A 57,314-nucleotide genomic window follows, 5' to 3' on the forward strand; every position below is an offset into this window, starting at 1 on the left:
CAAACCTTGAGCGTAAACTTTCTGAGATGGGAATCTACCCAGCCGTGGACCCGCTTGCTTCAACATCTCGTGCATTAGCACCTGAATTCGTTGGAGAAGAACACTACAATGTGGCACGTGAAGTTCAACAAACTTTACAGCGTTACCGTGAGCTTCAAGACATTATTGCGATCCTAGGTATGGATGAATTAAGTGATGAAGACAAGCTTGTGGTACACCGTGCTCGTCGTATTCAGTTCTTCTTATCACAAAACTTCCACGTTGCTGAACAGTTTACAGGTCAGCCAGGTTCTTATGTACCTGTAAAAGAAACGGTTAGAGGCTTCAAGGAAATTCTCGAAGGTAAACATGACGATCTTCCTGAAGATGCATTCCGTCTCGTTGGAAGAATCGAAGAAGTAGTAGAAAGAGCTAAAGCCATGCAGGAGCAAGCTTAAATCACACACCAGCGAGGAGGATAAGCCATGAAGACAGTAAATGTCCATATCGTGACTCCCGACGGTCCGGTGTATGAAGCTGACGTAGAAATGGTCAGTACAAAAGCTAAAAGTGGTGAACTGGGGATTTTGCCTGGTCACATTCCAACCGTGGCTCCTTTAGCGATTGGCGCCGTCCGTTTAAAAAAGGGTGCCCAAACTGAATTAGTAGCTGTAAGCGGCGGATTTTTAGAAGTCCGTCCTGACAAGGTAACGATCCTTGCTCAATCAGCTGAAAAAGCAGAAGATATTGATGTCGCTCGTGCCGAACAGGCAAAAAAACGTGCGGAAGAACGACTAAACGCAAGCAAACAAGACAACATCGACTTCACACGTGCTGAGCTTGCTCTAAAGCGTGCAATCAATCGAATTAATATTTCACAAAATCGATTCTAAGCAAAATCCTTAAGAATGCTGCCGGGTTGCAGTGTTCTTAAGGTTTTTTTGTTTGATTTATAGACATAAATGACAAAAACAGCGTATGAGGCAGAAGTGCTCGTCATACAGGTGATGAACCACCCAAAGCAGCGATCCGTATGCAAAAGTGACCTTTGAAACAGGACATCAACCACCATATCAAAGTGAACCCTACCGTTTGTAAAGTCAACTGCGTTTCGTACTAAGTGAATAAAGATGGACTGGATTGAGCTTCATTCGTACAAATTGTTTGTGGGGGATAGAGGAGCGTATGTCTAATTCGCAGTAACGGAACAGGTACCCAAGTACAAACGGATCCTGGTTCCGCTATTTGAGGTAAAACGGGTATTTTTCAAAGGTTATCGGTCTCTGATTCCGCTATTTGCCGCAAAACTAGCAAATTTTGAATGATATTGGGCAAATAGCGGAACGTAAATCCGCTTCGCTCTACAAGACGGCGTATTTTTAAAAAAATAACGGAACGTAAATCCGTTAAGGAAAGCAAAAAGCAAATGGAACGAGCACTGGGGAAGCTGGTCCCGTGTCTCGCACCGATTTCAAGTCAAGCTGCGAAAGTTTAGTTATGAATCAAACAACACCAGCAAACAATTCGCCCCATTTTTTACCCACAAAAATGGAATGTTACCCAGGCTTGGACAATATAGTATAAGAGTAAGAGACAGGCACCAAATTTGTAACAAAAATGTAACCTATATTTTCATGAAAATGCATGAAAATACAAGGAAATTTTTCCTAATTTCTTTAATCATATCCAGTAATGTAGGTCTTTGTAACTGTTTATGTAAAAGATTTTGTATTATTTTGTAAGAATTATAGAAATTTTGTCGAATATAGATTACTATTGTTAAGTATGCATTATTGTTACAAAAATATTTCAAAACTAAGATAAAAGGGAGGGCCTCCTATGAATAATGAGAATCAGGGGAGACAAGAAGTGGCTGCTGGCTTAGAAGCAGCACCTAGAAAAACAGGTTCAAAGAAGTGGATTATGTCATCCATCATGGCTGCGGTAGTATTAGTTTCTGCCATCGTTGTATATGGTTTCATGTCTAATAAGTCACCAAAGGAAGCCTACTTGCAAGCAGAATATAATTCATTTGTGCAAGCACAGGAAACATTCGAAGAAAACTATGGGGATTTACTTGAGCTTCAGGAAAAAGCGGAATCAGAAAGCTATTCGTCTCAGCTAGATATTAGCGGAAATTTTGACGTTCAATTAGAAACTCCAGATCCAACTTTAATGATGGTTCAAGGATTACTCGAGCAAATTAATATTTCAGTTGATACACAAACCGATGTAAAAAACGAACAAAACTATGTAAAACTTGGAGTTGAACTGCAGGGAACTACGGTTGCAGATGCTGAAATGATCCAGTCTGGTGATCAGGTTGGAGTAAGAGTACCGTTGGCTTACAGTGATATCTTATACCTGGACACCACTCAATTCGGTGAATTTATGCGCCGGATTGACCCTTACTATGTGGGTCCAGACACTCTAAACTTAGATACTATTAAACTAAGTGATTTAAAGCTTACGGATGATGAAAAAGCAGCTTTAAAAGAAACATACGGAAAACTTTTAATTGATCAATTAGCAGAAGAAAACTTCACCCGTGAAGACGGTGTATCTGTTGATATTAAAGGGGTTAATGTTAAGGCTGATAAAATTGAATTAACCCTATCTGAAAGTGAAGTTAAATCACTTCTAAAAGAATTCTTAACAACTGCAGCAGAAGATGAAACTTTACACAATATCATCATTGACCGTTATCAGTTGATTGTAGAAACAGCACAGCTTGAAGCAGATCCAACAGTTACCCTTTTATCGCCAGAGGATTTAAAGGCTGAACTGGTTGCCGGATTGGAAGAAGCAGCAAACAATGTAGATCAATTAGTACTTGAATCTGGCATCAAATCAACGATATGGGTAAACTCTGATGAGCAAATCGTGCAAAGACAAATTATGTTTGAAGTAGCAGGTGTTGAACCTGTAGAAGTAGTATTATCCACATACAATGTTGAAAACGACGGAAAACAATTGAAAGAATTTAAAGTCAATGCAAGCGGGGCAGAGGATACAGGCGGATATTTAGCGATTACATCTGAGACAGAAGGAGAAGGCACTGACCGCAAAGTAAAAACAGACATAGCACTGAACGCAAAAGAATTTGGTGAAGAAATCATAAATGCAGTGTTTACAATCGACTCTGCTTATGAAGCAGGCAAAGGAAATGAAGTGAAGAGTGTTCACGACTTTAACTTAGACCTGGGTTCTGCTCTCCTTGCTCAGTCAGGCGGCTTCTACTTGAATGGTACAGTTGAAGATACAAAGGACATTAATTTAAAAGACGATTATGCTAACCAAACGACTAACGTAACAGTAAATGTAGGGGACGACTACCAAGGCGGAACCATCGAATTAAAACTAGATTCGAAAACGGAATTCAAAGCGATTGAGATTCCAAGCTTAGAAGGCGGAGTGAATGTGATGGAGCTTTCTGACGAGGAGCTTATGAGCTTAGCAGAAGAAATGATGTACAACTTAGAAAACGCAGTTAACGGATTAATGGGACAATTTGGCGCATTCTAAAACTGAATGTAGGTGTAAATCATGGGGAAAGTAAAGGCCCTATTAAACTTACAATTTAAAACAGTGATCAAACAATGGAAGCTGCTTTTAGCAAGCTTCCTTGTTCCTATTCTGGTTGTAACTGGAATCGGGCTTCTTGTCTCATCCCTTTTTGAACCGGAATTGAGAGAACCATTCAAGGTTGCCATTGTAGACAAGGAAAGCAGTATGGAAACCGGATATATTATTCAGCATCTGACAGAGGCTGAGCACATGAAGTCGATGTTTTCAGTAATTGAAACAACAGAAGAAGAGGCTTTTCAGCTTCTTGAACAAGATGAAATAGCGGCCGTTATGATTATCCCCGATCAGTTTAGTAAGGATATCGCCAGAGGCATCAATACACCAGTGAAGGTCGTTGGGAACTCCCAGCGGCCTTTCCAATCTCAAATGATTCGGCATTTCATGGAAAGTGCAGCTGACTTTGTCTCTGCAGCACAAAGCGGCGTCAACACAGTCGATGCGTTTCTTCGCGAGGCAAATGTTTCAAGAGAGATGATTAGACAGGCATTTCAGACAAGCATTGTAGATTTTAGCTTTCATGCCCTCGGCCGAAATGATGTGTATGAAGAAGTAGTAGTCGATCAATTGCACACGACTGATTTAGAACAATACTACTTGGGTTCAGGCTTAATTGGAATTGTCATGATATGGGCATTCTTTTCCCTATGGCTAACAAGAGGATCAATGGAAAATACGGTTCTCCGCCGTCTAGTCGTGTCTGGCGTAACAACCAGACATCGGTTTACGGCAAGACTCATCTCAACCTTTATAATCGTCTTAATCCAATTAGTACTGCTGACACCATTCATATGGGATATGATATCTCAGCCGATTCGATTGTTCCTTTACTTATTGTTAATGGGATTCATGTTCATCACTTGTTTCTTATTAATCGAAGCCATCACCATGAACGAGAAGCCCATGCTTATTGTGAGTACAATCATGCTTTTAATCTTTTTATTGCTTGGAGGACATATCCTGCCGACCGTATACCTGCCAGCCTGGCTTGAAAATGTATCTGCTTTACTGCCAAACTACTGGGCCATGAATGGATACTCTATGATAGTGTCGGAGCAGGAAGGATTGACGGGGGTAATCCTTGCTTCAGTATGTTTTATGCTCGTCTTTTGGCTAGCTGCTTATCTGTTTGAAAAAATCAGGGTAAGGAGGGTGATTACATGAGTCGCTCCCTCTTTATACTCCAGCTAACTTTATTTTTGAAAAAACCGGTGAAGCTTCTCTTAACTTTGTTTATACCATTTATGTGTACATGGCTTATTTTCAGCTTACTCGAGGAAACACAGGAAAATGCAGCTATTCCGATTGTGATTGTAGATGAGGATCAGAGTGAAACATCTGCATTAATAATCGAACGGATAAAGGAATTAGAGGAAATAGAAGTCAGTCAATTAAAACATGAAGAAGCTGAAAGACTACTTTTACAGGGGAAAATCGATAGCATTTTTGTTTTTACAAAAGGCTTCGAAGAAAAATTAAAAGAAGAAGACCGGGATCAAACCATTCTTGTAAAAAGAACTTCGAACGCCATCGCTTACGGAATTGTGCAGGAGCTTTTAGCCAGCGAGGTTACGAGAATATCCAGCAATATGAAGGCAGCAAATACTGTGGTGCAATACTATCGCTCATTGCAGCCTGAACTTGAGACGGACAAGGTTTGGGAAGAAGCCTATCTTCACTCAGACCAGTATTGGGATCCGGAACCACTCATGGGAATTGAATATGAAATGTACGATGTAAAAGCCCAAACCATAGAGACTGCCGATACCGGATTTACAGCGGATTTTTGGCAGATTTGGAGCTTTATGACGCTGTTAATGGTTCTCACATCATTTCAATGGTACATCCGCGTTAAAGATGAGGCGCTTGCAACAAGAATGAAGACTACTTTGGGCGGTACTCAAGTCTATGTACTCGGTGTTGGCGGAGCCCATTTATTGCTGCAAGTAGTCCAAGGTGTCATTTCCGTGATTTTATATAACGTTTTCTTTGAAACAGACTGGAGGCAAATGGGCTACGTAATTTGGTTAACCGTGATTGCATTTGCGCTCGGACTCCTGCTAGCCCATTACCTTCATAATAAAGGAAGTTATTATGTGACCGCGTTCTTCTTAAGCGGCCTGTTTGCGGTATTGGGCGAAAGCTTTTTCCCGATTTCCGATCTCTATGCGCCGCTAGAAAAAGCAGCCTTTCTTTCCCCGATCGGCACCGTTCAGGGCGAAATCGTAAGCTGGATTAGCTGGTCCCTTTTGGCAATCGTAATTGGAATATGGGTGACAAGAAAGAGTGGTGAACGGATTGATTAACGTACAGGATGTAAAAAAGAAATACGGAAAGCACGAATCCTTAAAGGGCATCTCGTTTTCCATTGAAAAAGGTGAAGTTTTTGGTCTCATTGGCCCCAATGGTGCGGGAAAATCAACATTGTTATCTATTATGGCGACTATTCTTCAGCCAACTGCAGGCACCATCATCATTGATGGCAAGGACGTGAAAAAACAGGCAAAAGACATCCGCCGCAGACTCGGATTTGTCCCGCAGGATCTCGCCCTTTGGCCAGAGCTCACAGTCGAAGAGAATATGATTTTCTGGAGCAAGCTGACCAATCCAAAAGTCGATAAAAGTGAATTACTCGGCCATTGCGAACAGGTAGGTCTCAAGGAAAAATGGAAGACAAAAGTTTCAGCTCTCTCAGGAGGAATGAAGCGAAAGCTTAACATTGCCGTAGCTCTCATCCATCAGCCGTCCATCATTATAATGGATGAACCAACTGTCGGTATTGATATTCAGTCAAAACGTGACATTAATCATTACATCCAACACCTGGCGAAAGCAGGCAAAACCATCGTATATACGACCCATGATGCCGGGGAAATTCTGCGCATGTGCGATCGAATCGGAATTTTAAACCAAGGCGAACTCAAATTTATTGGAACCATCAGCCAGGCCATGGAAAAAGCCGATTCCGAATCACTCGAAGACGTTCTCTGTACCATTGGAGAATGGTAATGATTATAGGGAACATGGCTAGCGCCGCGAAGGCGATTTCCTGTTGTGAGTATACGTTCATAAAGTGCAAAAAAAGCAGCACCTCTATTTAGGGTGCTGCTTCCTCTTTTCCATTTCATTTAATAGCCTATCTACTTCCTGCAGTCCCTCTTCATGCTCCGTTTCCAAACCTTCCCGAATAAAGTAAACAAAGATACCTAAACCGATCAAAACTAATAAGAAGCTGCCAATCGTTGCGCCCCAAAGACCAACAAACATCTGACACCCCTCCTTTGTACACCATATGCAAAAGAAAGGCGGGAATTGATAAAAAAATGGCAGTGGGAAAAATTGTGTGGGGACAGGGCAGGGGTTGAGGTTGAGCTCGGATTATTGGATTAAAGGGGTAGCTGAGTTCGGTTAACGGTTATCCAGTTCGGTTAAGTCGATTCGAGTTGGTTTATTGGGCTTCTAAGTTCGTTAAAAGGAATTTTAGTTCGTTTATAAGTCGACTGAGTTCAGTTAAATCGATCTAAGTCCGGTTAAAGAAAGGCTGAGTTCGGTTAAATGGTCGCTGAGTCCGGTTAAATTTATCTAAGTTCAGTAAATTAGATCTGAGTTCAGTTAAAAAAGCTGATAACTTCAGAAAAACGTGCAATTCGTTCCAAGTAACAGGTCCTGAGTCACGCAATAGGTGGTGCTGAGTCTGGAATAGCAGGTGCTAAGTCCGGAAAAGCGGATGCTGTGTCCGGAAGAGCGGATGCTGAGTGGAATAACCGGGTTGATTCTGGAATAACCGGGTGCTAGTCCGGAAAAGCAGGTGCTAAGTCCAGAATACCGGGTGCTGATACCGGAATAACCGGGTCTGATTCCCAAGTGTACTGAGTCCTGAATAACCGGTGCTAAATCCGGAAAAGCGGGTGCTGAGTCTGGAATAACCGGGTACTAGTCCGGGATATCGGCTACTAGTACAGAATATCCGCTACTGAATCCAGAATAACGGCACTGAGTTCGCATTAACACCCTAAGATTTCCGAAAACATCAGTACCAAATCCTCCCCCCCCCCCCCGAAAAACAAGTCTTAAACTCTGATTAATCGGACTCCGCTCTTTAAAACCGGCCTTTCATAAAATAAAACATATAACTAAGCTAAATCAAACCATGCAACATCAACCCCACCACACCATCTCCTGAAAAATAACGTTTAAGAGTGATAGAATGCTATCCTATCACATACAAATTAGAGTAATAGGAAATCTGCTAGAGTTTGCAGCCAGTATTTGCTATAATGACCCTAGAATTACTAATATTGTGATGATTCTAAAAATTGAAAAACGGGAAGGGATGCGTTTGGACATTTTACATGTTTACCAAAATCATTATTTAATGATTTTAGCTTTTTTAGTAGTGGGGATGATGCTCCCAGTTGTTGCATTAACCCTAGGAAAACTCCTCAGACCGAACGTGCCGCAACCGGCCAAGTATACGACCTATGAAAGCGGGATTGATCCGTTTCATGATTCAAGAGTTCAGTTTAACGTTCGTTACTACATGTTTGCTCTTCTTTTTGTCATCTTTGATGTTGAGACTGTGTTTTTATATCCATGGGCGGTTGCCTATGAAGAACTCGGAATCTTCGCCCTCATTGAAATGCTCATCTTTGTTGTCATGCTTCTGATCGGATTAATCTACGCTTGGAAAAAGAAGGTGTTGAAATGGATGTAAAATTAGAAGCATTCTCACCGCTTGAAGAGGCAGAGGTCAAGCGTAATGTGTTTTTTTCGACATTGGAACAGCTGAAGGGCTGGGCCAGAAGCAATTCATTATGGCCGATGACGTTTGGATTGGCCTGTTGTGCGATTGAAATGATGGGTGTTGGGGGTGCCCACTACGATGTCGACCGTTTTGGATCGTTCTTCCGTACATCCCCTAGACAATCAGATGTGATGATTGTGTCAGGAACAGTAACTAAGAAGATGGCACCGATTGTTAGAAGATTATATGATCAGATGCCCGAGCCGAAATGGGTAATAGCCATGGGTTCTTGTGCAACAGCTGGCGGCCCGTACGTCACCTCCTACTCCGTTGTGAAAGGAGTGGATCAGGTCGTACCTGTTGATGTATACATACCAGGTTGTCCACCCAACCCGGCAGCACTTATTTACGGGATAAATAAATTAAAGGAAAAAATCAGATACGAGGCAACAACCGGGAAGAAGGTGAGGTAATCGTGTCAGAGGAAAATAAAAGAGAGGATCGGATGGAAGCGGAAGGGCTTGACCCAATAGGTCCAGAAGATCAAAAAAATCAAAAGGGACAAACAGCAGATGAAAGCGTTAACAACCAGGAAGCGGAAACAGACGATTCGGTAAAATCACAAGGTGCTGCAGAGCCAGTAGTTAGTGAGACTGCTGAGGAAATAGAGGGGAATGAGATTATACTCTCCGGAAACAAAAGCGAATCACCAAAGGAAGAAGGCGTAGAAGATCCTTCAGTACAAGAGGTGACCATCGAGGGAGAGCAGTTTGAAACAGAGGAACAAGAGGTAGATCAGACTTCTGACTTTTATCACAAAGCTGAATCGGGGGAAACGGAAACCGAGGCTAAGGAAAAAGAAACCAGTGAGCGCCAAGCCTTGTCCGATCGAGATGTAGATGAACGAGCACAAAGACTTGCAGCTGCCAATGAGCAAGCAGCCGCTGTTATGAAATCCAGAGAAGAAGCCCAAGTGACCCAGCCCGGCAATCAGCCCGCCACCCTAGACGCAACCGCCGATGAAAGAGCGAAACGAATCGCTGAAGCAAAAGCGAAATCCGCTGCAGCCAGAAAGGCCAGAGAAGAAGCTCAAGCGACCCAGCCCGTCGATCAGGCAGCCAACCCAGATACAGCCGCGGATGAAAGAGCGAAACGAATTGCAGAGGCAAAAGCGAAAGCGGCTGCAGCCAAAAAGGCCAGAGAAGAAGCCCAAGCGACCCAGCCCGGCGATCAGGCAGCCAACCCAGACGCAGCCGCGGATGAAAGAGCGAAACGAATTGCAGAGGCAAAAGCGAAAGCCGCAGCAGCCAAAAAGGCCAGAGAAGAAGCCCAAGCGACCCAGCCCGGCGATCAGGCAGCCAACCTAGATACAGCCGCGGATGAAAGAGCGAAACGAATCGCAGAGGCGAAAGCGAAAGCGGCCGCAGCTGCAAAAGCAAGAGGGGAAGCTGGTGCTGATAGAGCGAGACCGGAACGGCCAAGACGGGCCCGGGAAGAGAAGGCAGAACCGGAAGAGCTGCCGCCATCGCCATTGCAGCCATTATTAGATAAATATGTAGCGATTTTAAAGAAGGAACTCGGGGACGATTGTTTAGAAGAGGCGTACATAAATCGGCTGTCCAAGGATGTGCCGTCATTAGTAGCCAAAAAGGAAACGTATCTCCGAATCGCAGAGACTCTCTATAAACATCCGGAACTCGATTTCAATTTTCTTTCTGAATTGCACGGAACGGATTTTCAAACGCATATGGAAGTCTATCTGCACCTTTTCTCATTTACACATAAGCACTCGGTTGCGTTAAAAGTGAAGCTTGACCGGGACAACCCAGAGATAGAATCAGTCACGCAGCTTTGGGCCGGGGCGAATTGGCCAGAATGTGAGGCCTACGATTTATTAGGCATTCGCTTTAGCGGTCATCCGAAGCTGCACAGGATTTTTCTAGGAGAGGATTGGGTAGGTCACCCCCTCCGCAAAGATTACGAACCGTACGATGTGGAGGTGTAGGGTATGATACGGACTGAAGAAATGCTGTTAAACGTGGGTCCTCAGCACCCGAGTACCCACGGCGTTTTCAGGCTTGTTATCAAAATTGATGGAGAAATCATTAAAGAGGCAACCCCAGTCATTGGTTATTTACACCGGGGTACTGAAAAAATCGCTGAAAATCTGCAGTTCACGCAAATTATCCCATATACGGACCGAATGGATTACCTTGCAGCGATGACAAACAATTATGTCATTTGCCATGCAGTCGAAACAATGATTGGAGCTCAGATTCCGGAGCGGGCTGAATACTTAAGGGTACTCGCGATGGAACTCGGCAGAATTGCCAGCCACCTGGTTTGGTGGGGCACCTATTTGCTAGATATCGGAGCGGTCAGTCCATTTTTATATGCCTTCCGTGAGCGGGAAATGATTATCAATCTTTTAAATGAGCTTTCTGGCGGCAGGCTGACCTTCAATTATATGAGGGTAGGCGGGGTCAAATGGGATGCACCGCCTGGCTGGGTCGAGAAAGTTCGCGACTTTGTTCCGTATATGCGGGAGCAATTAAAGGGCTATCACCAGCTCGTCACAGGAAATGAAATTTTTCAAAACCGGATCAAAGGCGTGGGAGCGTACACCAAAGAGGACGCGATTAACTATAGCCTGAGCGGGGCAAACCTCCGTTGTACCGGGGTGAAATGGGATTTGCGGAAAGACGAACCATATTCGATTTATGACCGGTTCGACTTTGATGTTCCGACTCAAGATTCAGGGGATGCCTGGGCCCGTTATCAATGCCGTCTTGCAGAAATCGAAGAATCACTCAAAATTGTCGAGCAAGCCTGTGAACAGTTCCCAAAGGATGGGGAGATTATGGGGAAGGTTCCACGGGTAATCAGGCCGCCGCAGGGAGAGGCGTTTGTCCGAATCGAATCGCCGCGCGGCGAGATTGGCTGCTATATTGCAAGTGACGGTAAAAAAGAGCCATACCGTCTAAAGTTCAGACGGCCGTCCTTTTATAACCTGCAAATTTTACCGAAGCTCCTAGAAGGTCAGAATATGGCCAACTTAATCGCCATCTTAGGTGCGATTGACATTGTGCTAGGGGAGGTGGACGGATAATGGATATGTGGGTTCAAAATGCGCCTGCCTTCACAAGCTTTCTCATGTACGTTGTTTTTTCGGCACTTTTGTTGTTTGCCGTCCTCGGCTTCGTTACTTATGCAATCCTGGCCGAACGAAAAGTGATGGGCTTCATGCAGCTCCGTCACGGGCCAAACCAGGTAGGCGGACGCTATGGACTACTGCAAACGGTCGCTGACGTTCTAAAGCTATTAATCAAGGAAGATATTATTCCGAAGGTGGCAGATCGCCCCTTGTTTATTTTGGCGCCTGTGATTGCTTTTACACCTGCATTTTTAGTGGTTGCAGTGATTCCATTTACGGAAAACCTGCAGTTTGCAGACATTGGAGTGGGTCTGCTTTATTACATTGGGATTTCAGGCTTATCAACTCTTGGCATTATTGCAGGGGGGTGGGCCTCTAACAATAAATACTCACTGATTGGCGGGATGCGGGCGGCCGCGCAGATGATCTCCTATGAAATACCGCTCGTGATGTCGCTTGTCGGGGTTATTTTATTGGCAGGTTCTATTAATCTGGTAGAGATTGTGGAAGCACAGGAATCCGTTTGGTTTATCCTGTACCAACCAGTTGCATTCATCATTTTTCTGATTGCCTCAGTGGCTGAGCTGAACCGCACGCCTTTTGATTTGCCAGAGGCTGAATCAGAGCTTGTCGCCGGATACCATGTGGAATATTCAGGCTTCCGTTTTGCCTTCTTTATGCTTGCCGAATATGTGTACTTGTTTGCCATGGCAGGGTTAACTACCGCTCTATTTTTAGGAGGCTGGCTGCCGCTTCCGTTCTTAGGTTTTATACCAGGAGCGGTTTGGTTCAGTATTAAATTTATAATTATCGTCTTTTTGCTGCTTTGGATTCGTTTTACATTCCCAAGACTCCGTGCCGACCAATTAATGGAGTTTGGCTGGAAGGTACTGCTCCCAGTGGCGCTGGCCAACATTTTTGTAACAGCTTTGATCAAAGGGTTATTCACGATGTAAGGGAGCTGACAACGTAAACTAATGCCAGACTCCATACGACCAATGGAAGGAGGAAAAAGGATGCTCGGATTAGCGAAAGGATTAGCCTATACGTTAAAAAACCTTTCTAAAAAGAAGGTAACGTATGACTATCCGAATCAGTCAATCCAAATGCCGGACCGATTTCGGGGGATTCAAAAATTTTATCCCGAAAAATGTATTGTTTGTAACCAATGCGTCAATATCTGTCCTACGAATTGCATTTCATTAACCGGCAAAAAACATCCAGATCCATCAAAACGCGGAAAAATTATTGAAACCTATGATATTAATTTTGAGATTTGTATTTTATGTGATTTATGTACAGAGGTTTGTCCGACTGAGGCGATTGTGATGACGAATAACTTTGAATTAGCTGAATACAGTAGAGATAACTTGTTTAAAGATCTCGAATGGCTCAATGAAAACGATGAAAACATTCGGGAGGAGAATACCGTATGACCATCACTTTTTCAGGGGAACTCCTCATCTTTCTTTTACTATCTATTGTCAGTTTAGTCGGAGGAATTCTTCTGCTTCAGCTAAAAAAAGTTGTCCATATGGTACTCGCCCTCGTCTTGACCTTTGTCAGCCTGGCTGGGATTTATGTCATGCTTTCAGCTGAATTCGTAGCAGTCGTGCAAATCCTTATTTATTCGGGTGCTGTTACCATTATTATGCTGTTTGGCATTATGCTGACACGCCATTTGGACGAGGAGCAGAAGGACCGGGACAAAGGGCGAAAATTTCTGCTCTTTTTAGGAATCATGGTCTTTGCCGTTGTCGTATACTACGGCATTTTCCGATTAAACATCCCTGAGGCAGCTTCTAATTTGCATATAGAAAATACGAAGCAAATCGGAATTGAGCTCTTTTCCAAATATGTGATCCCGTTTGAATTAGCATCGGTTCTGCTGCTTGTAGCACTAGTGGGGGCCATTGTTTTAGCCAAAAAAGATGATGAAAAAGAGGAGGGATCCTCGTGAGCGCTGTTCCTGTTTCAGCCTATTTAACTCTGGCCCTGATCTTATTTTGTATCGGACTTTATGGAGCTCTCACTAAGAAAAATACGGTGATTGTCTTAATCTGTATCGAATTAATGCTCAATTCAGTGAATTTAAATTTAGTTGCCTTCGCTAAACTGGGGGTGGCCCCAAGTTTAACAGGGCAGGTTTTTTCACTCTTTACCATCACCATTGCCGCGGCTGAAGCGGCTGTAGGACTGGCGATTGTGATGGCACTGTATCGAAATCGGAAATCTGTACACACCGACGACTACCAAACAATGAAACACTAATTCTTTTCTGTCTGTACTTTCACATTAAGTACGGGTAGATGGGAGGATTGTGATAAACATGATGGAACAAGCGTGGCTCATCCCGCTGATTCCCTTGGCTGCATCTCTGGTTCTGCTTATAATTGGGAAAAGGCTGGGAGAAGCAAGTGCTTATATTGGAATAGGTGCTGTCTTTCTTTCGTTCTTGTCATCCATTTTCGTAATAATCGAGCGCTTTACGGCTACCACTGTAAGCCTTGAGTGGGAATGGTTTACGTTAGGAGACATCATCTTGACAGCAGGAATCGAAGTAACGGCCTTGAATAGTATAATGCTGTTTGTCGTTTCGATTGTAAGCTTACTCGTTCATATGTATGCGAAGGGGTATATGCATGGTGAGGAGAGGTTTTCAACGTTTTTTGCCTATTTAAGCTTTTTCACCTTTGCAATGCTCGCCTTAGTGATCTCACCAAACCTTTTGCAAATCTACATATTCTGGGAGCTAGTCGGACTTGGCTCATTTTTATTGATTGGCTTTTATTATCAAAAACATGCAGCGAAACAAGCTGCGAAAAAAGCATTTATCATGACAAGAATCGGGGATGTCGCATTTTTAGCGGGAATCATCCTTTTGTATATTGAGACAGGCAGCTTCCGGCTTACCGATATTTATCAGGCTGCGGATGCGAATCTCTTGTCAGCGGAGATTGCAACTCTTAGTGCTCTATTCATTTTTGTCGGGGCAGTAGGAAAATCAGGGCAATTTCCGCTCCACACCTGGCTTCCGGATGCAATGGAGGGGCCAACTCCTGTATCGGCTTTAATCCACGCAGCAACGATGGTGGCAGCTGGTGTTTACTTAGTCGCGATATTATTTCCGTTGTTTAGCTTGAGTGAGACTGCGATGTATATGGTCTCTTTAATTGGCGGATTCACTGCGATATTTGCAGCATCGATCGCCCTCGTGCAAAACGACATCAAGCGGGTTCTTGCATACTCAACTGTCAGCCAACTGGGCTATATGATGCTTGCATTAGGATCAGCCGGTTATGTGGCAGCCGTTTTTCACTTAACCACTCATGCCTTTTTTAAAGCTCTCTTATTCCTGGCTGCAGGAAGTGTGATTCATGCGACCGGTACTCAGGACATACGAGAAATGGGCGGATTAAAGGATAAACTGAAATCGACAGCTCCTCTTTTCTTAATAGGGACCCTTGCCATCACTGGAGTTCCATTGCTTTCAGGCTTTTTCAGTAAAGATGAAATCCTGCTCGCTGCCTGGAGCGGTGGGAACGTAATATTATTTGTTATCGCACTTGTCACGACCTTTTTAACCGGATTCTATATGTTCCGGCTTTACTTCTTAGTCTTTCATGGCAAGGCGAGTGTCAAGCAGAGAAAGGTTCACGAATCTCCTAATGTAATGGTTGTACCTATGGCGGTACTGGCGTTCTTTGCGATATTCAGCGGCTATATACAAACTCCTTGGTTCGGACACTTTTTGGGTGATTGGCTGGTTGAAGGAACCAACCTGTTCGGAGCTTCCCATGCTGAAGGGCCGATTTGGATTATGCTCGCATCGATCTTCCTCTCGCTTGGAGGAATTGGACTTGCTTATTGGACCTATGGGAAGGGGAATCTATCCAAAGAAACTGCGACATCCGCTTTACCGCTTACAGTGCAAGTCTTACAAAATAAGTATTATATCGATGAAATCTACGAAGCGACCATTGTGCGTGTAACCAGATGGATCAGCCTGCTGTTTCAATGGATAGACCGATATATTGTTTCGGGCATCGTCCGCGGGATTGCCATGCTGGTCGTCCAGCTGGGGAGACAAGGAGCAAAATGGCAGAATGGTCAGGTCCAGTGGTACGGTAGTGTGGCATTTTTAGGATTAGCAGTACTTGTAGCAATTTATATGCTGACGGGAGGGGTTCTTAAATGAGTTTTCCATTACTTTCAACCATCATTTTAGCTCCTCTTCTCGGTGTGGCGATTCTTGTTTTTATTCCAAAAGAAAACAAACGGTTGATCCAGGCAATTGGGATTTTAGCGACAATTCCGTCACTGGTTCTTACATTGGCTGCTTATATCATGTCACAAACAGGCTCGGATGTTCTTGCCTGGAAAGAAAAACTGACATGGTTTCGTTTGGGTACAGAGGAACAGTATGGCCAGCATCTCTATTCGATTGATTACGAGGTTGGTGTCAATGGATTTTCGCTGCTGCTTCTGGTATTGACGGCTTTTATTGCCACAATGGCAGCGATTGCTTCCTTGCGTATCACAAAGGAATGGAAAGGGTATTTTCAGCTATTTTTATTGCTTGAGCTAGGAATGCTTGGTGTATTTGCGGCTGAAAATATGATTCTATTTTTCTTGTTCTTTGAAATCACGCTTGTATCAACGTTTTTCCTGATTGGAAAATGGGGCTATACCTATAAAGAAAAAGCAGCATACAGCTTTTTACTCTATAACGGGCTCGGTTCAGCCATTCTCCTCATTGTCATTACAATCTTGTTTGCGAAAACCGGTACCGTTACGTTTGATTTATTAGGGGATGTGCTGCAGGACGAAGCCACGTTTGATTTAGTAAATATCACTCCTGCTCTTAGGATGGGAATTCTCATTGCGATTCTTATTGCATTTGGGATTAAATTGCCGATATTCCCATTCCATACATGGATGGTTCATGTGCACACACAAGCACCGCCACCTGTTGTTATGATTCACTCGGGTATTCTTTTAAAAATTGGGGCGTATGGCTTGATTCGGTTTGGGATGGAGCTCTTCCCGCAAGAATTTGCTCGCATAGGTGGGGTTATCATAATCCTCGGGCTGATCAATCTTTTATACGGGGCATTCCTTGCCTTAATTCAAGATGACTTGAAAAAGGTTTTAGCCTACTCTTCAGTCTCCCATATGGGGATTGTGCTAATTGGGTTAGGTGCAGTGAATTCGGAAGGTCTTCAGGGTGCGATGTTCCAAGTCATTTCCCATGGATTGATTTCAAGCCTCTTCTTCTTCCTTATTGGAGTATTGTATGCAAGAACTGGAACAACTAATATTTCCGAGCTTGGGGGCTTGGTTAAATCGGTACCAGTCATCGCCGGGCTTCTTCTGTCGACCGGACTTGCTTATCTGGGAATTCCTGGGATGTCTGGCTTTATCAGCGAATTTACCGCCTTTGTTGGTGTATTTAAATCGAACCCGATTGCAGGATATATCGGCCTGTTAGGACTGATTTTAACTGCTGTCTACGTATTAAGAGCTGTTCTTGGAATCACATATGGGGAACCGAAACGAAAACAAGTGCGGGTTGATTTAAATCCGATAGAGTGGGTTCCTTCAGGTTTATTAACGCTTTCGATTATTGCCATTGGCGTATTTCCTGCCATTCTGACAGAACCACTCTTTACATCACTACAAGCCATCATAGCAGGAATAGGGGGGTGACGTGAATGGACTGGGAAACATTAAAACTGTTTGAATGGGAAATGATGGCTCCAGAATTTATAATATTTGGCGCAGCAGCTGTCTTGAGTTTGCTGGATTTGTTCCTGCCCAAAAAGGTAAACCGAAACATCATTGGCTGGCTGTCTTTAGCCAGTGTTGCGCTTGCGTTTATCGCTTTAGCCCAAGTCCTTCAGGCACCAACAGTGTCGATTCTGTTTGATACCTTTTACTTAGATGGATTTGCCAAGACGTTTAAGGTACTGCTGCTAATTGGCACAGCGTTAGTTCTCCTGATGGCAATTGGGGTTAAAAAAGAAGAAGGTCTACAAGAGTACGGGGGCGAGTTTTATTACCTCTTGCTGACGGCCCTGCTAGGCGCCATGTTTATTACATCAAGTGCCGACCTAATCACTCTCTTTGTCGGCTTAGAGCTGTTGTCGATTTCGTCTTATATTTTGGCAGGATTGAAAAAGAAAAATAAACGATCCAATGAATCAGCCATGAAATATGTCATTAACGGCGGAATAGCCTCGGCCATTCTCCTGTTTGGACTTAGTTATATTTATGGATTAAGCGGCTCAACGAACTTATCGGAAATCAGACTTGCTCTGACTTCACCGCTAAGTGAAAATTATACGTATTTACTTGGGATCGCATTTTTTATGGTTCTGGTTGGCGTAGCTTTTAAAATCGCTTCCGTTCCTTTTCAAATGTGGGCACCGGATGTATATGAAGGAGCACCGACCCCTGTAGCCGCATTCTTAAGTGTCGTTTCAAAAGCGGCAGGGTTTGTTTTATTGATTCGTTTGGCCTTGTCGATTTTCTCGGCAACACCAAGTGAAGGGCAAACAGGGACCTTATTAATTGATGCACAGGTCTATCTGGGTGTGATTGCAGCATGTACGATGATTGTCGGAAACCTGATAGCCATTCGCCAGCGCAATGTCAAACGAATGCTCGCTTACTCAAGCATTGGCCATGCCGGTTATATATTAGTGGCCTTCACCACTTTAGCACCGTTTATGTATGAGGCGATTTGGTTTTACTTATTCATCTACATTTTTATGACTCTTGGAGCCTTTGCGGTCTTACAAATGGTCACCGAAACAACTAAATCTGAGGATATCAGTTCCTTTGCAGGCCTTTACCGGAAAACACCAGTGCTCGCAGTTGCCATGGCGATATTCCTGCTTTCACTGGCAGGGATTCCAGGAACGGCTGGGTTTATCGGAAAACTTCAGATTTTAACCAATGCCTTTGTTTCACATCCAGGGCATATCATTCTGGGCACCATTATGATTCTGACCACGGTGATATCCTATGTATACTACTTCGGAGTCATGATTCAAATGTTTTTCCGCCCAGTAGATGCGAAATTAAGTACGGTTGCTGTACCGACAGGACCTGCGGTGGTTGTCGTCGTTTGTGTGGTCGCCACAATTTGGTTCGGCCTCAATCCATCCCTGGCAACCGATATTTTTCATATGACGTTTACCGGGTTTATGGATTTGTGAGGCAGGGTTGGGTGAGGAACCGGATATAAACGGTTCGAATTGGCACATAACCTGAGATGAGCGGCACATAAATTGTGTAGAACGGCGCATAGATGTGCGGAAATTGAATAAAACCAGTTTAATAGGCTAAGCCGTGGCCCCAGTGGCTGCGGCTTTATATGTGTTTTTATGCTAATAACGGATAATTGCAGGAAAGATTTTATAAACATGAACCGCCTCCACCTATGTTATCATGTAAAAAAGGAGGGATTCATATGGTGACACACTTTGGACAACAGGCACTGGTCAGTATTCTTTCACACCTTATGTTCATCGGGATCACATGGTGGGCATTACAGGCATTGCATTTTGATAAATTACTCCGGGCTAATCGAGTTGTACAAGCTAGGCTTTTATATATACTGTTAACTGTTGCTATTGGATCTAGTGTTAGTAATTTCTTCCTTGATTATTTAATTTGGTCGCAGCAGCTTCCATTACTTTTGCCATAACATTTGTTTAAAATTTAGGACTTATTTCCCTATATTTCCAACCTAATTTATATTACAATTATATTACAGAAAGAAAATTTCCTTGGGTTTTACTAGTAAGTTGGTAGGGATACTTATTTTTTTTGAATGAAGGAAACTCGCCTTGAACACCTTCTCGCGGGAAGGTGTTCGGCCTTTTTACTTTACCGATTTAAACCTCCATATTATGAAAGAAAATGTTGTAATATTCCTACCAATTTTCCCAAAAACCGACATCGATTTCATTAAACCTTGCGGACATCACGCTGTTTGACATACATAGGGTGGAACGAAGTCAAAGGATGACGACAATTACCAGGTATGCTCTTTTCTAACATGGTAAGAATGGTTAGTAAAGGAGAGGAGATAGAGAGATGAAGCGTCAATACCTGGTAGTTTGGATCGTTGGAATGTTTTGTTTGGTCTTTGGATTTTTTGGGAATATAACCTCTACGGCAAATCAGCAGCATCACATTTTTACCCTAGCGGAAGCTCTTCAAAAAGAAGGGGGCTCCATTCAAAACTGGACGATTCACGCTAGTAAATCTTATTCCCAAATTACAGATGAAGCTGAATGGACTCGACTTGTTGAATCTTTCCAACATCATTATGAGCAATTTCAATGGGATTATTCCCAAAAAAATGACCAAGGCCTCTTAACGGGACATATGAAAAAAGACGGCTACTCAATTGAGCTTCGTCTTTCTGCGACCCCCACAAATGATACCCTTCAAACGTATCTTATATATGAGGTAACGTCTCACAACTGGAATAAAAAACAAGTCAACTCCGCCATCAATGGCCTTAGTAAATTTTGGAATGAAGAATTTGCCGTACAACCCCAATTTTTTACTAGTATTGAAGGGGATTTCAGTGATACAATGGTTGAGGATTTGTCAGAGAAAGCAAATCAGATCCTCGTCAGTCTTCAAGCAGAAAAAATTGAATCCCTTCAAGAAGAAGATTTTGTTTCAGTATCCGGCTATTCAAAGAAATTAAATAATGAATTAGCCAATTTTCACAACATGAATGTTCAAATTGGACTGCGAAATGACGGATTGGGCGCAAAGACTACCTTCGTGGTAGGCACACCAATCATTACGATTGAATATTAATATAGAGAATATGGACGCGGAGGGGAATACACTTGGAAAAAATCATCGTCCGCGGCGGAAATAGGCTAGAAGGCATTGTAAAGGTTGAAGGTGCAAAGAATGCTGTATTGCCTGTCATCGCTGCATCGTTATTAGCAAGTGATGGAAAAAGTGTAATTCGTGATGTGCCAGCTCTCTCCGATGTATACACCATCAGTGAAGTTTTACGATATATTGGTGCGGATGTTACGATCCGTGAAGGTGTTGTTGAAGTAGATGCATCTAGAGAGTTAAATGAGGAAGCTCCGTTCGAATACGTAAGAAAAATGCGTGCTTCCGTGCTTGTCATGGGTTCATTATTAGCTAGAAATGGGCGTGCCCGTGTAGCCTTACCAGGTGGCTGCGCAATCGGTTCCCGTCCAATTGATCAGCATTTAAAAGGCTTTGAAGCAATGGGTGCGGTCGTAAAAGTAGGGAACGGATTTATTGACGCTGAAGTAAATGGAAAATTAAAAGGTGCCAAAGTGTATTTAGATTTCCCGAGTGTGGGAGCTACTGAAAATATTATGATGGCCGCAACATTGGCTGAAGGCACAACAATTATAGAAAACTGTGCAAAAGAACCAGAAATTGTAGATTTAGCGAACTTCTTAAATAAGATGGGTGCTCAAGTTAAGGGTGCTGGCACAGGTACCATTAAAATCGAAGGTGTAACTAGACTGTATGGTACAGAGCATGCAATTATTCCAGATCGAATTGAAGCAGGAACCTTTATGGTCGCTGCTGCGATTACACAAGGAAATGTCCTCGTACGAGGAGCCGTTCCAGAGCATTTAACGTCACTCATAGCTAAACTAGAAGAGATGGGTGTTACCGTTATTGAGGAAAACGATGGAATCCGTGTAATCGGACCAGAAAAACTAAGGGCCGTCGATATTAAAACGATGCCACATCCAGGTTTCCCTACAGATATGCAATCACAGATGATGGCTCTGCTCTTATGTGCACAAGGATCGAGCATGATTACGGAAACTGTATTTGAAAACCGCTTTATGCACGTCGAAGAATTTCGTCGCATGAATGCTGATATTAAAATTGAAGGACGTTCAGTGATTATGAATGGTCCATGTGAACTGCAAGGAGCTGAAGTAGCCGCTACTGACCTGCGTGCAGCTGCTGCGCTTATTTTAGCTGGACTTCGTGCAGAAGGTATTACTCGTGTGACCGAATTGAAGCATTTAGACCGAGGATATGTCAACTTCCACGGCAAACTCGCGATGCTCGGTGCCGATATTGAACGTGTAGCTGAAGTCGATGAATTCGCAGGTAAAACTGTGAAAAGAGAAATCGCTCAATAAGAGATAAACCCTTCATTGGATGGAGGGTTTATTTTTTTATGGTGTAAATCGAATCCGTTGCAATTAAAAAGTAAATAAAATGCCGGCTAATGGGTGATAAATGCCTTAATAACCTGATTTTTTGGCAATTTAACTGAACTCGGCATCAAATAACAGAACATAGAGCCAGATAACCGAACTTACAGCATAGATAACCGAACTTATAAATCAAAAAACCGAACTCAGGAACAGATAACTGAACTCAGAGACCGGATAACCGAACTCAGGAACAGATAACTGAACTTGGAGACCGGATAACCGAACACAGGAACAGATAACCGAACACAGAGACCGGATAACCGTACTCAGGAACAGATAACCAAACTCTCAGAGATCGGAAAACCGAACTCAGGAACAGATAACCAAACTCAGAGACCGGATAACCGAACCCAGGAACAGGTAACCAAACTCTCAGAGACTGGATAACCGAACACAGGAACAGGTAACCAAACTCTCAGAGACCGGGTAACCGAACACATAGACCCAAGAACCGAACTTAGTAACTAAAAATCCATTCGAAAATTCTTTTTCCTATTGTATGACACCATTTTTTAAATCATGAGGTGGATCATCCGTTCTTATCTTTACATTTTAATTACAAAAACGCGAACCCCCTATGTAAAATTCCCCAATTCTAGCAACTCTATTAATATTTATTTGAAACAAAACAATTCTTATCATATTTCGACCAACCCCTCCATAGATATGAAGTGTAGGTTTAAAAATTGAATCAAGGACCAACACTACCTAAGTACGGAGGCTAAAAAACATGAAGGATTGGAAATCAATTGTCGTAGTATTAACTGCAGTAAGTTTAATCATTCTATTAATTCCTACCCTGCTCGTCCTACCATCTTTGGGCAAAGACGAAAATGGAGAGCTGCAGGAAGACTTGCCGAAGCAGGAAGAGAGTGAATGGACGGCACTATTAAATGACCCAGCAGTGGAAGTTGCTGTCTACCGTACCGGATCTGAGGAAATTGAAAAATTCCCGCTGGAGCAGTACATTGTGGGAGTAGTCGCCTCTGAAATGCCAGCCGAATTTGAATTAGAAGCTTTAAAAGCACAGGCCGTAGCGGCAAGGACCTATGTAGTCAGGCAGTTAAATCAGGGGAATACGGAAAGCTTGCCGGAAGGGGCAGTCGTATCCGATTCGGTTTCACACCAGGTGTTTAAAAGTGAAGCAGAATTAAAAAAGCAATGGGGCTCCGAGTTTGAGGAGAAAATTAATAAAATCCGCCAAGCGGTTGCAGAAACAGCCGGGCAAGTTATTACCTATGACGGTAAACCGATTGATGCTTCGTTTTTCTCTACCTCCAATGGCTTCACAGAGAATTCAGAGGACTACTGGGAAAATGAAATCCCCTATTTAAGAAGCGTTGAAAGCCCTTGGGACAAAGACTCCCCGAAATTTACTCAAGAAAAAACCTTTAAGGTTCAAGAGTTTGAAGAAAAACTGGGAGTCAAAGTCACAAGTGAGGATATTGGTACGGTTCTCTCGAGAACAGAAGGAGAAAGAATTGAACAAATTAAGATTGGCGGTAAAGTATTCACAGGCCGTGAAGTAAGGGAAAAACTCGATCTCGCCTCCTCTGATTTTTCATGGGTTATGCGCGGAGACGAAATTATTGTTAAAACAGAAGGGTTTGGCCACGGAGTCGGCATGAGCCAGTACGGAGCGAACGGAATGGCGAAAGAAGGAAAGACTTATCAGGACATCGTTAAGCACTATTATAAAGATGTAACGATTGCAGAGGCCGAACCATTTTTAAAACAATATATGGTTAAAAAATAACTAAATAAGACACTCCTCCAACATCGGATGAGTGTCTTCTTTATTTTAAACCTGTCAAATAAGCCTGAAGCTTTTTCAATGTCAAACCAGGCTGTTTCGGCGGATTGGCAAAAAATGTTCGATTAATAATGAAATAGCAAACCCATACACCAATAAAATCCTTTACCAAATCAATCACCTGAAACGAACGGTAAGGCACCGTATATTGATGAAGCTCATCAACCACCCCATACAGACAAGCCCAAATAGCAGCAAACCGACTGCTTTTTAAGGTGAACTTCCCAATCATGAGGAAAAAGAGCACAATCAATATATAAAGAATCCCAAACTCTATTAAATGGAGAGATTCTTTAAACCATTTATCAAACTCGTTATCACTTACTTTGATAATCGCATCTTGGCGAAGACTGGATAGTACCCAGATTAAACCCATATATAAAAACGGAGACAGGATGAATAACCATCGGATTAACCGCCTCATCGTACCACGTTCCTTTCGAGTTGCGTAAATCATTGTAGCACACCTCTCTTCCTATTAAAAAGAATACCCTGAAAAAATTTTTAAAAAATCATGCATAAAATAGGAATTTTGTCGAAAACTAAATCCAAAAAAATTTTTTTAAGATAGGTATAGAAATAGGTTCATCTGTTCAGACTGATTGCTGAGGTGATGAAAATGAGAGAGGAAGAAAAGAAGCGATCTTCTCAAAACTCTGGCACACAACGCAAAAAATGGATTTTTCCCGCAGTCTACATTGCAGCAGCGGCCCTTTTACTCACAGGAGTGGTTTGGTTCACATCAACAGGTGATGATGTGGCACAAGAACCTACTGGCGAGAATGGTACAGTAGTTAATGAAAATGGCGAAATAGTCGAAGTTAATAATCTCTTAGAAAACTTCGTATGGCCAGTTGAAGACCAAGATGCGGTGAAAGTAGTAACTGGATATTGGGATTCTGCAGCAACTACTGAAGAACAAGAAGCAGCACTCGTATTTTATAATAATCAATATCGCCCTAACAAAGGTATCGATATTGCAATGGAAAACGGGGAAAGCTTTAATGTTGTTGCATCATTGGCAGGTCTAGTAAAAGATGTCCGCGAAGATTCAGTGCTTGGGAATGTCATTGAAATTGAACATGCAGAAGGCGTTGTGACCCAGTATCAGTCTGTGACTGACATTAAAGTCGGGGTTGGCGATCAAGTCGAGCAAGGTCAAGTACTAGCAACAGCTGGTCAAAGTCTATTAAATGAAGCAGCCGGAACTCATCTGCACTTCGAAGTACGCGTAGATGGACAAGCTGTGAACCCATTAACAGTCTTTGAAAAGCCATTAAGTGATTTATTGGAAGCTACAGCTGATGAAAAAGCTGATGCAAATGAACCAGCTGCAGAAGAACCAGCTACAGAAGATCCAGCTGCACAAGAGCCAGCTACAGAAGATCCTGCAACTGAAGAGCCAGCCGATGAAGGCCAGGTTGACGATGAGACAGATAGCAACGAAGAAACTTCCGATGAGCCAGCTGATGAAACTGGTGATAACGAAGAAGAATCTCCAGACGCTTCCATCGGACAAGATAACGCATAAAATTGGAGAGAGAACTCTTAGCTGCAAAAAGCAGGTAGGGGTTCTTTTTTTGTTTAAAAAATGATTAACTCCAAATGTCCTATGCCCAATTTCCTCAAGTTCGGTATATTTTAATTTCCAGTAGAAGAAAATTTATCCAAAATTGGTATTTTCCTCATTGCAAAAAAATATGTATTTTGATGGATGTAATCAGCAGGTATCGGATGGGAGGGTGAAACGTCAGTTTGTCCTGTTTAATGAACATCGAGTAAAACATCGGGAGTATTGAAAAGAGTATGCTGTAAACCAAAATCCATTAAAAGAGGGGGAGATAAAGGAATGTACAACGTTATCACAGTTGGTGCAGGACATAGTGAAAAATCAAATGGTGCCAACAGAAATGGATATAGGGAACACGAAGTGGTCAGGGTGTTAAAGGATAAGTTAATTGCTGCACTGCGTTCGCTGGGGCAAAAAACGGTGGACTGCACATCAGATGCAGCCACTAAAGAAGCGGTTCTGGCGGAACAAGTAAGGAAGTGCAATGCTGTAAATAAGAATGGACGATTAGACGTTTCCATCCATCTAAATGCAGGTGGCGGGACAGGGTCAGAGGTTCTTTATTTTGATCAAAAGGCATTAGCAGCAAAGATCTCCGCAAGTATAAGCAAGATTGCTGGGTGGAAAAACCGGGGGGCAAAACTTAGAAAAGATTTATATTTTCTAAGAAACACGAATGCACCCGCGATTTTGATTGAAGTCTGTTTTATCGATTCAGCATCCGATATGAAAATCCTTTACGAAAAAATGGACGAAATTGTATTTGCAATCGCAGAAGACTTAACAGGAAAAAGAGGAAAAGTTCCAACTCCGAAGCCTACTCCTATTCCAAAGCCTGAACCTGTTATTCTGAATGTTAAAGACTTTAGGATTCGTGTGAAGGCAAAAGAGCTGTGGTACTACGACAAGCCTGACTGGAATGCCAAAAAAAATGTAGTAAAAGCCGGGGAAGTGTTTACAGTAGTTGATACATTAATGGTAAACGGATCCAAAATGTATAAACTCAAGAGCGGTGTATATGTAACGGCAAATCCTAGTTTTGTAGATATAATTTAATTAACAGAGTTACTGTAAAAACAACCAATTTTCTTTTTTAACAAATAGCAGGAAGGTGGTTGTTTTTATTTTGCATAGTTGTAAAAAAGTGAATGGATTCAGAATCTACCTAAATAATTTTCATTCATTTATCGCCGCCCTAGCCCCTCATGGTAAAATAGACAAAAAGAGACAAAGAGGGGAAACCATAATGAAAACACTTCTGTTAACAGGATTCGAACCCTTTTTAGGGATGCCTATAAACCCAACTGAAAGAATAGTAAAAGCTCTTGATGAAGAAACAATTGGAGCTTACCAGATTAAAAGTGTTCTCCTTCCGGTAGACTTCGAAAAAGCACCAGATGCCTTGCTTGAAGCATTCCATCAGGTCAATCCGGATGCTGTCGTTTCACTAGGTTTAGCTGCAGGCCGGGATGCCATCACACCTGAGCGAATTGCAATCAACATTCGGGATGGCGCACCGGATAATAAGGGAGTGGTATTAGAAGATGCTCTGATTGCTGCTGAGGGACAAGACGGGTATTTTTCAAGACTTCCAATCCGCAAAATGGTCAACAAATTAAAGGAAAACGGCTTCCCAGCAAATATCTCGAATAGTGCGGGTACGTACCTTTGCAACAACGTCATGTATACAATGCTACATTATATCGACAAGGAAAACTTACAAATACCGGCAGGGTTTATCCACGTTCCAGCTTCTCATGATTTAGTCGTAGAGGGCAAGAAAAGAATGTCAAGCTGGTCACAAAGGGATTTAGAAGAGGCTATCAGAATTTGTTTACAGTGCCTGAGTGAAGAATAGGGAAAAGAATCAGTATAATTCTAGATTATCAACATTTCCCTTCAATTATTTGAAGGCGAGGATCTTTTAAATGAAGATAACCAAGATGATTACTTGTATTATTCTCATACCTATAGCGTTTATGGTCTGGTTTGAGGTATTTCGATTATTACAGATGGAGATAAAAGGTACAGGTCAGTCTTATGAACACTCCGTTCTTTTAAAGGGAATTACTGATTTTTCATCATTGCAAATGAATGGTGAGCTTGAAGGCTGGATCATAATGGCTGGTTTGCTTGGAGTATTAATTTTTATATTGGCACGGAAGCCGAAAAGGGGGAAGGATAGTAAACTTTAATAAAGTTTCAGTGGAGAGGAGCGCATCGTTGCCTCTCTCTTTCTTATTTTAAAGAAAAAGAGAAGCAACGGATTGGTTACTTCTCACATTGTATTAGTAATCAATAGTGCTAGACATTGTAGATCCAACTGGAGGGAGATATGCACCACCGCCTCCTGCTACCTCACTGTTATTTGAAAAAGAAGAAGTAACGGCGAATATTACAGCAACTAAAAGAATTACGCTAAGTACTTTATTCATATATTCTCACCCCCTTTACATTAGTTCAAGGAAAGATTCAGCTCATAATATTTTGAAGCAAGTTCGTAGTTTCTTTGTTTTATGAAATAGTCACCCATGGTTTTTGTTAGATCAAGTAAAAGCTTCTTTTCATTTGTATTGAGTAAGAAAGGTGCAAGGGTATCTGTAAGATATGTATACGCATCATTCTCACTTGATAGCTTCTTTTCATAATACACACTCATTAGATAGAATTTTTTTAATGTTTCGTTTTTACTACTTCTTTGTTTACCTAGTTCAATTAATTCTTTTACATCTTGAAGTTCGCGATTCATTATCTTTGCTTCAACTAATGACATAAGTGTCATGAGATAAAGAACTTCATTATTATCTTCAAGTGTATCAAGTAGTTTTCTTGATTTCTCAATTGCTATACTATATTTTCCTTCTTTTGCTAGAGAAAGACTATGATTATATTCAATTTGGGCATTTAAGTGAAATAAATGAGTAAATTTAGTATTTCTTATAAGATGTTTATATAATTCTTCTGCTTCATCGTAGAAACCTAAATTAATATGACATATAAAAATTAACATTTGAGTATAAATGATTCGAAGAAGATTAAACTCGCTTAAATATAAATCTAATGCTTTATTTCCATAAATAATAGATCGTTTATAATCATCGAGATATACATAACCCCAACAGAGATGATAATAAATATCACTTGAAATGAAATCTGGAATATCATTATAATCATTTAAAATTGAATGGAAAATCTCTATTGCAGGGTCAACATCGACTTTGAAGATTTTGTCAACTGCATAATATGTATTAAAGACAACTTGATTTTCAGTACTTAAGGATTCGAATCTGGACTGTAGTTCTTTCCCGTACTCCTCAGACTTCTCATAATCATGTATAAATATAAAATACCGATACAAAAACAAATCCAATCTATCAATAATTTCCTGATCCAGCCCCTTGCGCTCTATCAATTTTACTTTTTCATACAGTGCGGTGGCCTCGTCCTTATCATAAAAGTGTATAGCTTCAATAAACTCATTTAATAAGTTATTTACTTCCTGTAGATCTTCTACTTTGTTCATCACTATATCACCCTTATGGATTATATTGTCGATTATACCATAATTTTTTTGAGAATAAATAGAATAGTGTATAAAGTTCTAGAAAATTAGTCGTATATTTTGTAAATTATATGCAAATAAAATGACAATTTATGCGGGATATCGGGGAGCTGTCTTATGAACATTGCTCTATTGACAGATTTTCATGGGAATGATTTTAGTGCTTGTGGCGGAATTGTGTGAAACGATAGATCTGTTGGTGTCGGAATATGTTGGCGGGTGATTTGATTTGGATAAGTTCGGACACGAATGAAGTATTATCGCTTTTATTCAGCATTAAAGATTTCAATGGTTTAAGGGATACATGGTGAGGGATATTATGTTAGCATGGGTATGTAAAGAACTCTATCCTAAAGTCATCAATCCGCCAGATTGCGATTATTCACTCTTGCAAAAGCTCCCAAGAACCTTCATCCTGTCCATTTCTTCGAAAACGAGTTGGTAAACTTACGAAATTTGTACCCGCTCAGTAGGAATCCTAAACCAAAAAGTCGTAAAAATGGTCTACTTTTTTATAACGATACCATATGTTGTATGAAAATACACCTATCCTGGAAAAGAAAGCATGTTGTGAAAATGACTTATCAAAATAAGGTGTAAAATAGTATTTTTAACAAAGAGTTGGTAAAATAGCTCCTTACAGATAGCAGGAGCTATTTTACGATGCGATTTACTGCGCAACTGCAAACGAAACCGTTTTCTTTACGTTGGGCACACCTTTAGCGACAAGCCATACTTCAAGCATGTAGTTTCCAGGCTCAAGATTTTGGAAAGCTCCTTCAAAATGAAGCTCCTCACCTTGAGCTAATTCTTTTTCCTGATAAATCATAATAAATTGTTTTCCATCAGAAAATTGCTCGATTTTTTCTCCGTCTTTATAGAGAATGTAGTCATACTGCAGCCCTGAAGTAAAGGTAACGGTCTGTTTGGCCTCTGACTGATTTTCTACATCAAATGACCATTTCCAGCTTTTATCTTGCTGATCGACCTTCAATGAAGAGAATAATGCACTAATCACAGAACCAGGCTCCTTTTTAACCATAAAATGATACAACTGATACAACGAAATGGCTAAATCACCACGCGTTACTTCTATTGTATAATCGTCAGTCCCTGGAAGTAGCTTTTCCGTTAAAACAGCTGCTAAATCATCCTGATAATCCGTATCGGCAGGCAGCCAAATTGAAGCATAGTCACCAGTATTTAATTTTGCTGCCTTCGCTAGAATTCCAGCAAGTTCTTGGGTTGTGATATGTTTTCCTGGCTGGAACTTTCCATCCTCATACACCATCCAACCGGCAGCATGGACGGCTCGAATGGCATCATAAGCCCAGTGACCTGCAAGATCTTGATGTGGGGTAGCCTTTTCGGGGATTTGAAGCTGAAACATTCTTTGTAAAGTTGCCGCTACTTGAGCACGGGTTGTCTTTTGGTCTAACTCGGCCATTCCATTGTCATAGCCATGGAACACGCCAATTCCATGTAAAAACTGATACGCTTCGTCTTCTGCAATCCATTCGCCTTTTTCGGGAAGCTGCATACATGTAACTTCATTACCGGTACAAACTCCATTTGTTGCAGCGAATCCGATTGAGGAAGGAATAAGCAGCGAAACAGTTGTAAGTCCAATGATTCCAAGTTTTTTCATATAATAGTAACACCCCTTTGCTAATGTCAATTCATTAGACGGAGCAAAGGCTTTCATAGTTACTGCAAAACGGAATTTTTAGTACAAAAAAACCATAACCGACAGAGGCTATGGCTTATAATATTAGTCCTCAAGAAAAGGGCTGTCAGAATCCACATAAATATAAGTACCCCGATTCGGTTTTTGTACGTGGGGATCGAGATTTTCTACAGACTTCATAAAGGTAGTCATATTGGCAATCGATGTTCCGGTAGCTTCCTCAACGGCACGCTGCAGGTCGACTCCTTTCATGCCTTCTGGATGCATTTTTAGGATTTCAATCGCAGCTTCTTTTTCTGGAGTAACGGTCGGTTTTCTTCCGCGTTTACTTGCCTTTAATACAGGTTTTTCCTGTGGTTCTGCCTGTATTTTAGGAGCTATTTCGCTTGGACGTTCTTCTGTTTGTATTGTTTCAACCGTAGCTTGGGCTACTGGATTTTTTTCGTCTAATTCACGGAGTTTATTGTAAATAATTTCTCTTTCTTCACGGAATAGCTTTAAAAAGCGTTCTTCTTGTTCAGCCAGCTGTTCCAGACGTAACCTTAGTGCGTCTCTTTCATTAAACATAACGACCTACCTCCATAAATTTTAAACAAAATTTTCATTGAAATGATAACATATACTAACGATAAATTTATATTAATAATATGTTACATATTAAAATTCATCCCATAATTTAAACATTTTATACATTAAAAGAAAAATGACGGATCCGTGAAAAAATCAGAAAAAATATTTTTTGTACAAAAATAGCTCGTACACCTTGTCCTTATTGGTAAAAACGTGCATAATCCCGTATCCAAGCTAATAAAATGTTACAAACACAAAAGTAAGAAGAGAGTGTTTGAGGTGAGCGCGTTATTTTTACAGCTAGACCAAGTTGGAGACATGTTTATATCCGGTAGGAACAGATGGGTTACTCCATTCTGCCGCATAAATAAATAGACGACCAAGAAGCTACAGCGAGAATCTTACACAAGACTGAGACAAAGGCCGGAACTTCATCTGCTTTGGAAAAGCAGGTATAATCGGAAACATTTTATGCGGGATTAAAAGTACTTCGTCCAAGTGAAAGCGAGTCTCATTTCACACTTCTCACATCCAATTTAGGGAGGGCGAGTGGTGTGCACGATTACATCAAAGAAAGAACAATCAAGATAGGCAAGTATATCGTGGAGACGAGAAAAACAGTTCGCGTCATCGCGAAAGAGTTTGGCGTATCCAAAAGTACCGTTCATAAGGATTTAACGGAAAGACTTCCCGAAATTAACCCAGACCTAGCAAATGAAGTAAAAGAAATTTTAGATTATCATAAATCAATTCGTCATTTGCGCGGCGGGGAAGCAACCAAGCTCAAGTATAAAAAAGAAGAGCCAGTATAAAAAAGCGCAGCCATCGGCTGGGCTTTTTGCATTGTATGATGTTTACCCCATTATTTTAAAAATAAAACTAGGGGTTTGTATTTTTTTATATTTTTGCTGGTTGGTCTTAGAAAACTAAGATTAAGTGACGGATGTGGTGTGGTGACATGGCGGTTGAGTATGGTAAACGTAATCTTGTTCAGGTTTATATGATTGCTTAGTTCGGTAAAATGGTTCTGAGTTCGTTAATAGGTAGGGTGAGTTTGGTAAAGTGGGTCTAAGTTCGTTTATAGGTTTTCTGAGTTCGGTAAAACTGATCTAAGTTCGGTAAAATGATAGCTGAATTCGGATAAATAGGTGCTAAGTTCGGTTAAATAAATTTAAGTTCTGTAAAAGGAAACTGAGTTCTGAAAAAAGTACACTGTTTATCGAAAATAGTACGCTAAGTTCCGAAAAACAAGTGCGAGGTTGCGAAAAGGATGCGCTAAGTTCCGAAAAACGAGTGCCGATTTCCGAAAAGTATGCGCTTGAGTTTCATAAACGAAGGCAAAGTCCCGATAAATAATACTAATTTCGCTCTGATCATCCAAAATAATTCCTTTTTTATGAATAATAATGGAAAACCTTCACAAAATAAACTTGTTACTTTGATTAAAGGAGGACCAAAACATGCAAGTACGTGACGTTATGTCCACTAATGTAGAAAGCTGTTCATCAAATGACAGTATTGAAGCTGTTGCTCAAAAAATGAAGAATTTAAATGTTGGAGCTATTCCAGTTGTTGAAAATGGACAAGTAGTTGGTATGATTACAGACCGTGATCTAGCTGTTCGCGGTGTAGCTGAAAACCGCTCAAATGCTGGCGATGTCGCTACGACTCAATCAGTAGTGACTTGCAGCCCAGATATGTCTGTAGATGAAGCAGCTGCGCTTATGGCACAGCATCAGGTTCGCCGTCTGCCAGTAGTAGAAAATGGTCAGCTTGTTGGAATTGTTGCTCTCGGGGACCTTGCGGTGAGAGAACAATCTAATGAAATGGCAGGGGGAGCTCTGACTAATATTTCTAAACCAGATGGACAAATGCAATAAAAAATAGCTAAAAAGGAATTTGAATGGAAGGGCCTTAATGGAGGCCCTTTTTTTGATGCAGTAAAACTTCGAAGATATTTTAAGCGAAACCGTAAAAATTGTCGAACAGAAATGATTGATGAGGCAAAAGTCTTCGTGTAACTTTAAATATAAATTACAAATTTTGGTAATTTTGTCCAACAGGAAACTTTTCGATCATTGAATGAACCCATACGAAGGAAACGATTGTCCATTTAGCAGTTACCGCTGATGATCATATGGGACCCATTCAAATACAATTATCAGATGATAATAGGACTTGGAGCGGATGGCAGGAACTGTCCGAAACAGCAACTTTTACTTTAGAGGGTGATAATGGAGAAAAGACGATTTACATGCAGCTTACTGATGGAGGAGGAAAAGTAAGCCCGAGTGAAATCTCATATACAACCTCTCCAACTGGTTCAATCATGATCGAAGAGAACAAAACCTATATCAATCGAACAACAGTCAACCTACAAATAACTGAGGACGATGTACATGGACCACTTCAAGTCAGATTTTTGAGCGATCTGTCAGTGAATCTGCATTCATGAAATTAATAAATTCGGTATAAGGTGTTCAATTTTGAACACCTTATTTTAATGGAGGAAAACCCGGATTTTATAAATTATAATAATTTCGACAAATTTCCCTGGAAATATTAAAAAAATGGTGAAAATAATCGAATATTTTCCTTCTTTGGAATGTGTTGTGGTAATATATAGAATTAGGGAGTTATAGATCCGTTAGAAATATTGTTAGGAGGATTCAGGGAGTTATGTTTGCAAGGGATATTGGAATTGACCTCGGAACGGCTAACGTTCTAATACATGTGAAGGGGAAAGGGATTGTATTAAATGAACCATCTGTTGTGGCCATTGATAAAAATACAAATAAAGTCCTTGCTGTGGGGGAAGAAGCGCGTCGAATGGTAGGGCGTACACCTGGGAACATCGTTGCAATCCGTCCTTTAAGAGATGGCGTTATTGCAGATTTTGATGTAACAGAAGCAATGCTTAAACATTTTATCCACAAGTTAAATGTAAAAGGTGTTTTATCAAAGCCGAGAATTTTAATTTGCTGCCCAACTAATATAACGTCAGTTGAACAAAAAGCCATTAAAGAAGCAGCAGAAAAAAGCGGCGGTAAAAAGGTTTATTTAGAAGAGGAACCAAAAGTAGCAGCAATCGGAGCTGGCATGGATATCTTCCAGCCGAGCGGAAATATGGTAGTTGATATTGGCGGTGGCACAACTGACATCGCAGTTCTTTCAATGGGTGATATTGTAACCTCTTCCTCTATCAAAATCGCCGGCGATAAATTTGATTCAGATATTTTGAATTACATAAAGCGTGAATATAAGCTTCTAATTGGCGAAAGAACAGCTGAAAACATCAAGGTATCCATTGCTACTGTTTTTCCTGGATCCAGAAGTGAGAAAATGGAAATCCGCGGACGGGATATGGTAACAGGGCTTCCAAGAACCATTTCGATCAGTTCTGAAGAAGTCGAAGTGGCTTTGCGTGAATCAGTTTCTGTCATCGTTCAGGCAGCGAAGAGTGTCTTAGAAAGAACGCCTCCTGAATTATCAGCTGACATCATTGACCGCGGAGTGATATTAACTGGCGGAGGAGCCCTTTTACACGGCATTGATATGCTTTTAGCTGATGAATTAAAAGTGCCGGTTTTAGTTGCGGACAACCCAATGAATTGTGTGGCAATCGGGACTGGAATCATGCTTGAAAATATCGACCGTATTCCACGCAGAAAATTAGGATAATTTTAGATAACGGCGCTTCTCATCTTGGGAGGGCCGTTTATTCATACGGTAAAGGAGATAACTCATGTTGATCCCAGCTTGGTTTTTTTATGTTTGCTATTGTATAGGTGCTATTTTATTTATTAGTGCCATTTTCACTATCGTCACAGGGAATCCTGTACTGATGGGCAAACTGAGACATAGTGTCACAAACCGAAAGAAAGCCGCAGCAGCATTATCTATTTATTTAATTGTGTCAGCGATTATAGTAACAAGTGTACCGCTCTTTGCAGTACAGCTAGGCAGAGCAGCCGGTTTTATTTTTATAGCTTATTTATTATTTTCCGGCGTTTTTTGGTACGTATTTCAATCTAAATGGGTTGAACCTATATCAAAACAGCATCCAAGAAGGTGAGGATTTTTTTTCCTCACCTATTTTTATAGAAAAAATTTTTAAATAATTTGAACGAAATTTAATGCTTATTTGTATAAGAGGTATAAAGAAGAAAGGGGAGCTGGAGCTTGACTTCATTGGGAGGAATTATAGGATCAGTGGTTACAGTCATACTTAGTGTTACATTTGCGACTGTCATTGTCTCTTTACAAAAAAAGGTTGTGAAAAAGCCAAACGGACAAATAGATTTTAAAAAAACAGATATATATTTTAAATGGACACGTTGGGATACGGTCAATTTAATTTGTGCGATTTACGCATTTGCCAGTATTTTATGTCTGTTAATTTTTCTTTCATTGGGTGAATCCATTGAAAATCCTTTGGTTCAGTTTTTTATCCATCAAGGATTTGTATTTACTACGTTAGCGTTTGCGTGGTTAATTAGCCGTGTGGCGTTTACGTTAAAAGGCATAAAAGAGCGGTGGAATCATGAGTTTGAATCAAAATGAGGAGAATGTTGAGGCTTTTTTAGAAGGGGATGACGATGCAATTGCTTGGATCTACCAGCAATATCGCGCACCCCTGTATCAGTTCATTTATCGATTTACCAATGAGGAACAGCTGAGTATTGATATCGTGCAAGATACGTTTTTACAGCTGCAAAAAGCGAAAGGGCAATACGATCCTGCAAAGGCTTCCATTAAAACGTATTTATTTCAAATTGCATATAACCGAATGCTAAATAAATTAAAGCGTAGAGCTAGATTGAAAAAAATTCTGCCGTTTCTGCTAGCGGATTCCCGGGATGTCGATATTGTGGAACAGCTGAATGTTAGGTTTGCGCTGCAAAAATTAAAAGAAGACCATCGAGCAGTTATCATCCTATCTTATTATCATCGCCTAACCCATGAGGAAATGGCAAATGTGCTGAATATCCCGGCAGGTACGGTAAAATCCCGGTTGCATCATGCAATACAGCGGTTAAAAAAGATGTTGGAGGTGGAATAAAAATGAAATACGAAGATCCATTTATAAAAGAAAAGGAATTAACTCATCATTTAGATCAATTTCATGTAAATGTCCCGGAATTCTCAGTTCAAAAAAATTGGATGAATCGGATGAGTGCTGCCCTTTTTGCAGAAGCCCCTAACCCCCTCCAATCCGTTTCATTAACTACAACGGCGGTAACATTGATACAGACAATTCCGGTAGCGGTTGCTGTGATTGTGCCGGTGCTGTTGGTGTGGGTAATATAATGTAGAATTAAGCACTTCTTTTGAGGAGTGCTTTTTTATTTATCGGGAAGGCCGGTTTTGGCGGTCTGGATTTTATAATTCTCATCACTCCTGTTGGGGGAGAGGCTATTAATTTATAAAAAGGCCGGTTATTGGGCATCTAACTAAGCAAGAATTTCTAAAATATCAATGAAAATTATAGATTTTAGCCGTACATGTACGCAAATAACTGAACTCGGTAGCGGGTAACCGAACTTATGGGCGGAAAACCGAATTCAGAAGGTAGCTAACCGAACTCGGGAATCAAATAACCGAACTTAGAGATGGGTAACCAAATTCACGAGAAGTAAAAACGAACTCAGGGCCGGATAACCGAACTCACGGGAGTGGAAACCGAACTTAATATTCGATAACCGAACTCCTGCAGCAATAACCGAACTCACGAGAGTGGAAACAGAACTTATTATCCGGTAACCGAACTCCTAACAGCAATGACCGAACTCCTAACAGCAATGACCAAACTCCTGCAACAATAACCGAACACCTGCAGCGAGCAACCGATCTTGCGCAAGAGATTTCCGCGCTCAAACTCTCTAAAAACCCAACCAGCCGCCGCAATAAAATCGAAACTTGTCAAAATAGGTAGAATTTCTGCTGTTTTGATGAGGAAAAATATACTATAATAATAGGAAGGAAAGAATAGAACGGATTTACTAGTAAGCTATCAGCAACAGGAACCTACCGCTATTCTCAGAAAAACGTTCGAGGTGAACACGATGTTTAAAGGGTTTTATACAGCAGCGACGGGGATGCTCTCGCAGCAACGGAAGACGGAAATGTTAACCAACAATTTAGCCAATGTCGACACACCAGGCTATAAAGCTGACCAGGCTTCACTTCGCGCTTTTCCGGAAATGCTTTTGAGCCGGATTGGATCCCAGGAGCTGCCGGTTCAAAATGGATTTAATGTCTTGACTCAGAATCCGATTGGTTCGATTAATACAGGAGTCTATATGCAAGAAATTACTCCAGATTTTATCCAGGGCGCCTTAAAGGATACGGGATTGTCAACCGATTTGGCACTGGTCAATGCGGTGATGCCTGAGGTGGATGGGCAAGCGGGTTCGGTGTTTTTTAATATAGAACATTCAAGCGGTGATACATATTACACGAGAAATGGAAATTTTTCAGTCGATCCTGAAGGGTTCCTCACAACGGCTCAAGGCTATTACGTTTTAAATGATGCGGGTGAACGAATTCAGGTGAATAGCTCGAATTTCCAAGTCACGGAAGATGGATTTTTATTAGTCGATGGCCAGGTAACAAGCCGGCTCGGCATATCATATGCAGCAAACCCTTTGCTCCTCATGAAGGATGGGAATGGTTTATTTCGATTGGAAGAGGGAGAGCTTCCGCTTGCATATGGACAGGCTGGGGTTGAATTCAATGTGTATCAGGGTTCATTAGAACGCTCGAACGTTGATTCTGCTAAGGCTATGACAGATTTGCTCGCGAGCTACCGAACATTTGAGGCGAACCAAAAAGTGTTACAGGCTTACGATAGAAGTATGGATAAGGCAGTTAATGAAATAGGGAAAATCGGATAGGTTTATATAGACAAATAGAAAGGGGGAGGTCAGATGAATCGCACTATGATTGTGGCCGCGAATACGATGTCGCAGCTGCAGCAAAAGATGGATGTGATCAGTAACAATATATCAAACGTGTCAACGAATGGCTTTAAACGCAGAGAAGCTTCTTTTACAGAGCTGTTAGCTCAGCAGTTTAACAATCAGCCCTATGACGAGTTCGAAGTTGGACGAAATACCCCAAATGGCATTCGCCAAGGCGTGGGAGCGGGTGTGGCGCAGTCGCAAATGGTGATGTCACAAGGCAATATTATCACGACCGGACGAGAATTAGATGTAGCTTTTACAACAGAAGGGCAATATCTGACTGTACTGGTTCCCGGGGAAAATGTGGATGAAATCCAGTACACCCGAGATGGCAGCCTTTACTGGTCACCTCTAAATGATACACAGGTGATGCTCGTTACAAGCGAAGGAAATCCGGTGCTAGATGAAAATGAAACGCCGATTGTTGTAAACGGCACCCCAACTGAAGTCAGTATTTCACCAACAGGGGAAATCAGAGTTACTACGGAGAATGGCGACCAAGCCTGGAATCTCGGCGTAATTCAGCTCAATCGACCTCAGCTTATGGTTCAACAGGGCGGGAACAGAATTGCAGTTCCTGAAAATCTTGCTGAATTAGGTGTAGAATTAGAGGAAATCCTAACACCAATTAATGGTGCACTTCGTGAAACGGTAGGCATGCAGCAGGGGGCATTGGAACAATCCAATGTAGATTTAAGCGTTGAGATGACGGATTTAATACAAGCCCAACGGTCTTATCAATTCCAATCCCGAGCGATCTCGCTTTCGGATCAAATGATGGGACTGATTAATGGGATTCGATAAAAAGTTTAAAAGGAAGAGGATTGTAACCTTGAAAACGTAGTTTAAAGGAGTTTTAGAATGGATATGGTAGGAAAAACGGAACAGGAACAGACCACCTCCAGGGAAGAACGGAAGCGAAGAAAATTACTAGAGCAGGAAAAAGCGGAAGTCAGACCGAATATTACTTCTATCAGAAGAATGCGAATTCGGCTTATTCCAATATGGGCTAGAATTTTAATTGTCCTGCTTTTAATTGTATTATGTGTAGTGACAGGTCTTATGGTTGGCTATGGGGTCATCGGGGAAGGAAATCCAACCGATGTGCTAAAATGGGAAACATGGCAGCATATTATTGACCTGGTCAATGCACCATAATGTACAGGAGGTTTCTATGTTAAATATTGAAGAAATTAAAGAAATTATTCCGCACCGTTATCCATTCCTTTTAGTTGACCGCATTTTGGAAGTAGAAGAAGGAAAAAAAGCGGTCGGTATCAAAAATGTCTCAGCCAATGAAGAATTTTTTAACGGTCATTTTCCAGAATACGCTGTAATGCCTGGTGTGCTTATTGTTGAAGCACTCGCTCAAGTCGGAGCAGTCGCGATGTTGAAAAGTGAAGAAAACCGCGGTCGACTCGCCTTCTTTGCCGGAATCGACAACTGCCGATTCAAGCGCCAAGTTGTTCCTGGAGACCAGCTTCGCCTCGAAGTCGAAATGGTCCGTTTCCGCGGAGCGATTGGAAAAGGAAAAGGTATTGCAACGGTAGACGGCGAACTAGCGTGTGAAGTTGAGATTATGTTTGCGCTAGGGGATAAAAAAGAATAACGTACATATAATAAAGGATCTTCTGTTTATGGGAGATCCTTTTTCGTTTATAATGGAGAGGAAAATATAAAGGAAGGTGACTGTAATGGCCAAAAGCAATGCACGAAAAAAACGAGAGCATATTCAGCGCAACTCGGGCAGGGATGTAACAATCCTGAGGGGAGAACAGCCGCAATTCAGCACCCACGAACGAAAAACCAAAACGAAACTCGAAATCCAAAAAACAATGATCAGCAAACACAAAAAGCGATTCCTTCAAAATCAAAATGAAGACGGAATCGCTTTTAATTTTGTAAAAAAAGGGTTGGCTCCAGCTGCTTGAAACGTACTTATAATATAACGAATGCCGAAAGGATGTTACATTATGGGGATTGCATTGGCATTTCTGTCCGGCCTTAGTTTTGCCTTGGGAAACATTGTCGCAAAAATCGCTTTAGATCAGTCAACAATCCGCTATTCCTTGTGGATCACTTCTTTTGTGAATTTTGCAGTTTTCGGCTTGGTTGAGTTGGTCTATCGGCAAGTTGCGAGCGATCCGGCTCCGATAAATGGGGAGGGGTTCCTTTATTTTTTAATGGCCGGTTTATTAACAACGTATTTAGGAAGAAAAACACTATATATCAGCTTTCAGTATATAGGTCCTTCGCGAGGATCGGCCATTAAAAATAGTTCACCCATCTTTACGCTGCTCGTGGCGTTTTTCATTTTTAATGAAAGTATTTCATTTTATTCGGCCATCGGTGTGGGAATTGTGCTTGGCGGAATTCTTCTGCAAGCGGTAATCCTGTTTCAGGAAAACGGAAAATCAGATCAAAACGTATGGCGTGGTTATCTTGTGGCCGTTATTTGCGCGATTTGTTTTGGAGTGGGACTGGCGGTCCGCGGCCCCGGAATGGAGGAAATCCCGGATCCATACTTTGGCGCCTTTATGAGCGGAGTCGTGACCCTCTTTTTTGCGACAGCAGAGGAAGTGAATCGGTACGGAGTGTGCAATTTTTTCTCGTTTTTAAAAAATTGTGCGAAGCGGGAAAACGGGCTGTTTATTGTGGCTGGACTTTGTACCTCAATCGGAGTTGGCACCTTTTTTCTGGCTTTACAATTTCTAGAGGTAGCCCTTGTCTCCACCATCGCAGCGATTGATCCGATTCTTACTATTTTGCTAAGCGTTATTATCTTGAAGCGGGCCGAAAACATAACGAGATGGACGGTTTTGTCGGCCGTTGTGGTTTTGTTGGGGGTGGCTTTTATAATGATGGGGGAGTAAGAGGTTAGGTGAATTGGCTTTTAGGTTGGGTGAGTTCGATTAAATCATTTAGAGTTCGGTTAACCGGTATTGAGTTCAGTAAGGGGGGAGCTGAGTTCGGTAAAACAATATTGAGTTCGGTAATAGCGGCGCCGAGTTCGATAAAACAGTATGGAGTTCGGTGAAATTTATGCTGAGTTCGGTAAAACGATCCTAAGTTTGATAAAAATAGAAACTAATTCTCAAAAAAGGCGATAAATGTGGAATCATTAATGCAATTAGGACCACCTCACCAAAAAATAATAAAAAAACAGGATTTCTTAATCCAGTAAGCGAACTTCATAATGATAATATTTAAAGGAGTGAAGCTATGATAGAAAAATATCGTACAGTTCCCGAACAGCTTGTCAAAGAAATTGTATTAAGCCAAAGAATCTCCCCGAATCATCATCTGCAATCTGCGTTAAAATCCTCAATAAATATTGGAAAGGCCGGCTATAAAGGTGAAAAAGAGGTAGATTATTATTTAGAACTCTTACCTCATGATAAGTTCCGGATGTTCCAAGGTCTCAGGTTACCTCGTGATGACTATTATTTTCAAATGGATAATCTCCTGTTAAAGAGTCAGCTTATACTGATAATCGAAGTAAAAAATATAGATGGAACGCTTTTCTTTGATCAGGAGCATAATCAATTTTACCGAATAAACCGGCACACAAAAGAAAAACAAAAAATGAAGGATCCATTTAAACAAGTGAAACGGCATAGAAAACAATTGTTTCAATGGATGGCAAAACACGGTTTTCCAACTGTACCTATAGAGTATTTAGTGGTAAACACCAATGAAGATACATTATTTGAATCGAATGGAGGTCAGCACGATACATTCGAAAGAATTATTCATTCTGAGTACTTGCTTGAAAAGGTACAGCAACTTGAACAAAAATATCGGAAGGAGTTCCTGACCGAAAAAGATTTAAAAAAGATGACTAAGCAATTGTTGAAAGAAGATTCACCTTTCACTTTTAATGTTAAACAATATTATAATTTTGATGAAGCCGACCTAATTAAAGGTGTCCGATGTCCCCAATGTAATGCAATTCCAATGACCTGGCAGAAAAGGGCTTGGGAATGTATGAAATGTAAACACCGTTCGAAGAATGCCCACATTTCAAGTCTTCGTGATTATTTCCTCTTGGTTTCTCCCATTATTACGAACCCAAAATGCAGAGAATTTTTAAAATGTGACAAAACCGATACCATAAGATATTTACTTAAATCGATGAATTTACAAACTACAGGTAAAAAGAAAGGATTCCAGTACATCCTTAGCTTTCCCCCATCCCCAATATTAAAATAAGGGAAAAAAGTCCATTCCAGCTTAACACGAACGTAAATGTTCTGTTTCTTTCTTTACAGCTTGTCCCACTTTCTTCCCAACTTAGGGTTTTTAGGTTTTAAACCCTATAATTAAGTCTAAACATATAGAGAGTAAGCGCTGCTCAACCCTTTTCACTGTTCAAGGAAGCTTCCGATTCAGTGGCTAGCCACCTATAAATGTATTTTTTTAACAAAAAAATTTTAAAAAACATGCAAGATTTTTTTCGTCTTGGGCAATATAAATTCGAGACCCAAGAGGTCAAAGTCCAAAAAGAATGAATGAAAGGGGCTAATCAAGTGAAAAAGAAGCTTTTAACACTTCTAAGTGGTTCTGTTTTTGCCGCTATGCTTTTAGCTGCATGTAATGTCAACGATGACCAAAATCCTCCTCCAGAAGATGACGTAATCGAGGATGAAAACGGAGTTATCGATGAAAATGGTAACAACGAAAACGGCGATGATTTAATTGAAGGTGAAGGTCCAGTCGATGAACTCGAAGAAGGACTTGATCCAAACGAAGACGATAACAATAACAACAACAATCAATAATGGAACATTAACTAATTGATAAAGGACAGGCTCCTAAAGTGAATCTGTCCTTTATTTTGTGGAAATTTTCCTAAAAAACGCTGCGTTCCCCTACCTCATCAGCACCTCAAAACCGTCCTCATGAATGTGCCATATTTCCTATTTAGTTTACAAAGTATTTACCCTATTATTAATGTAGTAAAAATTGACACGATTTCTACATTTTTTGTAAAAAATAGCTTATAATAGAAGTTATTACTGTAAAATTTCTAAATATTTCAAATAGGAAAAAGGAGTTATTTTTATGTTATATCCCAATACGGAAGAAACCATTGAACTGCTGCAGCAGTTAGTATCTATCCCGAGTCCTTCGGGTAATACCTTTGAAGTGATTTCATTTGTAGAAAATTATTTATCACAATTGGGCGTAGACACTTACCGAAATCGAAAAGGCGGCCTCATTGCAACACTCCCAGGCAAAGACAACACCCAACATCGGATGCTAACGGCTCATGTTGATACATTAGGGGCGATTGTAAAAGAAATTAAACCGAGTGGACGTCTTACGTTAGACCTGATCGGGGGGTTCCGCTATAACTCGATTGAAGGGGAATACTGTGAGATTGAAACAAGATCAGGCAAAAAATATACGGGAACGATTTTAATGCACCAAACTTCAGTCCATGTTTATAAGGATGCGGAAAAGGCCGAAAGAAACCAGGCAAATATGGAAGTTCGCATTGATGAAATCGTACATAACAGTGAAGATGTTCGCAAGCTCGGGATTGAAGTAGGAGACTTTGTTTCGTTTGATCCGCGCGTTCAAACTACTGAAAGTGGATACATCAAGTCCCGCCACTTGGATGACAAAGCGAGTGTTTCGATTCTGCTTCAAACGATCAAACATCTGAAGCAAAACAACATTGAACTGCCTTATACCACTCATTTCTTAATTTCAAATAATGAAGAAATCGGATACGGCGGAAACTCCAACGTGACACCAGAAACCGTTGAGTATTTAGCAGTGGATATGGGGGCAATCGGTGATGGCCAATCGTCGGATGAGTACACCGTATCCATTTGTGTAAAAGATGCAAGCGGCCCTTATCATTACCAATTACGCAAAAAATTAATTGAAATCGCCGAAGAGAATGGAATCGGCTATAAATTAGATATTTACCCATACTACGGTTCCGACGCATCCGCTGCGATTCGTTCCGGTCACGATATTGTTCACGGACTTATTGGCCCTGGGATTGATGCCTCTCATGCATATGAGAGAACCCATAAAACGTCTATCGAAAATACAACAAAGCTAATTTATCACTACCTCCAATCGAAAATGGTTATATGAAACAGAGGGACGGTTCTTGCGTTTCATGAAACGCAAGAACCGTCCCCGTTTTGCTTTTAAATTAATGGTTCTAAAGCGAACACATTATGGTTTTCAAATTCCTTCATAATTTTGGGCGTCAGCAATAGTTTCATCTCTTCCTTGGTACACCAACGTGAATCGGTGTGCTCTTTTGAGAGGGTGACGGTTTTGCTATTACTGCTGCATAAATAGGTCAGCATGACAACTTGTCGGGTTGGATCTGTGTGAAAAGTAGTGGCATATAAAATTCTCTCGACTGTAACACTCAACCCTGTCTCCTCTAGAACTTCTCGCATGAGGGCTGATTCTAGCTGTTCGCCAAATTCAATTTTCCCGCCAGCGCATTCCCAAGTTCCGCCGCCTACTTCATCTTCCGCCCGCTTCACAAGCAAGACCTTGCCCTCATTTACAATGACCCCTTTAACAGCTACTACGATTTTGTTTGCATTGACCATAATTGCACCTTTTCTTTATATTTTTCCATTTATTATAACAGTCCGTCCTTTTTCCAAAAATACACATACCGCACTTTTCAGAATAACTTCCACCCAGTAGCAAACGCTAAAAAAGAGAGAATGCGCTCGCAACGTGAAACAGAGGGACGGTTCTTGCGTCTCAGAAATAAAAATTGAAACAGGAGAACCGTCCCTCTGTTTCACAGAACGAAAAAATGAAACAAGAGAACCGTCCCCATGTTTCGGCAAAATGTGACGGGATTTTGCAAGTTTTTCTTTGGCAAGTCGAAAATTTTATGATAAGGTAAAATAATGTAAATGGTGATTGATGAATTTGTAGGGGGTCATTTCTCGAACATGAAAAGTGAACTTACACCAGGAGTGAAAATTAGTATAACCAGATCGATTACGACTGCCTTTGAGCAATACATGGCAAATATCGAGTGGAGCGATAAACTGTATAGTTTGCCTGAATTTGTGAAGGAATGGCGGATCTATATTGAAAATCATGCATCCTGGTATGGTAAATTAAGCCATGAGGTGAAATCCTCTCCAGAATTCCACCAGTTTTTGGCGGATAAAATCAATGAAACATTAGAAAAAATTCTGTCGGAAGAACCAACGGAAGAACAAATGAAAGAAATCGAGGAGCTTGAAAAACAACTAGGCCGAGAAATAGACTACTCATGCAAGCTCGAAGCGAAATATTGGATTGATACGCTTAAAAAAAAACAGAACAGCTAAAGCCTGTATCTGAAAAAGAGTTTCGCTATGCAGCTCTTCTGTATCACACCGCATTTGACGAGGAGTTGGTGGACAGGGGCTATACGAAGCAAGACCTCGACTACATCATAGAACTCTCACAAAAAAAGCTCTATATCGATGAGCTTCAACACCAAAGTGAGATGGGCTTTGACCCGGACGAGCACAGTCATAAGCCTCTACACTGATAGAAAACCGCAAGTTGGACGCTTGCGCTGCGCAGCCACTACTGAAGAACTTATAACTTTTTTATAAAATAAAATCGGCTCCCGGGCGGTATACCCCGGGAGCTTTCATGTTAAAATTGAAAATCTACCTCTTTATTTTCCTGTTTTTCGTAGCCTTTCATGTATGTAATTCTGCGTTGGATTGCAGAATGGGAGACTTGTTCATCAGCATGGTATGAGGATCTGACTAATGGGCCTGATTCACAATGACGGAAACCTTTTTCCAGAGCAATTTCTTTTAATTCTTTAAACTCATCCGGGTGATAATAGCGCTCGACTGGTAAGTGCTGTTTCGTAGGCTGTAAATATTGCCCAATCGTCATGATATCGACATCGTGAGCCAATAAGTCATCCATTGCTTGCAGGATTTCTTCTTTTGTTTCGCCTAAACCCACCATGAGACTAGATTTGGTTGGCGTATCGGGCGAAATCTCTTTCACTCGCTTCAGTAATTGTAAAGAGCGGTCATACGTCGCTTTTGCCCGAACGCGTTTTGTAAGTCTGCGAACGGTTTCGATATTATGGTTAAATATATCAGGCTTGCTGTCCATCAATGTCTGTAGACTTTCATAATCACCTTTCATGTCTGAAGGCAGGACTTCAATTGTGCATCCAGGATTTTTTCGGCGAATGGCGCGAACCGTTTCTGCAAACACAGCTGCACCGCCATCATTTAAATCATCACGGGCAACTGCGGTTACGACCACATGCTTTAACCCCATAATTTGAACCGAATCCGCAACACGTTCCGGTTCACCCCAGTCCAGCTCTGTTGGCATCCCGGTTTTAACGGCACAGAAGCGGCATGCCCTCGTACAAATGTCTCCAAGAATCATAAATGTGGCCGTTTTTCGCTCGCTCCAGCATTCATGTATGTTGGGGCAGCGCGCTTCTTCACAAACAGTGTTGAGGCGTTTTTCGCGCATTAATTTTTTTAAACCGGTATAAGATTGGTTTGTATTAATTTTCGTTTTAAGCCATTCTGGTTTCCGCACATATTCTGTTTGCTTCGTCATTTCCGATCACCTCATTAGCTTTTTTGTACGATTTTATAATTTAAATCCTCATACTTTTTCGCTAGTTTCTCTACTTCTTCCCACTGTGTTCGCGTCAGTTTAAAAGGAATAGGGTTAATGCCAAGTCCTTCTTTAAAACCTTCCAGAAAAGCTGCTTTCACACGTTCCAAACTTACCTCTTCTTGTTTAATCTCTTCAATAGTCGTTGCTTTTTGATGGAATTTTACTTTTTTATGTTGACGGATTGCTTCATTGGGGAAGTTGAAAAGATCAAAAAGCAAATCAACATTCATAGAAATCGGAATCGATCCATGTTGTAATAAAGTGCCTTTTTTACGAATCTGGGCATTTCCAGAAACTTTTTTCCCTTCAAACACGAGTTCATAGAAGGCAGGCCTCTCAAAACAAACAGCACTCGATTGATCTCTCTTTAACTGGTCCGAGTATTCGACATCAATGCCAAGCTGCTTATAACCCATCAATAAGCCTTTTGAGAGTTTAAGATAAGCTTCTTTAATAGAAGGCGGGATGTCTGGATGGTTCTCACTAATAACAATACTATAAGTGAGTTCATCATCATGCAGCACTGCACTGCCACCTGTCATGCGGCGTACGATTTCACAATTGTTTCGTTTAATGGCCTCTAAATCAATGGTGGAAAGATCCTGAAAGTACCCAAGTGATAGACTTGGATTTTTCCAACTATAAAAACGCAAGGTTGGAGGAATGAGTCCATTACTATTCCACTGAAGCAAAGCCTCATCCAACGCCATATTCATTGATGCCGACATGGCTTCAGTATGCAGAAATCCCCACAGCTGTTCCAATTTCTTTCCTCCTTCGTATTGAAAGTTAAAGGGTATTAATTGTTAACCCAATAAAACAATAACGTAAACATTGTCTTTAATAAAGAGCAAAAAGAACTTTTTAGACTATTTGTCAGAACTAAACTCAAATTTTAGCTATCTTGTTATTGGTGGAATTGATAGATATACTAAATGCAGTAGCCCATAACAAACTGATCCGTTTATCAGAGTTATACCATGTATCAGTAGATTATATATTGGTTAGAAGAAGAACAAAATAAAGATATGTCAGATATAAAAAGTATCATGGAGTCAAATGAGCTTCATTGGAATGGGATAAAACTATCGGAAAATGAATTAAAACCGATTCGTGATTTGTTAGAAATGGTTGCGTTAAAAACTATGAATAATGTAAAAGTCGAAGATCTAGAGTCTTCGTTTTTTTATACTTTAGGAAAGTATAAAATTAGCAATGATGCAGATTCGACGCAGTCAAAATTTTTAGGAATAAAGAAAGTGCAACTAGTTCAATAGCCTGCACTGAAGGCTTGGCGCTACCCAAGTTTTCTTTATAGAAAAAGTTCACTTTAAGAGAACTTTTTATTGATTGTATGGGAACATTTTACTAATATGGAGAAAATATAAAAAATATCACTAAAAGTGAGCGTTTTATTGATTTGCCTGATAGTCTAAAGATATTTAGGGGGAAATGGAGGATATCAGAAAGAATATTTAATTTCTGTATGAGTGGAGTTGGTCATAATGAACAGATTTCAACTAATGCTGTTACAGAATGAAATTGAAGAAAGTCGCCAGGAGCTGCAAAAATTGGCCCTTACAACCGGCTCGCTGTTACACCCAAACGTTCTATCTAAAAGTCAGGAATTGGATATTCTTATTACTAAATTTTATTCATTGACAGACAGAGAATAGGTAGGTGGCTAGTACCACCTACCTGCTTTTTTTTATTAGTTAGCCAAAACTTCTTCCGTTTTTTCAATACTCATTGATGGTCCAAAGAACTCATAATGGATCCGATCCTCATCTATGCCGATTTCCTTAAGCGTGCCAAATACATGCTTCATAAAACCAATAGGACCACAGAAGTAAAACTGACTTTTAGCAGCATTAGGTACAATTTGTTCAAGCCATTCTTTTGTCACAAGCCCCTCTTTGTGGAATCGACCTTCCTGTTTATCCTCTTCGGTTGGGTCACTATAGCAAGCATAATAGTGAAGAGAAGGGTGCTCAAAGTTTTTCGCAATAATATCTTCACGGAATGCATGAACCCGACCATTGCGGACAGCCTGAATCATCACGACTTCACGTTCTGGCTGAGCGGCCATCACGTGATTCATCATACTCATTAACGGAGTTACACCAACCCCTCCGGCAATCAGAACAATTGGATCATTGGAATTTAAATCCACTGTGAAATCACCCGCTGGCGCGCTAACTAGTAGCTGGTCACCCTCATTGACTTGGTCATGGAGATAGTTTGTCACAACTCCGTCTGGCTGAATGCCATCCTTTTCACGCTTCACGCTAATTCGGTAATAATCTTTACCTGGTGCATCGGATAAGCTGTATTGGCGGATATGCGTATATGTTTCCCCAGGAATCTGATCCAGTTTGACACTAATGTATTGTCCGGGGATAAAAGTTGGCAAATTGCGGTTATCCGCTGGTTTTAAGTAGAAAGAAATAATCTCGTCACTTTCCTTCACTTTCTTAGCAACCATAAATGGAATGAAATCATCCCAGCCAGCTGCTTCATACATTTCTTTTTCCACACTGATAAAGGCATCCGCAATTACACCGTATGCTTCCGCCCATGCATTGATAATTTCATCAGTCGCCGCATCTCCCAAAACATCCTTAATCGCAGCCAATAAATTCTCGCCAACGATTGGATAATGTTCTGGTTTAACACCGAGGCTTCTGTGTTTATGAGCAATTTGTTTCACGACAGGAATAATTTCTTCTAACCGGTCAATATAAACAGCTGCTGCATACACCGTATTGGCTAGGGCCGTTTGCTGTCTTCCTTTTTGCTGATTGGCATGGTTAAAAATATTTAATAATTCAGGGTGGTTTTCAAACATCATCTGATAAAATCGCTTCGTAATTTTCGTGCCATATTCCTCAAGCACAGGAACAGTAGACTTCACAATATCAATCGTTTTTTGGCTTAACATATTCGGTCACCTCATGTAAAAGATGTATTACAAATATATCTTTACACGAACCGGAGTTAAAAGATATATTTAAAATACATCTTTAACAAATCCGACAAATCTTCTTGGCGATTTTGTGAAAAATGAAACAAAGGGACGGTTCTTGCGTTTCACAAAACGCAAGAACCGTCCCTTTTTCAAAATCGATTCTGTATAGTAACCTAGTGGGGAAAACCTGAAATTATTAGATTAGTCAACCATCTTCAAATACTCATAACGCTCGTACTCACGAATTTTACGCGGCAGGAATCTGCGGATTTCATCTTCGTTAAAGCCGACGTTTAGTCTTTTTTCATCCATGATGATCGGTCTGCGCAACATGGATGGGTTATCATGAATTAATTGATATAATTCTTTGAGCGGAAGACTATCAATATCTACATTCAGTTCTTGAAAAGTCTTAGACTTGGTTGAAATGATTTCCTCAGTCCCATCTTCAGTCATACGCAGAATTTCTTTAATTTCATTAATGGTAAGCGGCTGAGAAAAAATGTTTCTTTCTACATATTCAACATTATGCTCTTCAAACCAAGCCTTTGCTTTGCGGCATGATGTACAGCTTGGTGATGTATATATAGTTACCATAGGGATAACATCTCCTATATTAAATGATATAAAATCCTAATTTCATTATAAATCTTCCCGTTTTAATCGGAAATAGTGCATAAGCCTCAAAATAGTAAATCTTGAAACTGAGACAAATTATATACCCTTCGCAAACCTCTGTCAATACCTCTAATTAGTAAATATCTCCCAATTCCCCGAGCTGAAGCATCTTACATATATTTTTCCATCAGCCTGTAGTAAACTTATAGAATATACTTCCCCTATTATAAGGAGGAAACTATGCGACTGACACAGTTTTCGGATTACTCGTTGCGTGTCCTTATGTATCTGGCAGCAACCCCTAAAGATGAACTATGCAGCATCCAGCAAATCGCAGATGCTTATGGAATATCCAAAAATCATTTAATGAAGGTGACCCACCAGCTGGGAAAATGGGGCTTTGTTGAAACAATCCGCGGCCGCAATGGAGGCTTGCGATTAGCGAAGGATCCAAAAGAAATCAACATTGGCACGGTCGTTCGCCATACCGAAGAGGATTTTCATGTGGTAGAATGCTTTGACTCTGGCATGTGTGTGCTAGCCGATATCTGCCGGTTAAGAGGTGTCCTCGGCAAAGCGCTGCAGGCATTCTTTGAAGTGTTAGACCAATATACATTAGCTGATTTAACGGAAAATCGTTCAAATTTGCAAACAGTTTTAATGAAAGTGAATAACATGGATGAAAAGGTTGCTGACAAGTAGCCTTTTTTTTATAAAATTTATTCTTTATAACACAAAAATGGGCCGAACTGATGTGAATCCATTCCGTTTTACCGAATTGGGCGCCCTTTAACAGAAGTCAATTCAATTTAACCAAACTCATAAGCTATTTAACCGAACTCAGTCACCATAAAACCGAATTCAGAGTCGCATAACAGAACTCATCAACCCGGAAAACGAACTCGCAACCACTTAACCGAAGTCAGAACCCGATTAACCGAACTAAAAACTGTATAACCGAACTCAACCACAGAATAACAGAACTCAACTACCGAAAAATAGAGTCAACCACCGAATAACAGAACCCAGTCCAACTAAACGGACCCGCAACCACCCATTTGAAAAACAGCATCACCCATACACACAACCCACCACCCAGGTATTACAAAAAATTCCCCTTAACAAACCCGAAGTTTTGTGATAGGATAGAAAAAATTTACCCAAAAAAGAGCAGGAGGGCGAAAGCAATGGGAAAACGAGTAATCTTATTTGATTTAGATGGAACGCTGTATGATAGTGAGGCAGTTTATGTCAAAGCCTTCGAAACAAGCTTCATGGACCATCAGGATCGCCCGCTTACTCCAGAAGAGCGAGCCTACCTAGTGGGAAAACCGCTCCACCGTGTGTTGGATCAGTGGCTGCCGGATAAGAAAACGTCATTTCTAGCTAGCTTTTTTAAAAACTACGAAAGTCTGTCTCATCACTGCAAGCCATACGATGGTGTCATTCCGCTAATTCAGAGTCTCTATGATCAGGATTATAAACTCGGGATTGTTTCTTCGAAAATAGGAAAATATGTGAAAGCAGAAATGGAATCGACCGGATTGCTCCCGTTTTTCGAGGAATTCGTTTGTGTCGATGATGTGAAAAATCCGAAGCCAGACCCCGAGCCAATCCTTGCAATTATGGACCTGATGGGCGGGGTCGACCGGAACAAATGCCTGTTCATCGGCGATCAATGGTCAGATATGCAAGCAGCTAAAAAGGCTGGAATTATAGGGGTCGGTGCTACTTGGGGAGAGGGAGAAGCAGGAAAATTGCTCGATCACGGAGCACAATACATTCTAACGAAACCGCACAAGCTCTTTGATCTCCTGCAAGTAAAATTCACGCATGTTTCTTAAATCAAACAGAGATATATGTAAACGGTGGGGACTCTTCCCACTGTTCATATTGCTCGCATTCCTCTATATAAAAACCCCAAACTCCTTCTTGAATACCATTACTCTTTTCCAAGCCTGTTTATGATATCTACTGCGATCCGGACAACAATCATGACAATAAAGGTGCTTATAAACGTGTGCATCCATGTCCATGTTTCGTACGCAATTAAATCAGTATATTTTTCCAGGACAACCTCAACAACAGTTAATCCCGCAGTATACAATACACATTGAAAAACGATGCTGATATACCTTGAATGGTAAGTGGTTTGATAAAAGTAAATACAAACAACAGGAAATAGAAGATATTCGTAAACAATACTTTCATCAAAATATTCACTTAAAAATCTTACAGGATATTTGAGCATTTTTTCTTTGACTACTATATGACCAATAAATGCTGAAAGATAAGCATTCAATAGGAAAATTAAAATCCAGTCTTTAATGGATGGTTTCCGTAAACTAAAAAATAATAATACAATTCCGATGAAAAATAATACCCATAAAATAGCTCTTTCCATGAAAAATCCGCCTTTAATAGTAATTGCTTCTATATATTATTGCCAAATCAGCGGTCATACAATAAGCGAAAACCGACTAATCAAACGTTTGTTTAAAAAATCAGAGGTGAAACAGAGGGACGGTTCTTGCGTTTCATGAAACACGGGGACGGTTCTTCTGTTTCAGCAAGAAAACATAGGGGTATTCGGGCCATTTCCGGTGCAGAAGTGGTCCTTTTTATTGAAATTGGGGTTAATTCTGGCTGGCAGTTATAAAATAACCGAACTCAGTGACTGATAACCGAACAAAGCGGCATTTAACCGAACTCAGGAGGTAGAAAACCGAACTTGAAAAGTAAATAACCGAACTTAGAAGGGGATAACCGAACTTAGGGTTATCGTAACCAAACTTAAAAACGGATAACTGAACTCAGGAGGAAGCAAACCGAACTCGCAAGTAAATAAACGAACTCAGAGAGGCCAGAATTGAGGAGACCACTAAAGAAGCAATATCAAAAGATAATGTTACAAAAACCTCCAAACCTCAACAACACACTGATTATACAAACGTTTGATTAAAATCCACAACATCCAAGCAATCCAAGGGCTCGCCCTCTATCCGTCCCCGCAAATCCTGTCAAAAAATAACCGGCCTTTACATAAAATTCACATCTACCACTTGGTAAACGATGGTAAAATAATAGTAAAGGGGGTATCTAGATGGCAGAAGTAATTGTGATTATCGCATTGGTTGCGGTGTTCGTGTTTCTATTTATTGTTGGGGTCAGCAGTCAAAATCAGGGTACTAAACGGAGATACCGCAATGATACAGACACTTCCAGTCCCGGCAGTTTCTTTTGGAAAGATTCCGCAGACGGATTCGATGGCTCTGGAGGAGGAGATGGTGGTGGCGGCGGTGGCGGTGAGTGACCGCCGCACCGACTGCTTTTAATTGCGGTAAACCCGAACCGGACATAGAATCCGTTATTTCAATAAAACAGTGCCAATTAAGGAAATTTGCGGACAGGAGATCCGTTATTTGACGAGTTTGCAAAGAAAAAGCCTTCATTTATATGAAATAACGGAACCAGTGTCCACATAATCCCCAAAAATCCTTCATTTTTCAAAAATAAAGGAACCAGTGTCCGCCAAGCCCCCGCCACGCCGCCATCCACACATCTGCGCTTTGCTATAAAGCAACCGCTTGCACACCCATCAGCTCACCCGCAACTACCCCAATCCAGCCGCCAACCCCCCGTCCATCCTCGCCAACCCCCCGTCCATACTCTCCATCCTTAAAACTCCATCTTAAACGCCATCACCTGATGTACTCCAACATACGACCGCAGCAAATCCGGATACTTCGCATACATATGCGCATAACGAAATCCATCACCCTTAGCCAGGATATGACACCATTTCGCTCCGTCCTCTTCGCTCGCGACTAAATAAAAGTCATCGAGCACACCAGCGCTCTCAAGCTCTCCGGCATTTAAGTTGAAATCCCCAGCAATCAGTACAATATCATCTGCCGCGCCAGCTGCTTGTAAAAACAAATTACTTCTTTGGAAAATCTCAACCGTTTCAACTAACCCGATTTTACAATGATGGTCAGACATAACACCGCCAAAATCCTTTTTCAATGACCCATGCAAACTAAACGCATGAACCGTCCGTCCATTCTCAACGAGCTTGAACCTTTTATAGACCGGCCACCTCATATGTAATGCTAAATGAGTCAGCGCTCCTTGTTCAAAAGCATCCTTGTTCCGAATCCACTGCTTAATGTGAACATTCGTATATGGATCGCAATTCACATGAACACTCTGGCTATCAGCCACTACTCTCTTTTCATCCCATGCCCACAAATAAGATTTGTTGTTCAGTAAATACTTTGGCTGGGTATCGGCAATTTCCTGGATATACTCGGTCTGATACGAGAAACCTTCTGCGACTTCCATTATTTCTTTTCGGTCACCGCCAGCCTCCTGAAACACCATCAAATCCGGGAATCCAAAAAGCTTCATTTCTCGCGCAACATCTTCTAAACTCCACTGAAAACCGTCTCTTTTCCAAGTTTCTCCACCTGGATTCCAGGAATACAAAACAAAACTAGACATCCCCCATTACCACACTCCCCGATGAAATTAACCAAAATAAGCGTACTCGCGAAACTCCGCAAATATTACCTTGAATTACCTCCTATATAAAAATGGGAATAAAGGACCATTTTTATAAAAAAGGAATAAACAATTTTTGGCAGGAATATTGGTAATGTGTACCAATTATGGGAGGGATCGAACCATGTCTGAAGTGGTATTCAAAGATCTGATCTCGGCAATTAAAACATCAGTTGTAGAAGCAAGTGATATGGTGGCAAGGAAGCAGGTCGAAAATTTTCAAAGCTTGTATTTTCAGAAAGACGGGACTCCCAATACGGTGAAAATGCGTTTACCTTCCAGCAAATTCGAGGGGGACCAACCGAAAGAAATCGAAGTACCGCTCATCTGTATTGCACCTACCTCGTCGTTTAAGTTAAAGGAAATCTCCCTCGATTTCAGCGTAGAATTTACAGAGCTTTTTGGCCCATCCAAAGATAACGGGAAAAATGACTCCTTACATGCGAGATTGGTAGCAGGAAAACTAGAACACCCGAATACGGCTAACATATCTATCAAAATCGAAGGAAGTGATCCCCCCGAAGGTGTTCTGAGAATCAATGATTATTTTACTAAATTCTTACCTTAAGGAGATGAGGAAAAATGGAAAATGAGCTCGTAAACATGGGAGAACAGTTTGCAGGACTACCAATCGAAACACTTATTGCAACACCACTGAAGGCAGCATCGGACACCCAAGTGCTGCTCGCAAAATCAACGTATGACTTTATCAAAACAGTTGGGTTTGATCAAAACGATCAGGTCAGAACCGCGAAGTTTGCCTTCAAGCGAACTAGCATTGATCCAATTGATCCATCCCAAACAAAAGAAGAAGTCGTCATCGACGCGCCATTCCTATCACTCGTAGCCATTCCAAATTTACAAGTGGACTTTGTGGACATTACGTTTGATATGGAAGTGAAATCTTCCTTTATGGATAAAAGCGGGACACAAGCAGAAGCAGGGGGAGAGCTCACCATCAGCGGAGGGTACCCGCCATTTTTCTCAGGCAGCTTAAAAGTACATGGAAGTGTTTCTACTTATAAAGAAAACGTCAGAACCAGCGACAACTCAGCGAAATACCATGTCGCTGTAAAAGCATCCAACGCAAAACCAAGTGAAACACTGATGAGAATCATGGACTTAATGTCACACGCGGTGATTCCTGCATCCAGTACTCCAGCTCCGAACCCAGCGTAATGGGGGAGGGTAATCAGTGGATGATACCTTCGATTTAACCGATGTCGGGTATATAAAAAGAATCACAGTTGGCAACACAGATCCTACTAATCTCAAAGACGAATCCGTCATTGAAAGGCAAATGGCCGAATTAAACTTCTGCTTGGAAAAAGATTTCCCCAAGGGAAAAATCGTTGGCCAAGAAAAAAACTTTCAAATACTTCGGATTGGCGAACACCAGGTAGTCTTACAATCTATTACCTATCATATCGGATATAAACGCCGACCGGCAAGGTTTGAAAATAGGTAAAAAACGGTCCATCAACCTAGAGTTGGCGGGCCGTTTTTAGTTTGAACAAAAGATTGCTTAAGAAGCAAAAATGATTTAGTTATCTATGGTTGAAATATGTACAAAAGGGGAAGAAACTCTTATTCAATTCCTTACAATAATCATTAAACAAAATGAAAGAATTAAAGAGTTAAAATATCTGCTGCTTAGAAATTTTTTCATACTGCCTGCATTTTCAATTGATAAAAAGGTATGAATGGTTCAGCTTTTTCTTTGAAGAAAATATTCTCTAGTTCAGGTAACGCTTTTCGAGCCTCAGAGTCACCGAGTCCTTTTAATGAATTTATCCCTTTAATACCATCGAGTGCAAAGCGATTTTTTGACATCATAACGTCGTATCTATAGACATTTTCATGTCCAGCAAGAAGCATTGCTGTTCCAAGGGATTGTGAAGATTGACCACTCATAAAAGTATCAACCAATTTTAATCCCCAATATCCCAGTCCTAACCCCCGTTTTCTCCCCCAATCAACAGAGAAGGGTTCAGAAGTACACCCTATGCTCAAGACTGTAAATTCGCCTTTTTGCCAACCTAAAACACCAATTGCTTCCACAACTGCAGGACCTACCGGATTATTCGCCCATATACCACCATCAACTAACGAAATGCCTTTTTCTGTTATCATACTTCGAAAAAAAGTTGGAGCTGCAGAGGTAGCTCTTGCAGCTTCTACGATTGTTTTTTTATAGTCATTTTTAAACCGTTCATGATGGGCAGTTTTATAAATATGAACCTCACCTGTATCAAGATTCAAAGAGGGGATCATGACACGTGTTTTACATTCACCAATTCGTTTATCCCCAAAACATTTTTTTAATGCCAAATCTAATGGTTCCTCGCTATATTTTGCAACAGAAATCCAGCGCATAGTCTTTAATAACCGATTCCCTTTAAAAATATTGGGACCTTCATTTTCATAAAATCCGAGAATGTCCTTTGCACTCATTCCACTTGCAAGACCTAGTGCAATAATACCTCCTGTTGAAGTACCGACAATTAAATCAAAATAATCCCCGATGTTTTCCCCGATCGATTCCTCTAACGTAGCAAGAAAGGAAGCTGGAAACACCCCTTTAATGCCTCCACCGTCAATTGACAGCACTTTTTT

66 protein-coding genes (3 of these 66 running past the window's edge) are annotated in these 57,314 nt (G+C 41.0%); 51 read left to right on the forward strand and 15 right to left on the reverse strand.

Annotation, left to right across the window (positions count from 1 at the left end; all coding sequences use genetic code 11):
- The 6 genes from atpD to MLE14_RS07280 form a co-directional block, all read left to right on the forward strand.
- Positions 1–437: the final stretch of a F0F1 ATP synthase subunit beta gene (atpD, locus tag MLE14_RS07255; protein ID WP_243297690.1), read on the forward strand. It extends 985 nt beyond the left edge of the window; 437 of the gene's 1,422 nt are visible here — the last part of the coding sequence; its start codon lies off the left edge, out of view; it ends in the stop codon at positions 435–437.
- Positions 438–464: 27 nt separating this feature from the next.
- Complete coding sequence (locus MLE14_RS07260) at positions 465–872, forward strand: F0F1 ATP synthase subunit epsilon (protein WP_243297691.1); 408 nt, start codon at positions 465–467, stop codon at positions 870–872.
- Between the two features lie 946 nt (positions 873–1,818).
- Positions 1,819–3,504, forward strand: coding sequence for a DUF6583 family protein (locus MLE14_RS07265; RefSeq protein ID WP_243297692.1), 1,686 nt, complete (start codon positions 1,819–1,821; stop codon positions 3,502–3,504).
- 21 nt (positions 3,505–3,525) lie between these two features.
- Positions 3,526–4,728 carry an ABC transporter permease gene (locus MLE14_RS07270; RefSeq protein ID WP_243297693.1) on the forward strand — a complete coding sequence of 401 codons (1,203 nt, stop codon included), beginning with the start codon at positions 3,526–3,528 and terminating at the stop codon, positions 4,726–4,728.
- Positions 4,725–5,870: an ABC transporter permease gene (locus MLE14_RS07275; protein WP_243297694.1), complete on the forward strand. Its 1,146-nt coding sequence runs from the start codon at positions 4,725–4,727 to the stop codon at positions 5,868–5,870. The genes MLE14_RS07270 and MLE14_RS07275 overlap by 4 nt, the downstream gene beginning before the upstream one ends.
- Complete coding sequence (locus tag MLE14_RS07280) at positions 5,851–6,573, forward strand: ABC transporter ATP-binding protein (protein WP_243297695.1); 723 nt, start codon at positions 5,851–5,853, stop codon at positions 6,571–6,573. The genes MLE14_RS07275 and MLE14_RS07280 overlap by 20 nt, the downstream gene beginning before the upstream one ends.
- Before the next feature lie 84 nt (positions 6,574–6,657).
- Here MLE14_RS07280 and MLE14_RS07285 read toward each other — a convergent pair whose 3' ends face one another.
- The gene (locus tag MLE14_RS07285) at positions 6,658–6,831 is read right to left on the reverse strand and encodes a hypothetical protein (protein ID WP_243297696.1); all 174 of its coding nucleotides are present in this window, start codon (positions 6,829–6,831) and stop codon (positions 6,658–6,660) included.
- Positions 6,832–7,897: 1,066 nt separating this feature from the next.
- On the opposite strand from MLE14_RS07285, the gene MLE14_RS07290 reads away from it, so the two are divergent.
- The 15 genes from MLE14_RS07290 to spoIID all read left to right on the forward strand — a co-directional run bounded on the left by MLE14_RS07290 (position 7,898) and on the right by spoIID (position 23,480).
- The gene (locus tag MLE14_RS07290; RefSeq protein ID WP_390628430.1) at positions 7,898–8,278 is read left to right on the forward strand and encodes an NADH-quinone oxidoreductase subunit A; all 381 of its coding nucleotides are present in this window, start codon (positions 7,898–7,900) and stop codon (positions 8,276–8,278) included.
- A complete protein-coding gene (locus MLE14_RS07295) occupies positions 8,269–8,781 on the forward strand; it encodes a NuoB/complex I 20 kDa subunit family protein (RefSeq protein ID WP_243297697.1) in 513 nt (170 codons plus the stop codon). Before MLE14_RS07290 ends, MLE14_RS07295 begins: the two co-directional genes overlap by 10 nt.
- 2 nt (positions 8,782–8,783) lie before the next feature.
- Entirely contained in the window at positions 8,784–10,313 is a 1,530-nt protein-coding gene (locus tag MLE14_RS07300) for an NADH-quinone oxidoreductase subunit C (RefSeq protein WP_243297698.1), read from the forward strand.
- A gap of 3 nt (positions 10,314–10,316) precedes the next feature.
- Positions 10,317–11,417, forward strand: a complete 1,101-nt coding sequence (locus MLE14_RS07305; protein ID WP_243297699.1) for an NADH-quinone oxidoreductase subunit D — start codon at positions 10,317–10,319, stop codon at positions 11,415–11,417.
- A 5-nt stretch (positions 11,418–11,422) separates the two neighbouring features.
- Positions 11,423–12,418, forward strand: a complete 996-nt coding sequence (nuoH, locus tag MLE14_RS07310) for an NADH-quinone oxidoreductase subunit NuoH (RefSeq protein WP_390628432.1) — start codon at positions 11,423–11,425, stop codon at positions 12,416–12,418.
- Positions 12,419–12,478: 60 nt separating this feature from the next.
- Positions 12,479–12,898, forward strand: a complete 420-nt coding sequence (gene nuoI / locus MLE14_RS07315) for an NADH-quinone oxidoreductase subunit NuoI (RefSeq protein ID WP_243297700.1) — start codon at positions 12,479–12,481, stop codon at positions 12,896–12,898.
- Between the two features lie 2 nt (positions 12,899–12,900).
- Entirely contained in the window at positions 12,901–13,422 is a 522-nt protein-coding gene (locus tag MLE14_RS07320) for an NADH-quinone oxidoreductase subunit J (protein ID WP_243297761.1), read from the forward strand.
- A complete protein-coding gene (gene nuoK, locus MLE14_RS07325; protein ID WP_243297701.1) occupies positions 13,419–13,733 on the forward strand; it encodes an NADH-quinone oxidoreductase subunit NuoK in 315 nt (104 codons plus the stop codon). The genes MLE14_RS07320 and nuoK overlap by 4 nt, the downstream gene beginning before the upstream one ends.
- A gap of 58 nt (positions 13,734–13,791) precedes the next feature.
- Complete coding sequence (nuoL, locus tag MLE14_RS07330) at positions 13,792–15,660, forward strand: NADH-quinone oxidoreductase subunit L (protein WP_243297702.1); 1,869 nt, start codon at positions 13,792–13,794, stop codon at positions 15,658–15,660.
- Entirely contained in the window at positions 15,657–17,171 is a 1,515-nt protein-coding gene (locus MLE14_RS07335) for a complex I subunit 4 family protein (protein ID WP_243297703.1), read from the forward strand. Before nuoL ends, MLE14_RS07335 begins: the two co-directional genes overlap by 4 nt.
- Before the next feature lie 5 nt (positions 17,172–17,176).
- A complete protein-coding gene (gene nuoN, locus MLE14_RS07340) occupies positions 17,177–18,685 on the forward strand; it encodes an NADH-quinone oxidoreductase subunit NuoN (RefSeq protein WP_243297704.1) in 1,509 nt (502 codons plus the stop codon).
- A gap of 254 nt (positions 18,686–18,939) precedes the next feature.
- Positions 18,940–19,176, forward strand: coding sequence for a DUF1146 family protein (locus MLE14_RS07345; protein ID WP_243297705.1), 237 nt, complete (start codon positions 18,940–18,942; stop codon positions 19,174–19,176).
- A gap of 392 nt (positions 19,177–19,568) precedes the next feature.
- Entirely contained in the window at positions 19,569–20,309 is a 741-nt protein-coding gene (locus tag MLE14_RS07350) for a YwmB family TATA-box binding protein (protein ID WP_243297706.1), read from the forward strand.
- A 32-nt stretch (positions 20,310–20,341) separates the two neighbouring features.
- Positions 20,342–21,646 carry a UDP-N-acetylglucosamine 1-carboxyvinyltransferase gene (gene murA / locus MLE14_RS07355; protein WP_243297707.1) on the forward strand — a complete coding sequence of 435 codons (1,305 nt, stop codon included), beginning with the start codon at positions 20,342–20,344 and terminating at the stop codon, positions 21,644–21,646.
- 808 nt (positions 21,647–22,454) lie between these two features.
- Positions 22,455–23,480: a stage II sporulation protein D gene (gene spoIID / locus MLE14_RS07360; RefSeq protein WP_243297708.1), complete on the forward strand. Its 1,026-nt coding sequence runs from the start codon at positions 22,455–22,457 to the stop codon at positions 23,478–23,480.
- A 40-nt stretch (positions 23,481–23,520) separates the two neighbouring features.
- On the opposite strand, the gene MLE14_RS07365 is transcribed toward spoIID, so the two are convergent.
- Positions 23,521–23,994, reverse strand: a complete 474-nt coding sequence (locus MLE14_RS07365) for a VanZ family protein (RefSeq protein ID WP_243297709.1) — start codon at positions 23,992–23,994, stop codon at positions 23,521–23,523.
- Between the two features lie 162 nt (positions 23,995–24,156).
- Between MLE14_RS07365 and MLE14_RS07370 the strand changes: the two genes are divergently transcribed.
- From MLE14_RS07370 to MLE14_RS07385, 4 genes are all read left to right on the forward strand, one after another.
- Positions 24,157–25,068 (forward strand): M23 family metallopeptidase, encoded by a 912-nt coding sequence (locus MLE14_RS07370; RefSeq protein ID WP_243297710.1) that lies wholly within the window; start codon positions 24,157–24,159, stop codon positions 25,066–25,068.
- 318 nt (positions 25,069–25,386) lie between these two features.
- Positions 25,387–26,163, forward strand: coding sequence for an N-acetylmuramoyl-L-alanine amidase (locus MLE14_RS07375; protein WP_243297711.1), 777 nt, complete (start codon positions 25,387–25,389; stop codon positions 26,161–26,163).
- 190 nt (positions 26,164–26,353) lie between these two features.
- Positions 26,354–26,965, forward strand: a complete 612-nt coding sequence (locus MLE14_RS07380; protein WP_243297712.1) for a pyroglutamyl-peptidase I — start codon at positions 26,354–26,356, stop codon at positions 26,963–26,965.
- Positions 26,966–27,035: 70 nt separating this feature from the next.
- On the forward strand, positions 27,036–27,302 hold the full coding sequence (locus MLE14_RS07385) for a hypothetical protein (RefSeq protein ID WP_243297713.1): 267 nt from the start codon (positions 27,036–27,038) through the stop codon (positions 27,300–27,302).
- 93 nt (positions 27,303–27,395) lie between these two features.
- Here MLE14_RS07385 and MLE14_RS07390 read toward each other — a convergent pair whose 3' ends face one another.
- The 4 genes from MLE14_RS07390 to MLE14_RS07405 all read right to left on the reverse strand — a co-directional run bounded on the left by MLE14_RS07390 (position 27,396) and on the right by MLE14_RS07405 (position 30,923).
- Entirely contained in the window at positions 27,396–27,542 is a 147-nt protein-coding gene (locus MLE14_RS07390; protein WP_243297714.1) for a hypothetical protein, read from the reverse strand.
- Positions 27,543–27,562: 20 nt separating this feature from the next.
- Positions 27,563–28,630, reverse strand: coding sequence for a hypothetical protein (locus MLE14_RS07395; protein WP_243297715.1), 1,068 nt, complete (start codon positions 28,628–28,630; stop codon positions 27,563–27,565).
- A gap of 709 nt (positions 28,631–29,339) precedes the next feature.
- Positions 29,340–30,317 (reverse strand): BsuPI-related putative proteinase inhibitor, encoded by a 978-nt coding sequence (locus tag MLE14_RS07400; protein ID WP_243297716.1) that lies wholly within the window; start codon positions 30,315–30,317, stop codon positions 29,340–29,342.
- A 123-nt stretch (positions 30,318–30,440) separates the two neighbouring features.
- Complete coding sequence (locus MLE14_RS07405) at positions 30,441–30,923, reverse strand: Rok-like winged helix domain-containing protein (RefSeq protein WP_243297717.1); 483 nt, start codon at positions 30,921–30,923, stop codon at positions 30,441–30,443.
- A 557-nt stretch (positions 30,924–31,480) separates the two neighbouring features.
- Here MLE14_RS07405 and spoIIID point away from each other — a divergent pair.
- The 17 genes from spoIIID (at position 31,481) to MLE14_RS07490 (ending at position 44,005) form a co-directional block, all read left to right on the forward strand.
- Complete coding sequence (gene spoIIID / locus MLE14_RS07410; protein ID WP_097156842.1) at positions 31,481–31,738, forward strand: sporulation transcriptional regulator SpoIIID; 258 nt, start codon at positions 31,481–31,483, stop codon at positions 31,736–31,738.
- A 648-nt stretch (positions 31,739–32,386) separates the two neighbouring features.
- On the forward strand, positions 32,387–32,806 hold the full coding sequence (locus MLE14_RS07415; RefSeq protein ID WP_243297718.1) for a CBS domain-containing protein: 420 nt from the start codon (positions 32,387–32,389) through the stop codon (positions 32,804–32,806).
- A 257-nt stretch (positions 32,807–33,063) separates the two neighbouring features.
- On the forward strand, positions 33,064–33,381 hold the full coding sequence (locus MLE14_RS07420; RefSeq protein WP_243297719.1) for a hypothetical protein: 318 nt from the start codon (positions 33,064–33,066) through the stop codon (positions 33,379–33,381).
- Positions 33,382–33,605: 224 nt separating this feature from the next.
- A complete protein-coding gene (gene mreB / locus MLE14_RS07425; protein WP_243297720.1) occupies positions 33,606–34,607 on the forward strand; it encodes a rod shape-determining protein in 1,002 nt (333 codons plus the stop codon).
- Positions 34,608–34,671: 64 nt separating this feature from the next.
- Positions 34,672–35,001, forward strand: a complete 330-nt coding sequence (locus MLE14_RS07430) for a hypothetical protein (RefSeq protein WP_243297721.1) — start codon at positions 34,672–34,674, stop codon at positions 34,999–35,001.
- Between the two features lie 107 nt (positions 35,002–35,108).
- Positions 35,109–35,489, forward strand: coding sequence for a hypothetical protein (locus tag MLE14_RS07435; RefSeq protein ID WP_243297722.1), 381 nt, complete (start codon positions 35,109–35,111; stop codon positions 35,487–35,489).
- Positions 35,470–35,988: an RNA polymerase sigma factor gene (locus MLE14_RS07440; RefSeq protein WP_243297723.1), complete on the forward strand. Its 519-nt coding sequence runs from the start codon at positions 35,470–35,472 to the stop codon at positions 35,986–35,988. Before MLE14_RS07435 ends, MLE14_RS07440 begins: the two co-directional genes overlap by 20 nt.
- A 2-nt stretch (positions 35,989–35,990) precedes the next feature.
- Complete coding sequence (locus tag MLE14_RS07445) at positions 35,991–36,236, forward strand: hypothetical protein (RefSeq protein ID WP_243297724.1); 246 nt, start codon at positions 35,991–35,993, stop codon at positions 36,234–36,236.
- A gap of 755 nt (positions 36,237–36,991) precedes the next feature.
- The gene (locus tag MLE14_RS07450; RefSeq protein WP_243297725.1) at positions 36,992–37,822 is read left to right on the forward strand and encodes a flagellar hook-basal body protein; all 831 of its coding nucleotides are present in this window, start codon (positions 36,992–36,994) and stop codon (positions 37,820–37,822) included.
- A gap of 33 nt (positions 37,823–37,855) precedes the next feature.
- The gene (locus tag MLE14_RS07455; protein WP_243297726.1) at positions 37,856–38,695 is read left to right on the forward strand and encodes a flagellar hook-basal body protein; all 840 of its coding nucleotides are present in this window, start codon (positions 37,856–37,858) and stop codon (positions 38,693–38,695) included.
- 57 nt (positions 38,696–38,752) lie between these two features.
- Positions 38,753–39,049, forward strand: coding sequence for a DNA-directed RNA polymerase subunit beta (locus MLE14_RS07460; protein WP_243297727.1), 297 nt, complete (start codon positions 38,753–38,755; stop codon positions 39,047–39,049).
- 16 nt (positions 39,050–39,065) lie between these two features.
- Positions 39,066–39,500: a 3-hydroxyacyl-ACP dehydratase FabZ gene (fabZ, locus tag MLE14_RS07465; RefSeq protein ID WP_243297728.1), complete on the forward strand. Its 435-nt coding sequence runs from the start codon at positions 39,066–39,068 to the stop codon at positions 39,498–39,500.
- Positions 39,501–39,585: 85 nt separating this feature from the next.
- Positions 39,586–39,822 carry a hypothetical protein gene (locus tag MLE14_RS07470; protein WP_243297729.1) on the forward strand — a complete coding sequence of 79 codons (237 nt, stop codon included), beginning with the start codon at positions 39,586–39,588 and terminating at the stop codon, positions 39,820–39,822.
- Positions 39,823–39,864: 42 nt separating this feature from the next.
- Positions 39,865–40,764, forward strand: coding sequence for a DMT family transporter (locus tag MLE14_RS07475; protein WP_243297730.1), 900 nt, complete (start codon positions 39,865–39,867; stop codon positions 40,762–40,764).
- 349 nt (positions 40,765–41,113) lie between these two features.
- A complete protein-coding gene (locus MLE14_RS07480; RefSeq protein WP_243297731.1) occupies positions 41,114–42,103 on the forward strand; it encodes a nuclease-related domain-containing protein in 990 nt (329 codons plus the stop codon).
- Positions 42,104–42,420: 317 nt separating this feature from the next.
- Positions 42,421–42,672, forward strand: a complete 252-nt coding sequence (locus MLE14_RS07485; protein ID WP_243297732.1) for a hypothetical protein — start codon at positions 42,421–42,423, stop codon at positions 42,670–42,672.
- A 283-nt stretch (positions 42,673–42,955) separates the two neighbouring features.
- On the forward strand, positions 42,956–44,005 hold the full coding sequence (locus MLE14_RS07490) for a M42 family metallopeptidase (RefSeq protein WP_243297733.1): 1,050 nt from the start codon (positions 42,956–42,958) through the stop codon (positions 44,003–44,005).
- Positions 44,006–44,061: 56 nt separating this feature from the next.
- Here MLE14_RS07490 and MLE14_RS07495 read toward each other — a convergent pair whose 3' ends face one another.
- A complete protein-coding gene (locus MLE14_RS07495; protein ID WP_243297734.1) occupies positions 44,062–44,481 on the reverse strand; it encodes an NUDIX hydrolase in 420 nt (139 codons plus the stop codon).
- 357 nt (positions 44,482–44,838) lie between these two features.
- Between MLE14_RS07495 and MLE14_RS07500 the strand changes: the two genes are divergently transcribed.
- Positions 44,839–45,225, forward strand: coding sequence for a hypothetical protein (locus MLE14_RS07500; RefSeq protein ID WP_243297735.1), 387 nt, complete (start codon positions 44,839–44,841; stop codon positions 45,223–45,225).
- A 316-nt stretch (positions 45,226–45,541) separates the two neighbouring features.
- Here the strand turns inward: MLE14_RS07500 and lipA are convergent, their stop codons facing one another.
- Positions 45,542–46,486, reverse strand: a complete 945-nt coding sequence (gene lipA, locus MLE14_RS07505) for a lipoyl synthase (RefSeq protein WP_243297736.1) — start codon at positions 46,484–46,486, stop codon at positions 45,542–45,544.
- A 14-nt stretch (positions 46,487–46,500) separates the two neighbouring features.
- The gene (locus MLE14_RS07510; protein WP_390628421.1) at positions 46,501–47,313 is read right to left on the reverse strand and encodes a lipoate--protein ligase family protein; all 813 of its coding nucleotides are present in this window, start codon (positions 47,311–47,313) and stop codon (positions 46,501–46,503) included.
- A 741-nt stretch (positions 47,314–48,054) separates the two neighbouring features.
- Between MLE14_RS07510 and MLE14_RS07515 the strand changes: the two genes are divergently transcribed.
- Positions 48,055–48,225: an aspartyl-phosphate phosphatase Spo0E family protein gene (locus tag MLE14_RS07515; protein ID WP_243297737.1), complete on the forward strand. Its 171-nt coding sequence runs from the start codon at positions 48,055–48,057 to the stop codon at positions 48,223–48,225.
- Between the two features lie 35 nt (positions 48,226–48,260).
- Here the strand turns inward: MLE14_RS07515 and hmpA are convergent, their stop codons facing one another.
- Together hmpA and spxA are read right to left on the reverse strand one after the other, a co-directional pair.
- Positions 48,261–49,490: an NO-inducible flavohemoprotein gene (hmpA, locus tag MLE14_RS07520; protein WP_243297738.1), complete on the reverse strand. Its 1,230-nt coding sequence runs from the start codon at positions 49,488–49,490 to the stop codon at positions 48,261–48,263.
- Positions 49,491–49,718: 228 nt separating this feature from the next.
- Positions 49,719–50,114, reverse strand: coding sequence for a transcriptional regulator SpxA (gene spxA, locus MLE14_RS07525; protein ID WP_243297739.1), 396 nt, complete (start codon positions 50,112–50,114; stop codon positions 49,719–49,721).
- Positions 50,115–50,375: 261 nt separating this feature from the next.
- Between spxA and MLE14_RS07530 the strand changes: the two genes are divergently transcribed.
- Together MLE14_RS07530 and MLE14_RS07535 are read left to right on the forward strand one after the other, a co-directional pair.
- Complete coding sequence (locus tag MLE14_RS07530) at positions 50,376–50,837, forward strand: RrF2 family transcriptional regulator (protein WP_243297740.1); 462 nt, start codon at positions 50,376–50,378, stop codon at positions 50,835–50,837.
- 485 nt (positions 50,838–51,322) lie between these two features.
- Complete coding sequence (locus MLE14_RS07535; protein WP_243297741.1) at positions 51,323–51,979, forward strand: HAD family hydrolase; 657 nt, start codon at positions 51,323–51,325, stop codon at positions 51,977–51,979.
- Positions 51,980–52,077: 98 nt separating this feature from the next.
- Here the strand turns inward: MLE14_RS07535 and MLE14_RS07540 are convergent, their stop codons facing one another.
- Complete coding sequence (locus tag MLE14_RS07540) at positions 52,078–52,539, reverse strand: CBO0543 family protein (RefSeq protein ID WP_243297742.1); 462 nt, start codon at positions 52,537–52,539, stop codon at positions 52,078–52,080.
- Positions 52,540–52,665: 126 nt separating this feature from the next.
- Here MLE14_RS07540 and MLE14_RS22435 point away from each other — a divergent pair, with 126 nt between their 5' ends.
- Positions 52,666–52,794 carry a hypothetical protein gene (locus MLE14_RS22435; RefSeq protein ID WP_279326787.1) on the forward strand — a complete coding sequence of 43 codons (129 nt, stop codon included), beginning with the start codon at positions 52,666–52,668 and terminating at the stop codon, positions 52,792–52,794.
- Between the two features lie 444 nt (positions 52,795–53,238).
- Entirely contained in the window at positions 53,239–53,448 is a 210-nt protein-coding gene (locus MLE14_RS07545; protein ID WP_243297743.1) for a hypothetical protein, read from the forward strand.
- Positions 53,449–53,813: 365 nt separating this feature from the next.
- Here the strand turns inward: MLE14_RS07545 and MLE14_RS07550 are convergent, their stop codons facing one another.
- Positions 53,814–54,638, reverse strand: coding sequence for a hypothetical protein (locus tag MLE14_RS07550; protein ID WP_243297744.1), 825 nt, complete (start codon positions 54,636–54,638; stop codon positions 53,814–53,816).
- Between the two features lie 184 nt (positions 54,639–54,822).
- On the opposite strand from MLE14_RS07550, the gene MLE14_RS07555 reads away from it, so the two are divergent.
- Genes MLE14_RS07555 through MLE14_RS07565 form a run of 3 tightly spaced genes read left to right on the forward strand, consistent with a single transcriptional unit; the run spans position 54,823 to position 56,166 of the window.
- Complete coding sequence (locus MLE14_RS07555) at positions 54,823–55,266, forward strand: DUF2589 domain-containing protein (RefSeq protein ID WP_243297745.1); 444 nt, start codon at positions 54,823–54,825, stop codon at positions 55,264–55,266.
- 14 nt (positions 55,267–55,280) lie between these two features.
- Positions 55,281–55,877, forward strand: a complete 597-nt coding sequence (locus MLE14_RS07560; protein WP_243297746.1) for a DUF2589 domain-containing protein — start codon at positions 55,281–55,283, stop codon at positions 55,875–55,877.
- A 16-nt stretch (positions 55,878–55,893) separates the two neighbouring features.
- Entirely contained in the window at positions 55,894–56,166 is a 273-nt protein-coding gene (locus tag MLE14_RS07565) for a hypothetical protein (protein WP_243297747.1), read from the forward strand.
- A gap of 197 nt (positions 56,167–56,363) precedes the next feature.
- On the opposite strand, the gene MLE14_RS07570 is transcribed toward MLE14_RS07565, so the two are convergent.
- Positions 56,364–57,314, reverse strand: the 3' portion of a protein-coding gene (locus MLE14_RS07570) for a CBASS cGAMP-activated phospholipase (protein WP_243297748.1). 3 nt of this gene lie beyond the right edge of the window; only the last 951 of its 954 coding nucleotides appear in the window; its start codon lies beyond the right edge, outside the window; it ends in the stop codon at positions 56,364–56,366.
- Positions 57,295–57,314 carry the 3' end of a hypothetical protein gene (locus MLE14_RS07575; protein ID WP_243297749.1) on the reverse strand. 439 nt of this gene lie beyond the right edge of the window, so 20 of the gene's 459 nt are visible here — the last part of the coding sequence; the start codon falls outside the window, past its right edge; the stop codon is at positions 57,295–57,297. Before MLE14_RS07575 ends, MLE14_RS07570 begins: the two co-directional genes overlap by 23 nt.

The sequence above is a fragment of the Bacillus litorisediminis genome, from assembly GCF_022808645.1.
In the GTDB taxonomy this organism is placed as follows: Bacteria; Bacillota; Bacilli; order Bacillales; family JC228; genus Bacillus_BF; species Bacillus_BF litorisediminis.

Coding starts and splice junctions, on each gene's coding strand:
- MLE14_RS07390 (WP_243297714.1), bottom strand. CDS start 27,542: ATGAATAAAGTACTTAGCGTAATTCTTTTAGTTGCTGTAATATTCGCC.
- lipA (WP_243297736.1), bottom strand. CDS start 46,486: ATGACGAAGCAAACAGAATATGTGCGGAAACCAGAATGGCTTAAAACG.
- MLE14_RS07500 (WP_243297735.1), top strand. CDS start 44,839: ATGAAAAGTGAACTTACACCAGGAGTGAAAATTAGTATAACCAGATCG.
- MLE14_RS07405 (WP_243297717.1), bottom strand. CDS start 30,923: ATGTTTAATGAAAGAGACGCACTAAGGTTACGTCTGGAACAGCTGGCT.
- MLE14_RS07455 (WP_243297726.1), top strand. CDS start 37,856: ATGAATCGCACTATGATTGTGGCCGCGAATACGATGTCGCAGCTGCAG.
- MLE14_RS07470 (WP_243297729.1), top strand. CDS start 39,586: ATGGCCAAAAGCAATGCACGAAAAAAACGAGAGCATATTCAGCGCAAC.
- MLE14_RS07415 (WP_243297718.1), top strand. CDS start 32,387: ATGCAAGTACGTGACGTTATGTCCACTAATGTAGAAAGCTGTTCATCA.
- MLE14_RS07290 (WP_390628430.1), top strand. CDS start 7,898: ATGCGTTTGGACATTTTACATGTTTACCAAAATCATTATTTAATGATT.
- MLE14_RS07395 (WP_243297715.1), bottom strand. CDS start 28,630: ATGAACAAAGTAGAAGATCTACAGGAAGTAAATAACTTATTAAATGAG.
- MLE14_RS07440 (WP_243297723.1), top strand. CDS start 35,470: ATGAGTTTGAATCAAAATGAGGAGAATGTTGAGGCTTTTTTAGAAGGG.
- MLE14_RS07375 (WP_243297711.1), top strand. CDS start 25,387: ATGTACAACGTTATCACAGTTGGTGCAGGACATAGTGAAAAATCAAAT.
- MLE14_RS07530 (WP_243297740.1), top strand. CDS start 50,376: ATGCGACTGACACAGTTTTCGGATTACTCGTTGCGTGTCCTTATGTAT.
- MLE14_RS07480 (WP_243297731.1), top strand. CDS start 41,114: ATGATAGAAAAATATCGTACAGTTCCCGAACAGCTTGTCAAAGAAATT.
- MLE14_RS07295 (WP_243297697.1), top strand. CDS start 8,269: ATGGATGTAAAATTAGAAGCATTCTCACCGCTTGAAGAGGCAGAGGTC.
- MLE14_RS07265 (WP_243297692.1), top strand. CDS start 1,819: ATGAATAATGAGAATCAGGGGAGACAAGAAGTGGCTGCTGGCTTAGAA.
- nuoL (WP_243297702.1), top strand. CDS start 13,792: ATGATGGAACAAGCGTGGCTCATCCCGCTGATTCCCTTGGCTGCATCT.
- MLE14_RS07560 (WP_243297746.1), top strand. CDS start 55,281: ATGGAAAATGAGCTCGTAAACATGGGAGAACAGTTTGCAGGACTACCA.
- MLE14_RS07545 (WP_243297743.1), top strand. CDS start 53,239: ATGGCAGAAGTAATTGTGATTATCGCATTGGTTGCGGTGTTCGTGTTT.
- MLE14_RS07335 (WP_243297703.1), top strand. CDS start 15,657: ATGAGTTTTCCATTACTTTCAACCATCATTTTAGCTCCTCTTCTCGGT.
- MLE14_RS07540 (WP_243297742.1), bottom strand. CDS start 52,539: ATGGAAAGAGCTATTTTATGGGTATTATTTTTCATCGGAATTGTATTA.
- MLE14_RS07370 (WP_243297710.1), top strand. CDS start 24,157: ATGAGAGAGGAAGAAAAGAAGCGATCTTCTCAAAACTCTGGCACACAA.
- MLE14_RS07535 (WP_243297741.1), top strand. CDS start 51,323: ATGGGAAAACGAGTAATCTTATTTGATTTAGATGGAACGCTGTATGAT.
- MLE14_RS07260 (WP_243297691.1), top strand. CDS start 465: ATGAAGACAGTAAATGTCCATATCGTGACTCCCGACGGTCCGGTGTAT.
- MLE14_RS07345 (WP_243297705.1), top strand. CDS start 18,940: ATGGTGACACACTTTGGACAACAGGCACTGGTCAGTATTCTTTCACAC.
- spxA (WP_243297739.1), bottom strand. CDS start 50,114: ATGGTAACTATATATACATCACCAAGCTGTACATCATGCCGCAAAGCA.
- MLE14_RS07380 (WP_243297712.1), top strand. CDS start 26,354: ATGAAAACACTTCTGTTAACAGGATTCGAACCCTTTTTAGGGATGCCT.
- MLE14_RS07430 (WP_243297721.1), top strand. CDS start 34,672: ATGTTGATCCCAGCTTGGTTTTTTTATGTTTGCTATTGTATAGGTGCT.
- MLE14_RS07550 (WP_243297744.1), bottom strand. CDS start 54,638: ATGTCTAGTTTTGTTTTGTATTCCTGGAATCCAGGTGGAGAAACTTGG.
- MLE14_RS07460 (WP_243297727.1), top strand. CDS start 38,753: ATGGATATGGTAGGAAAAACGGAACAGGAACAGACCACCTCCAGGGAA.
- MLE14_RS07305 (WP_243297699.1), top strand. CDS start 10,317: ATGATACGGACTGAAGAAATGCTGTTAAACGTGGGTCCTCAGCACCCG.
- MLE14_RS07515 (WP_243297737.1), top strand. CDS start 48,055: ATGAACAGATTTCAACTAATGCTGTTACAGAATGAAATTGAAGAAAGT.
- MLE14_RS07350 (WP_243297706.1), top strand. CDS start 19,569: ATGAAGCGTCAATACCTGGTAGTTTGGATCGTTGGAATGTTTTGTTTG.
- MLE14_RS07270 (WP_243297693.1), top strand. CDS start 3,526: ATGGGGAAAGTAAAGGCCCTATTAAACTTACAATTTAAAACAGTGATC.
- MLE14_RS07495 (WP_243297734.1), bottom strand. CDS start 44,481: ATGGTCAATGCAAACAAAATCGTAGTAGCTGTTAAAGGGGTCATTGTA.
- nuoN (WP_243297704.1), top strand. CDS start 17,177: ATGGACTGGGAAACATTAAAACTGTTTGAATGGGAAATGATGGCTCCA.
- fabZ (WP_243297728.1), top strand. CDS start 39,066: ATGTTAAATATTGAAGAAATTAAAGAAATTATTCCGCACCGTTATCCA.
- MLE14_RS07275 (WP_243297694.1), top strand. CDS start 4,725: ATGAGTCGCTCCCTCTTTATACTCCAGCTAACTTTATTTTTGAAAAAA.
- MLE14_RS07420 (WP_243297719.1), top strand. CDS start 33,064: ATGGGACCCATTCAAATACAATTATCAGATGATAATAGGACTTGGAGC.
- MLE14_RS07285 (WP_243297696.1), bottom strand. CDS start 6,831: ATGTTTGTTGGTCTTTGGGGCGCAACGATTGGCAGCTTCTTATTAGTT.
- MLE14_RS07555 (WP_243297745.1), top strand. CDS start 54,823: ATGTCTGAAGTGGTATTCAAAGATCTGATCTCGGCAATTAAAACATCA.
- nuoI (WP_243297700.1), top strand. CDS start 12,479: ATGCTCGGATTAGCGAAAGGATTAGCCTATACGTTAAAAAACCTTTCT.
- MLE14_RS07445 (WP_243297724.1), top strand. CDS start 35,991: ATGAAATACGAAGATCCATTTATAAAAGAAAAGGAATTAACTCATCAT.
- MLE14_RS07400 (WP_243297716.1), bottom strand. CDS start 30,317: ATGAAAAAACTTGGAATCATTGGACTTACAACTGTTTCGCTGCTTATT.
- MLE14_RS07365 (WP_243297709.1), bottom strand. CDS start 23,994: ATGATTTACGCAACTCGAAAGGAACGTGGTACGATGAGGCGGTTAATC.
- MLE14_RS07450 (WP_243297725.1), top strand. CDS start 36,992: ATGTTTAAAGGGTTTTATACAGCAGCGACGGGGATGCTCTCGCAGCAA.
- mreB (WP_243297720.1), top strand. CDS start 33,606: ATGTTTGCAAGGGATATTGGAATTGACCTCGGAACGGCTAACGTTCTA.
- hmpA (WP_243297738.1), bottom strand. CDS start 49,490: ATGTTAAGCCAAAAAACGATTGATATTGTGAAGTCTACTGTTCCTGTG.
- spoIID (WP_243297708.1), top strand. CDS start 22,455: ATGAAGGATTGGAAATCAATTGTCGTAGTATTAACTGCAGTAAGTTTA.
- MLE14_RS07385 (WP_243297713.1), top strand. CDS start 27,036: ATGAAGATAACCAAGATGATTACTTGTATTATTCTCATACCTATAGCG.
- nuoH (WP_390628432.1), top strand. CDS start 11,423: ATGTGGGTTCAAAATGCGCCTGCCTTCACAAGCTTTCTCATGTACGTT.
- MLE14_RS07475 (WP_243297730.1), top strand. CDS start 39,865: ATGGGGATTGCATTGGCATTTCTGTCCGGCCTTAGTTTTGCCTTGGGA.
- MLE14_RS07490 (WP_243297733.1), top strand. CDS start 42,956: ATGTTATATCCCAATACGGAAGAAACCATTGAACTGCTGCAGCAGTTA.